Raw genomic sequence first — 56,833 nt, forward strand, 5'->3', positions numbered from 1 at the left:
TCCGGCGACAGCCCGTGCTCCGCCAGCTCTCGCCAGAACGCGTAATAGCCGCCAAAAGCATGGGGCGAGGTGGAGACCACCCTCAGTGGCGCGAGCTCGTCGATCTCCGTCACCGCCTCGCCAGCGCGCATCACCAACGCAGAACCAATGGCTTTCTCGGCCGAATCTGTCCACAGCGGTGCCGCGGTCAACAGCTGGCTGGCGCCAAACTTCTCTTTGAACTGCACCGCCTTGACCGAGTTCTGAATCATAAAATCGAACTCACCACGTTCGGCCGCCTGGCGCAGCTCCTGCGGTGGCAGGGCACGAACTTCAAAGTGGTAATCGGACTGGCCCTGATTGAGGTAGTCGAGTGTCGGTTGCCAGCGCCGCTCCACCCGTTCCGGGTGGTCAAACGACGCCACGGCGACCGGCACCCGCTGTTGGCCGAGGGCGCTGCCGGCAAAGCACAGCACCCACCCGGCCAGCAGCCATCCCCCATTTCGCCATCGCCCGAAAAGGCGCTTACTGTTTCGCTGCAATCTGTGCTCCAGGACGTCATTCAGCCCACTTCAGGGCCCAAGACCGATATGAACGCGGTTTGACAGCTATTGTGACGCAATTTGGTCCTGGCCGACGGCGTCAAGGTCACATCCCTTGCCGGTTTGCGGAAAACCACTAGTCCCCTTTACGCCCAAATGTGGCATCCCGACGGCGTGTGAACGCGCCCCCTCAGCAAAATGTGATCGCAATGTCGCTTTCGCCAAAATCGGGAGCCGCCCCACCAAATTCACCCAATGAAATAACCAACTTATCCATTATCGCTCTGTCAGCATCGTGACCACCCTCACCGCTCACCGGCCCCTTCGGAAAACCACTATATCGGGTTCAAACCACCCTCGGTTGTAATCCCAGCGTCGATAACGCCCCGGCGGGGCCACCACCACTCGGCGGGTGCCATTGCGCAACGCGCACTGCCTGGCATCCAGAAGCCACCGGGCCAGTAAGGTCCGAAACACTGGGATAACTGATGAACACGATGACACGTTCCACGCTCGCTGCAGCCTGTACCACCGCACTGTTTCTCTCTGCCAATGCCCAGGCCGATATGCCGACCTTTTACGGCACTCTGGATTACTCCATCACTCACAGCTCCTCAGGCGTGGGCACCCAGCAAACCGGTCAGGACGGCTGGTTGCTGGAAAACAACTTCACCCGACTGGGTTTGCGCGGCACCCACGCCATCTCCGAGAGCACCGAACTATTCTATCGTGCTGAGGTGGGACTGAACGCCGACGACAACGGCGACACCTTCTCCTCCCGTCCGACGTACATCGGCTTAAAGCACGACGTTGCAGGTGCGATCTCTGCGGGCCGCATCGACCCGGTGCTGAAGATGATCAAGGGCGGTGCCGACATCTTCGGCCTGACCACCATGACCATGGACCGGGTGTTTGCCGGTAACAAACGCCACGGTGACTCTCTGGAGTATCGCTCTGCAAAGTGGAACAACATCCATCTGGGTGCCAGCGTCATCCTCAAGGACGACGCCAACAGCCCCTATGACGACAACTACCAGTTGGCACTGACCTACGGCGACAAGCAGTTCTCCCAAAGTAACTTCTACCTGGCCGCCGCTTACGGCAATGGCATTGAGGGGATTGAAGCGATCCGGGCGGTAGCACAGTACAAAATCAATAACCTGAAACTGGGTGTGATTGTGCAAAGCACCCAGGCACTGGAAGGGTTCAACAAAGACACCACCCACTATGAGTCCCGCGACGGATTTGGCTACATCATCAACGCCCAGTACCAGTACAACGCCTGGAAGCTGAAGGCGCAGTTTGGTCAGGACGATTCCGGTACCGGCCGGGTGGCCAACGAGGTTTATAAGGCGGGCGCATATCGTGGCGACGAAACCCCGACCGTGACTCAGATGGCACTGGGTGCGGAATACAAGATGGCGCGTCAGGTCACCATGCACACCGAACTGGGCCACTACAACGTGGACGGTTACAGCGACTTTGATGACAGCATCGCCAGTATTGGTCTGAAATACCAATTCTGAACCACAGGCCATCGTTGCATCTCATTAGCGTGTAACGGTGGATGATAAAAAAGGGCACCGAATCGGTGCCCTTTTTTTAGTTCATCTCTATTTGGTACTTTTCAAACCCGCTGGTTGACACTTTATTTCCCTGTTCATCCAGATACCAAACCGCTTCCAGATAGGGAATGGATTCGGCCATATCCATCGCTTCTTTCATTGGCATAAGAAACAATGTTGTTGACAGTACGTCGGCATAAATATGCTGTTCATTCATTACCACAGAGACAGACACCCCTTCGGTTTTGGGGTACCCCGTATTCGGGTTAATGATATGGTGATACTCTTTATCACCAACACGGTAATACTTCAGGTAATTACCACTGGAAACAATCGTCAGGTTTTCTCCAGCCACAATTTCGTGAAACTGCCCTTCAAGTTGCTGACATTGGCTTGGTTGAAAGTCATATTTCTTACAGACCGGGTCTTCAATCGCCGTCACAAAGGCACGGCCTTGTGGATGGCGGCCCCAGTGACGAATGTTGCCACCGGCGTTGATCACAAAGGAGCGCATCCCGGCCGCCACCAACTGGTCTTTCACCTTCTCTGCCATCCAGCCTTTGGCAATCCCGCCCAGATCCAGGCTCATCCCTTCACCCAGCGTGACGGTGTTAGCATCCACATCGAGGTTTATCTTGCTGATGTCCGTGTATTTTGAGGCATTTTCAATCGCTTGCGGCGACGGCAGCGAACACCCGTTATCCGCCGCTTCCGGCTCGGCGCAAGCATTGCGTTTTTGGCGCCACTGCTGAACCACGGGCCCAACGGCAATATTAAAATAGCCCTTGGAGATCCGGTGCCAGTCGATGCCGGCCTGGATAAGCTCAGTCAACTCCGGGTCAATCTTGTGAACCTCGGTGGGCGCATTATTGATGGAGCGGATATTCACCACCCCATCATAGGTCTGGTAATCCGACCCCTGCTGATGGAGTCGTTTGATGGTGGCCAGGCTGTCACACAACGCCTGTTTTGCATCGCCCTCCCCGGCATCATAAACCTGGATGGCGATGGAGGTACCAAAGTATTTCAGTGTGGTCAGATTGGTATAACCCGACGTTTCAGAAATAATGCCATCGAGCTCACATTGAGTATCGAATTGATTTCGCTCGCTTGTTTTTGCCGGGAGTTGATCGGCAATAACATCCGCGTTTGAGAACACAGGGGACGCAGGCATAAGAAGTGCTATTGCGCACACAATTTGTTTTGGTTTCATCAAACAACCGATTGCTGGATTGGGATGAAAATATCTTAGCACAACCCATCATCCGGAATAGCAATTTAAATCATGGCGATCGGGATCACAATTTCAAATAAAAACACCCGGATATAGTGGTTTTCCGCAATTGTCCAAAACCACCAATTCCCTATTCTCACCTTCATACACTATTCATCAGAAAAGTATGGGTGAGACCGTGAACCACTTTAATCGCATCAAGTTGTGCCTGGTAAGCTCTGCAGTGGCGCTGGCCGTTGCAGGTTGCTCCGCGACAGCCCCGGCTGGCAAATACGTAGATGGCACCCACGACGTGTCCGCCAGAGGCAAGAAAAGTGACATCGTACTGACCGTGGTGGTTGAGCAGGGCAAGATCCAGCAGATCAAAACCAAATCCCACAACGAAACGGAATCACTGTTCCTGAATGCCGAGCGTTTGCTGCCGCAGATCGTCGCCAACAACGGCCATGAAGGGATCGACGCTGTCTCCGGTGCCACCATCTCCTCTAACGGGATTCTGCGTGCCATCAACGACCTGCCGCGGGCAGACGGTTCTCAGCCGGAGTTTCAAACCGTTGCCGCCAAGCAGGCTGACGAGGAGGAGTTCAAGCTGAAGTGGTCCATTCAGCCCCAACTGGGCCTGATTAAAGGCGACTACTACTACGAAGAAGCACGCTTCCGCCAGGGCCATATGGGCTCCATGGCCGTGGTTGTCGACAGCAACAACCCCAGCGACGTGATCTTCGCCGAGTTCAACGAGGATGGCCGTCCCAACTACTACACCCGCCTGTACCAGAACGTGCCGAAGCGGATGTCCGAGTACAACTTCTCCATGGGTAAAAAGAAGGGCACTGCCTGGGTGCAGTCCTCCCTGACCATGGAGCGACTGATGGTGGAAGAGGACAAGCTGACCTTTGAACTCAACCCGGATTGGGATCCCAAGCTGGCCAACAAGCTGAAAGAGCCGAACCGCCTGAAGTACCAGGACCTGGACATCGTGGCCGGTGCATCCAACTCCATTCAGCAGTCCATGGTGCCGCTGACCGCCAAGATCCACAGCCGCATCACTGGTGAAGGCACCACCCTGAAGTTCTACCAGCAAGCCGAGAAGCTGCTGGATGAGAAGGGTAAGTGGACCGGCCTGACCGCAATGCTGCGCTTTGTGGTCGACACCAACACTCAGCAGATTGTCGACGTTTACTACGACGAGATCTTCGCGGACGAGAAAGCCCAGATCACCGACGCGTCGCTGAAGAAGTTCTACCGTCAGTCCAAGTACCAGTCCATCGGTTACGAAGAGCCGGCCCGCATCGGTTTCAACGTGATGTTTGATGCGCTGGAAGCCCACATCGTTGAAGGCGGCTCCATGTTCGACATCAACGACCTGCCTGCGACCGGCGACACCGGCAGCTACGCCGCCACCGGCTTTACCAAGCTGTCCACCAGCTGGGCGAACTACCTGAAGCTGGCCGACACACTGTACCAACAGATGCGTGCGGACGGTGTGGTCGCCGAGCACAGCAAAGGCTGAACCGGCTCAACCCATTACGTCATTATTCCCTGCAAAGCCTCCCCTTCGGGAGGCTTTTTTTGTGCCCTTGTCGGGGGAAAAAGGCACAAAAAAGCCGCCCGGAGGCGGCTTTTTGCGATGATTTCAGGCTCAGGCCTGGGTATCCACTGACGGGGCATCGGAGCCACGGGATACGATCACCATGGCCGGGCGCAGCAGGCGGCCATTCAAAGCGTAGCCTTTCTGCATTACCGAGATCACGGTGTTGGCGGCGAACTCCTCGCTCGGCAGCATGGAGATGGCCTGGTGGAACTCGGGGTTAAAGGCTTCGCCTACCGGATCAACCACCTCAATACCAAACTTAGCCACGCTGGCCAGCATGCTCTTCAGGGTCAGTTCCACCCCTTCCAGCATCGGCTTGATCGCCTCGTCATCGCTGTTGGAGACCTCCAGAGCGCGCTCCAGGTTGTCGATCACCGGCAGCAGTTCATTGGCGAACTTCTCCAGTGCGAACTTGTGGGCTTTCTCCACGTCCTGTGCGGTACGGCGGCGGATGTTCTCCACCTCCGCGGCAGCGCGAACCACGCTGTCCTTTTGTCCGGCGATGGTGTCATGAGCCTTGGCCAGCTCCGCTTCCAGCTCGGCAATGCGCTCGGCGGCAGCGTCCTCGGCGTGCACTTGTTCCTCGGCGGATTGCTCTACCGCGTCAGTCTCAGTTGCTTCAATTTCCTCATTCGGCGCTACTTTTTGCTGCTTGTCAGCCATCTCAACTCCAGGCAAAACCACTTTATTCAATAAATCACTGAGCCTATTATGGGGACGAACTCCGCCACTTCAAGGGCCAACACCAACAACATCATGACCAATCCCTTCCATACCATCGGCCTGATTGGCAAACCGGATCATGACGGCGCCAACCAGACCCTGACCCGGCTGTTTTACTGGCTGCGCAAACAGGGCTACGAGGTACTGCTGGAACAGCGGGTGGCCAAACACCTCGGCTGCGATAAAGCCGAACGCGTTGACCTTACCACTCTCGGACAGCGATGTGACCTGGCCATCGTCGTGGGCGGGGACGGCAATATGTTGGGCGCCGCGCGGGTGTTGTCCCGCTTCGATGTCGCGGTAATTGGGGTGAACCGGGGCAACCTGGGCTTCCTGACCGATCTCGACCCGGAACATTTTGAGGCACCGCTTGAGCGGGTGCTGGCTGGCGAATTCGATATTGAACGTCGCTTCCTGCTGCAGGCGGAGGTGTATCGTCATGGTGAGCTCAAAGCCTGCAATACCGCAGTGAACGAAGCGGTACTGCACCCGGGCAAAGTGGCGCACATGATCGAGTTCGAGGTGTATATCGATGGCCGCTTTATGTACAGCCAGCGCGCCGACGGCATGATCGTTTCCAGCCCCACCGGCTCCACCGCGTATTCCCTCTCCGCCGGAGGCGCCATTCTCACCCCCAACCTGAACGCCGTAATTCTGGTGCCGATGTTCCCCCATACCCTGTCAGGCCGCCCCATCGTGGTGGACGGCGACAGCGAGGTGAAACTTATCGCGTCACCGGACATGGGCAGTCGGCCACTGGAGGTCAGCTGTGATGGCCACATTACTCTGGCGGCGCTGCCCGGCGATGAGATCGTCATCCGCAAGGCGGACCACGCGCTGCGCCTGATCCACCCCAAAGGCCACAGCTACTTTCAGGTACTGCGCAGCAAACTGGGCTGGGGCAGCAAGTTGTTCTGACCCCTACCAAGGGATCACTTCGCGATACCGCAGAAAGGCCCCGCTGGGGCCTTTTTCGTCGAGGGTGGCCGCCCACACCAGATCCGCAGCGGCCTCCTCCGGCGAACGTGTCGCGCTGGCGCCGCCCATCTCCGTCCGCACCCAGCCCGGGCAGACCGAGTTCACCTTAATATTGGTGTCCGTCAGCTCCGCCGCCAGTTCCGCCGTCAGCGCATTCAGCCCCGCCTTGGAGATACGGTAAGCGGCGATATAGGGCCCCATGTCGTTAAGGGCACCGTAGCCTGATGAGACGTTAACGATGCGGCCATACCCTTTGGCCTTCATCAGTGGCACCAGGGCACGGCACAAATAGATGGGCCCCAGCAGGTTGGTTTGCAGCGTCAGGTTGAGCACCTCGTCGCTCAGGTCCATCAGTGACACGTCGTTGTCCAGAAACACCCCGGCGTTATTGACCAGCACATCCACCTGGCCAAAGTGGGTCTCCAGCCAGCCGGCTAACCCAGCCGCCGCCTGCGGGTCCCGCACATTCAATGCATAGGGCAGCGCCTGCCCGCCGCGCTGACGAATCTCCGCCGCCGCACGCTCTGCCGCTCCGGCATCGCGGGCACTCAGCACCACCTGAAATCCCCGTTCCGCCAACTGCAATGCCACCTGCCAACCGATCCCCCGATTGGCGCCCGTTACCACCGCCACTGCACTCATGACCCGCTCCTCCAGGCAAAATGTCAGCGTACGCACAAAATTTTAGGCCCGCCGCTTTACCGGGTAAAAAAACCGCATATACTGTATCTCCGTACAGCACTGTTTATCTGCACAGTTAACGACACAGATTAACTACACAGGGACGCGTCATGCTCACTCAACTGACGGTTGCCAATTTTGCCATCGTAAAATTTTTGGAACTCGATTTTGCCCCCGGAATGACCACCATCACCGGCGAAACCGGCGCAGGGAAATCGATCGCCATCGATGCCCTCAGCCTCTGCCTCGGTGGTCGTGGCGAAGCCGGCATGGTGCGCCCCGGCGCAGAGCGGGCTGAGATCTCCGCCCGCTTTGACGTTGCCGCCATCCCCGCTGCCCTGCAGTGGCTGCGCAGCAACGCCCTGGACGACGACGAAGAGTGCATCCTGCGCCGTAGCATCAGCAGTGAGGGGCGCTCCCGCGCCTGGATCAACGGCAATCCGGTGCCGCTTTCCCAGCTCAAAGCCCTGGGCGAAACCCTGATCAGCATCCATGGCCAGCATGCCCATCACGGCATGCTGCACAGCGATACGCAGCTGGCCCTGCTGGATCAGTACGCCGGTCACTTCAACCTGCTGAAACAGTGTCAGGATGCCTACCAGCAGTGGAAATCCCTCGACCTGCAGCTGAAACAGCTCAAAGAGCAGCAGGAGCAGCGCCAGGCGCGGGCGCAGTTACTGGAGTATCAGGTACAGGAGCTGGACGAATTCGCCCTGCAACCGGGCGAGTTTGAAGCCATTGAGGTGGAACACCGCCGCCTGGCCAACTGCGGCACCCTGCTGGAACAAAGCCAACGCGCTCTGTATCTGCTCAGTGAGGGGGATGAGGTCAGCGTTCAGGCCCTGTTGCAGCAAGCCATCAGTCAGGTGGATGCCCTCGCCGGCGAAGACCCGGCCCTGGCCGACATCACCAACATGCTGCACGAAGGCCTGATTCAGGTGCAGGAGAGCAGCAGCGAACTGGAGCGCTATCGCGACCGGCTGGAGATGGACCCAGAGCGCTTTAATGAGCTGGAAAACCGCCTGTCACGCGCCATGACCCTGGCCCGCAAGCATATGGTCTCCGCCCATGAACTGGCCCAGCACCACCAGCAATTGGCGGACGAGCTGGCCGACCTGGCAGGCAGTGACGAACAGATCGAACAGCTGGGCGAGGCCCGCGATGCCGCCCGTGAGCAACTGGCCGAGCGTGCCCTGAAGCTGAATAAGAGCCGCCAGCGCTACGCCCGTGAACTGGATAAACTGGTGACCGACAATCTGAAAGCCCTGGCCATGCCCCATGCCCGCTTCCAGATCAGCGTCGAGCATCGTGCCGACGCGCTGTCGCCCACCGGGGCAGACCGGGTGCAGTTCCTCGTTACCACCAACCCGGGGCAGCCGCTGCAACCCATCGCCAAATCCGCCTCCGGTGGCGAACTGTCACGCATCGGCCTGGCCATTCAGGTGATCACCGCGAAGAAGGTGGCCACCCCAACCCTGATTTTCGACGAAGTGGATGTGGGGATCTCCGGCCCCACCGCCGCCGTCGTCGGCCGCATGTTGCGCCAGCTGGGCCAGTCCACTCAGGTGTTCTGTGTGACCCACCTGCCCCAGGTGGCGGGGAATGGCCATAACCACATGTTTGTGGCCAAACAGAGCCAGGGCAAGAGCACCGAAACGCGCATGACGCCGCTGCTGGGAGAAGCCCGGTTGCAGGAACTGGCCCGTTTGCTGGGTGGCGATACCATCACCGACAACACCCTGGCCAATGCCCGCGAACTGCTGGTGTCGGACACGGATTGAGCAGTCAGAGTCGGTTGTGAACTGGATCGGGAACGGGCGGACAAAAGCCTGATCCGGATCACGCCGATGCCCCTATGGCAATGCTAGCGTTACCCCTAGGAAGCCTTTTGAACCCGATTTCTCAAAGCTTAAAACTAGGAGGACGCCTATGTCCGCAACTAAGTTTTTTATCCCTTCCGTCAATACCTTAGGTCGTGGTGCGTTGGATGATGCCATCCAGGACATCAGCACCCTGGGCTTTACCAAGGGGCTGGTGGTGACCGATACCCCACTGGTTGAGCTGGGGCTGGTGGCCAAACTGACCGAAGCCTTGGGTCAACAGGGGATCGGCTCGGTGGTTTTCGATGGCGTTCAGCCCAACCCCACCACCGCCAACGTCGAAGCCGGCCTGGCCCTGTTCCGCCAGCACCAGTGTGACTTCGTTATCTCCTTCGGCGGCGGCTCTCCCCACGACTGCGCCAAGGGCATCGCTCTGGTGGCCACCAACGGTGGCGATATCCGCGATTACGAAGGGGTCGACCAATCCGCCAAACCGCAAGCCCCGCTGGTGGCGATCAACACCACCGCCGGCACCGCCTCCGAGATGACCCGGTTCTGCATCATCACTGACGAAGCCCGTCACATTAAGATGGCCATCGTGGACAAGCACACCACCCCGCTGCTGTCCGTTAACGACCCCGAGCTGATGCTGGCCAAACCCAAAGCGCTGACCGCCGCCACCGGCATGGACGCGCTCACCCACGCCGTGGAAGCCTACGTTTCCATCGCCGCCACCCCGATCACCGACGCCTGCGCCGAGAAAGCCATCGCTTTGATCAGCCAGTACCTGCGTCGCGCCGTTGAAGACGGCAGCGATATCGAAGCCCGGGAACAGATGGCCTACGCCCAGTTCCTGGCCGGCATGGCCTTTAACAACGCCAGCCTCGGCTACGTGCACGCCATGGCCCACCAACTTGGCGGCTTCTATGACCTGCCCCACGGCGTCTGCAACGCCATCCTGCTGCCCCACGTGCAGGCGTACAACGCCAAGGTGGCAGCACGTCAGTTGGCCGGCGTTGCCCGCTGCATGGGCGTGGATACCCGTGGTATGAGCGATGACGAAGCAGCCCAACAGGCCCTGGCCGCCATCCGCACCCTGTCCGCCGACATCCAAATCCCGGCCAACCTGACCGAGTTGGGCGTAAAAGCCGAGGACATTCCGACTCTGGCCACCAACGCCCTGAACGATGCCTGCGGCCTGACCAACCCGAAACAGGCCACTCACGAGGAGATCTGCGCCATCTTCCAGGCCGCCATGTAACGGCCCTGGCCACCAAAAGCTCCCTCCGGGGAGCTTTTTTTGTCCCCCCGGCTTGGTTATGATGCCTCTCTAACGCCAAGGTAACGCAGAGATTAGGATGAAGCAGTTCAGGATGCTGATGGTGGCCGCCGCACTCAGTGCCGGTGTCACCGGTTGCTCGGTCTTCGATTGGATGGTTTACAAGATCGACATCCCTCAAGGGAATTTTATCGAGCAGAATCAGGTGGAAAAGCTGCGTATTGGCATGAACCGCGAGCAGGTGGAGTTTGTCCTCGGCCGCCCGGTGCTGCGTGACAGCTTCGCTTCCGACACCTGGTACTACGTCTACCAGTTTAAGAATGGCCGCACCAATGAGCTCACCCGCAAAGAGCTGGTGGTGCACTTTGCCGATGACGCGGTGGTCTCCGTCGACGGGGATTACACCCTGAGCGACAACTTCAACACCCCACTGCAGGGCGGTCGTCCGTAACCGCACCATCAGACAGCAAAAAGGGCGGCCAATGGCCGCCCTTTTGTTTTCGGGTTGCAGTAGTCGAAGCGTTATTCCGGCTTGGCCCGCAGCGGGTTCGGCTTGCCACCGGTCACCGCATCAGCGCGACCTTCGCTCTTCGCTTTTTCTGCCCGGCGCTTGCGCACCTCGCGCGGGTCCGCAATCAGCGGCCGGTAGATCTCGACGCGCTCACCCGGTTCCAGCACCTGAGTCAGCTTTACGGTACGGCTGAAGATGCCGATCTTCAGTTTGGTCAGATCAATCTCAGGAAACCGCGCCAGTACGCCGGACGCTTCGATGGCCGCCTCCGCCGTGCTGCCCACCGGCACCATCAACTTACGGATAAAGGCTTCATCCGGCAGCGCGTACACCACCTCCACCTGCATCATCTCAGCCACGGTAGACCTCCTTGGCACGTTCGGAGAAGGCGTGCACCATGTTCTGGGCCAGTTCGTTGAACACCTTACCGAACGCCTTTTCCACCAGCGCATTGGTGAATTCAAAGTTGAGGCTCAGCTCCACTTTGCAGGCGTCCTCGCGCAGCGGCAGAAAACGCCAAACGCCCTGCAGCTGCCGGAACGGACCGGATTCCAGCGCCATCGCAATCTCGGAATCCGCCACCAGGGTGTTGCGGGTGGTAAAGGTCTGGGCAATGCCCGCCTTGCGCACCGAAACCGAGGCACGCATCTGGGCGTCATCGGCCTCGTGCACCTCGGAGCCAACACAGCCAGGCAGGAACTGCGGGTACGCCGCAACGTCGTTCACCAGGGCGTACATCTGCGGCGCGCTGAAGCGCACCAGGGCGCTTCGATTGATCTCGGGCATATAACCTCTCCCAAATTCGGAATTGGGCTATTTTGCCACAGCGAAGACGATACCAAAATGGCGTCGGGCGGGTATAATGCTGCGCCTATGGCAAAGAAAAACGCAAAGAAATCCACGCCCACTTCCTCGACCATCGCGCTGAACAAAAAAGCGAAGCACGAGTACAAGTTCCTCGAGAAGTTTGAGGCGGGTCTGGCCCTGCAGGGCTGGGAAGTCAAATCCATGCGGGCAGGTAAAGTGAACCTGACCGACTGCTATGTGATCATCCAACGTGGTGAGGCCTACCTCGTGGGCTGCAACATCACCCCGCTGAACACCGCCTCCACCCACGTGGTGTGTGAACCCATGCGCTCCCGTAAGCTGCTGCTCAACCGCCGCGAGCTGGACCGGCTGATTGGCCAGGTGGAGCAGAAGGGTCTCACCATCGTGCCGGTGGCGCTGTACTGGAAGAAGTCGTTCGCCAAGCTGGAGATTGCCCTGGCCCAGGGTAAACAGACGCACGACAAGCGCCAGGACAGCAAAGAGCGCGACTGGCAGCGGGAGAAAGCCCGCGTGATGAAAGGCTCGATGCGCTGATTGCTGTCGATCTATCCAGTTATGGCTTGGCGCCGCCGAGCCAGCCGTGGTAGACTGACGAAGTACTTGGGGTCGATTCAGGATTCGACGGGATATTAAAGCCCAAGGTGCATGCCGTGGGGCGGTTGGCCACGTAAAAAGCCGCAAAAAAATAGTCGCAAACGACGAAAACTACGCACTCGCTGCCTAATAAGCAGTAGAGAGCCTGCCTCCAAAGCCCCGCCTACTGGCTGAGGATTCAAGGCAGTCAAACCCTGTAGGATCGCGTGGAACCTTTGTCCGTAGGTGAAGCGTTAAAACTAATCGGACTCGCCCTAGCGAAGCCTGCCACTCGGCGTCGTACGGGTTAACTAAATGAGATGGCTAAGCATGTAGGACCGACGGTGTAGGTATTTCGGACGCGGGTTCAACTCCCGCCGACTCCACCAAACGCGTTTGAAAAGCCCATCCGAAAGGATGGGCTTTTTGGTTTTCTGGCTCCGGTAAATTCTGTCTTTCCAAAGACTTACCAACCCGCTTCCTCTGCCAGCTCCCAGCCCTCCCCCAACCTTCCGTCCCGTGGCATCGGACGATCCAATTCACACATTCCGACTCCGGTATGCAATCAACCATTCGGCTCCCTTTTTCTACCTGTTCCCGACCGGTGTTGAACTTTATTTTCTCGCCAATTCAAGAAGGTGTGATGAAGTCCTGAGGATCAGCCATGAAACACAGTTGGGCCGGAACCAAACGAGAGAGCCAGTTCGCTCTGATTGCCGTAGCCATGATGAGCGCGACCATCGCGGGTTGCAGCGGCCAAGCCCCAACGTCCCCCGAACCGTTGACCACCTCTGCGGTGATTGGCGAGGTCACGATGATCAATCCCATCAGCCACATTGGCGATGACCAGGATGGGTGGCGCTTAGATGTGGTTGCCGTCGAGGCGGAGAAGGGGGTGGCGAGCGTTGAGAATAACCGGATCCGCTTTCAGCCCCGACAGATTGGCGTTGCCCGCCTGGATTACACCCTGACCAGTGCACAAGGCGCGCAGCGGCACTCCTATGTTGAGGTGACGGTTCAAGCCCACCACCTGAGCTATGTGGGCAGCGAGGCCTGCCTGACCTGTCACATCGATCAAGAGTCCTTCCTGCTGACTGGACATAACTTTAAGCTGAGCCCAATCAAGGATGGCCAGGCACCCGAACTGCCCTACACCGATGTGTCTGGCGCCCTGAAATTCGTCAAAGGGGTGAACAGTTCGCAGGGTGATCCGCAAGGGTTTGAAGACGTCAGCCATGTCATCGGCGGCTATATGCGCACCGTGATGTTTCTGGATAAGAACGGCTACATCTTTGCCGGTGACAATGCCCGACTGGACCTGCCAGCCGATGGCGAACCTTTCGGTCCTGAGCACATCATTCCGGTGCCGACCCGGGGAGACGGTCACGATACCCGTCCGTACGTTTGCGGCCGCTGCCACACCACCGGTTGGCTGGATTACACCAAACAGCCCGGCGATCTGCGCCATCGGCAACGACAGAATGACCTGCCCGGCATGACCGGCACCTTCGAGCAACCGGGGGTTCAGTGCGAAGCGTGTCACGGTGCTGGCAGCGAGCACATCGCCATGCCGACCAAAGAGAACATCACCCGTGTGGCCCAGGGCCGCTCCCGGGCAACGCTATTGAGCCCGGGCATGGGCTTTGGCGAAGCGATCAGTTGCGGTGAGTGCCACTCTGAAGATGGCCAGCGTCATTACCCCTCGTTTATGAGTCACTACAATAAAGACTTTGGTGGCGACAGCCTGGGGGGACGGGTTACCGAATACGCTTATGGCGGGCGCTACACGCTGGATGGTCTGCTGGGGATGGACCCGGATACCGGCATCGCCGAAGGGGCCAAACGCGACTTCCAATGCACCGATTGCCACAACCCGCACAAATCGACGGTAAACCGGGACAAACCGGAACACGCCGGCGCATTGAAAACCGCCTGCCAGGATTGCCACACAATGGCCTTCAACGATAAAGCCCACGAGAAGATGGCGGCTTGTACAGATTGTCATATGCCAACCTCTGCGCACATCTTTAAGATTGACCTGTCTGAGCCGTCAGACTCGGCGTACCACTACTCGGCAGATGGTCGTTACCGCCAGCCCTGGCTGCGGGCAGTGGAAGCCTGTAAGCGCTGCCACCAGCAGGATTATGAACAGCGGGCACGCACCCTTACCACGGTGCACAAGTAATCGGATAAGAGGGGGCTGTCGCGGTCGATTGCCCCCTTTTGTCAATAAACCCGGCCGACACTCCCCCTTCCCTATTCTCAGTGGCGGAGCAAGTCACCGTATGGATCCCACAGACCCGTTTCACATTTTTTCAACCTGGTATCGAATTGACCATTTGGCGGTCCGGCTGGACCTGTGCTGTTGTTCCGCGAAACAGTACGTTTTTTCACAAAACTGGAAACCTGCTCATCCTGCGGGCCAAACCATAAGGCGCTGAAAGTAATCATGGCCTTGGTCACCGATGAATTAGAATCAAGACTTCAGGCATCTTCGCGTTTCCCTTTGATGGCCGTCAGGCCAGCTGGGGGGTATTGAGGGCAATATTGTGAACCGTTTTGACAACCTGCCGACCCTGAGAGACCAGCTCTCCTCCGACTCTTGTCCGGGCATTGAGGTGTCTGAGCTGGCGGATCTGGCGTCACTCGCGACCTATCAGGACGCCGATCCCTATGCCCCCCACCCGGTCGAGTATTTCTGCATGATCTTCATCGAGCAGGGGCAGGGTCGCCATCAGATCGACGGCATCGATTACCCCTATCAGGATGGCAGCATCATCTTCGTTAACCGGGAACAGACACACGCCTTCGACCCCACCGACAAGCCGACAGGGAAGATGCTGCGGATCACACCGGCGTTCTTTACCGAGTGCTCCGCCAACATTCGCAAATCCTACTTCGTGCCCGTGCACATGAGCCTGGCCTACTCGCCGGTTCTGAAGTTGGACCCGGCGCTGATCCAAACCTGCCAGACGTTACTGCATGAAATTGCCATTTCACAACAGGAGAAAGGGGGCGATGACGTCGTTACCCAACTGCTGTTCTCCGCGTTGATGCTCAGGCTGGCGCAGGCCCGGCGGCTTGGTAGTTCCTGTGCCAACGATGAGGACAGAGCACGCTTCAACGAGTTTCTTAAGCAGGTTGAGCAGCACTTTACTGACCACCGGGAGGCCAAGACTTACGCCAACAAAGTGGGCTTGAGTTATAAGTCACTCAACCTGTTGTGCCGGCGCTGCTGTGGCAAAACGGCAAAGCAGATCATCGATTTCCGGCTCAACCTGGAGATCACCCGCAAGCTGTCGATGAAAGGGGGCTCCATTCAGTCCATCGCGTTTGAGCTGGGTTTTGACGATACAACGAACTTTGTGAAGTACTTCAAGCGCTTCAATAACGTGACTCCCTCGGCGTACCGCAGTCGGTATTACGAGGAGGGGATGTTTGAAGAGCCGGAGACGCCGGCAGCTGAATCAACGCTCCGTCCGGAACACCATCCCGCCTGACCCACGCCCTGCCAGCAACGCAAAACAAAGCCCATCCGAAATGATGGGCTTTGGGGCTTGTCCGCCTCGGCACAGCATCGGGTTACTCCACTTCGCTGGCCATGTTATGCAGCCACACCTCCAGCTTGGTGTAGCCCGACGCATCAAGGGCGTTGTAGTCCTCCGGCAGTTTCAGCGGGCGCGGGTTCACCGCCAGTTCAGGCCAGCCCCCCGCATTGCTGGCGCAATCAATCTCCCTGCCGTCATAGCTGAAGTCCTGGGTTCCGACGCAGTTGATCAGCTTGCCGGTGCCATTGATGACGTCGTTGATAAGACGGGTATCCACGTCGTCCCGATCCTTGGGCCGGGCGCCGGCATTGGCCAGCACATATTCCAGGGTCTGGCTGGCGGGCAATACCTTCAGGCCATACAGCCACAGTGGCGGCTGCTTCACCCGGAAATCGCCACCGTTGTCGCTGTCCACCCGCACACAGGGCCAGTCGGTGTTGTCCCAGCCCTCGCACAGGTTGTCCTCGATGTAGATCTTCGACCCATCCCGGGATTCGTTGATCACCACCCAGGCGGTGTCCCGTCCGGAGTCGGAGCTGGGCCCTTTCAGACGCACATTGCCCGCAATGGTAGTGGTGCGTACTTTGCCGTCATGGGCGGCGTTGTTGGACAAGGGGGACAGGCGCATCGCCACCTGTCGGGTGTCGTAGGTAACGTTATTGACGGTGATGGTGCTGGGGCTGGTCTCCAGCGGGGCCCGGTCGTCATGGTGCGCCATCAGGTTGCCCTGCAACAGGGTATTCGGCGAGGACACCATCAACCCCTTAGAGTGGCCCCCTTTCGGGTGCATGTTGTACCACAGCCCTTCACCCACAATGCTGTTGAGGATGCTGACGTTCTCTGCGGTGTCCTTCACCGTAAAGGTTTCATCAATGCCCCAGCTGACCGAGATATGGTCAAACACCACGTTATAAGGCCGACGGTTGGGGTCGTCGCTCTTGCCGATCACGTAGATGCCATCCCGGTCGCCCGGTGTCCGCCCCTCAATCGCGTCACCGGTACGCACCCGGATGTGCTGAATCAACACATCGTTCGCCTCAATACGGACTGACGCCCCGCGCAGGTTGATGCCCGGACTCGGTGCCGTCTGGCCAGCGATGGTGATGTAGTCGTTGTTGATCGACAGCAATCCCAGCTCGGTCAGATCGATGGTGCCGCTGGTTTCAAAGATGCACACCCGCGGCCCGGACGCGTCGATGCAGGCTTTCAGCGACCCACTGCCGCTGGCATCCAGGTTGGTGACACGATGTACCGTGGTTTTGGCCGGTTTAAGATTACGGCCGCTGCCTGCGGGTGTGGTGATGCCAAAGCCCTCGGTACAGGGGATGATAGGCAGCGCGCCATCGGGCCGGTCGGGACAATCGGGGGCCGGGTCGGGATCCGGCGTCGGGTCAGGCGCGGGATCGGGGTCCGGCTCTGGATCAGGCTCCGGGTCAGGGTCAGGGTCAGGGTCGGGGTCCGGGGTCGGGTCGGGGGCGGGGTCCGGATCCGGCTCTGGGTCTGGGTCGGGATCCGGGTCCGGTGTCGGGTCTGGCTCCGGGTCTGGGTCTGGGTCTGGGTCCGGCTCAGGCTTCCCGGGCTTTTCCGGTTTCTCCTTGGGAGGCTTCTCCTGACCCGGAGGTTTTTCCGGTTTGGCGGCCTCGGCGGGGGCCAGCCCCACCAGGCTAAAGGCCGACACCACCAGGCCGACCACCATCACCTTCAACAGCTGCATTCTGGTCTGCATGTTCGCCCCCTACTCCACCGCACTGGCCAGCTGGTGCAGCCAGACTTCGAGGTTGGTGTAACCGGAATCGTCGAGGCCATTAATCTCCTCGGGCAGAGTCAACGTGTGCGTGTTCACCGCCATCTCAGGCCATCCACCCGCATTGGCCGCTTCACAATCGATCTTGCGGCCATCGTATTCAAAGTTCTTGGTTCCCACGCAGTTGATGATCTGGCCGGTGCCGTTGATCACATCGTTGATGATGCGACTGTCCACCTCATCGCGGTCTTTGGGGCGTGCTCCGGCGTTGGTCAGCACGTAGTCCAGGGTGTCATCCGCCGGCAAGACCTTGAGCCCTTCAATCCACAGCGGAGGCTCTTTAACCCGGAAGCTCTCCCCTTTCTCGCTGTCCACCCGGACACAGGGCCAGGAGGGATTCTCCCAACCATCGCAGAGGTTGTTTTCGATGTAGATTTTGGAGCCGCTGCGGTCCTCATTCACCACCACCCAGGCGGAGTCCCGGCTCTCTTCCGAGTTCGGGCCTTTGAGGCGAACGTTACCCGCTACCGTGGTGGTGCGGGTCTTGCCGCTGTGGGCATCGTTATTGGACAGCGGCGACAACCGCATTGCCACCTGGCGGGTGTTGTAGGTGACGTTATTGACGGTGATGGCGCTGGGGGTCGTTTCCAGCGGCGCCCGATCATCGTGATGGGCCATCAGGTTGCCCTGCACCAGCATGTTTTCCGCCGACATCATCAGGCCTTTGGAGTGCCCCCCTTTCGGGTGCATGTTGTACCACAGCCCTTCACTGACAATGCTGTTGAGGATATCAACGTTTTTGGCGGTGTCTTTCACCGTAAAGGTTTCATCGATGCCCCAGCTGACCGAGACATGGTCAAACACCAGATTGTGCGGCTGGCGACTGGTATCGTCCGACTTGCCGATGGCGTAGATGCCATCGCGATCACCCGGTGTGCGCCCCTCAATGGCGTCACCGGTGCGCACCCGGACGTGCTGAATCAGCACATCACTGGCTTCAATCCGTAGCGAGATGCCCCGAATCATGATGCCCGGGCTGGGCGCCGTCTGGCCGGCGATGGTGATGTAATCGTTGTTGATGGACACCATCCCCAGCTCGGTCATGTCGATGGTGCCGCTGGTTTCAAACACGCACACCCTGGGCCCGGAGGCTTCGATGCAGGCCAGCAGGCTGCCATCGCCACTGGCATTCAGGTTGGTGACCTTGTGCACCGTAGTTTTCGGAGGATTCAGGTTACGGCCGCTGCCCGCCGGCGTGGTGATGCCGAAGCCCACCTTGCAGGGCACGATAGGCAGCTCGCCATTGGCCGGCTGCGGGCAATCGCCCGGCGAGGGTTCCGGATCAGGATCGGGTCCCGGTTCGGGCGTCGGGCCCGGATCAGGGTCCGGTTCCGGCTCTGGCGCGGGGTCAGGATCCGGCTCAGGAGCGGGGTCAGGATCCGGGTCCGGGCTGGGCTCAGGAGAGGGATCGGGGGATGGGTCAGGCGCCGGATCCGGCTCAGAACTGCTGGAAGACTGTTCACTGCACCCGGTACTGATCGAGCCTATCATCACCACCGGAACGGAAAGCACCAGGATTTTCAAACCCGTTCGCCAAACGTTAAGCCACGCGCGCCACGTCATACCGCCTCCCGGGCTGTTTGCCCGTACTTCACTGCCGCTAAAGCTGTCTTTAGGTATAGCAAGCATCCGGGGCGACCAGACCAGTAATCTCGGCCCCCCGGATACCCGGCACTACTCCACTGAACGCGCCATCGAGTGCAGCCACAACTCCAGATTGGTATAGCCGGATGAGGACACCTCATTGGGGTTGTCCGGCAGCGTCAGTGGGCGCTTATTAATGGCCATCTCCGGCCAGCCTCCGGCGTTAATGTCACAGGGGATGTGGATGCGGAACTGGGCATCAGAGCCCGGCCGGGTATCCCAATCGGTAGTGACGTTCAGGGTCACGGTATTGCCGCTGCAACTCTGGCTTGCCACTTCCCGCATCTGACCGGCCCCGGTGCCTTCGAAAATCTCCACCGTGCGTCCCACGTAGGCGGTTTTGCTGCTGTCGCAATCCGGAATGCCACCGGAAACCGAGCGGCTGCCTGAACTGCTGACATTGGCCACCGGGTAAAGAATGGTGCCGGGGCCAACACAGTTGATGATGGTGCCGGTACGGTTGGCCACATCGGCAATGATGCGGGCATCCACCTCGTCCCGGTCACCGGGGCGAGCGCCGGCGTTGGCCAGCACGTAATCCAGCGTCTGACTGGCCGGCATCACCTGCAGTCCGTCAATCCACAGCGGTGGCTCTGACACCCGGAAGCTCGCACCATTGCTGGTGTCCACCCGCACACAGGGCCAATCGGTGTTATCCCACCCGTCGCAGAGGTTGTCCTCGATGTAGATCTTCGAGCCACTGCGATTCTCACTCAGCACCACGGTGGCCGAATCCCGGTTCGAATCGGAGCTGGGGCCCTTGAGGCGGACGTTGCCCGCCACCGTGGTGGTGCGGGTTTTGCCGTCGTGGGCGGAATTATTGGACAGGGGCGCCAGGCGCATCCCCACCTGGCGGGTGTTGTAGGTAACGTTGTTGACGGTGATGGCACTGGGAGTCGTTTCCAGTGGCGCCCGGTCATCGTGGTGCGCAATCAGGTTGCCCTGCACCAACATGTTTTCCGCCGAGATCATCAACCCCTTGGAGTGCCCCCCTTTGGGGTGCATGTTGTACCACAGCCCCTCACTGACGATGCTGTCGAGAATGGTGACATTGCGGGCGGTGTCCTTCACGGTAAAGGTCTCATCCAGGCCCCAGCTCACCGAGATGTGGTCAAACACCACATTAATGGGCTGTCGGGTCGGATCGTCCCGCTTGCCGATGGCGTAGATGCCATCACGATCCCCCGGGGTGCGGCCCTGGATGGCATCGCCGGTGCGGATGGCGATGTGCTGAATCAACACGTCGCTGGCTTCGATGCGCACCGACGCCCCTCGGATCATAATGCCGGGGCTTGGTGCGGTCTGGCCCGCCACCGTCAGGTAATCGTTGTCGATGGAGATCATCCCCAATTCGGTCAGGTCGATGGTGCCGCTGGTTTCGAATACGCAGACCCTTGGTCCGGTGGCATCCAGGCACGCTTTGAGTGTGCCAGCACCGGTGGCTTTCAGGCTGGTCACCCGGTGTACGGTGGTCTTGGGCGTATTCAGATTGCGGCCGCTGCCCGCTGGCGTTTCGATGCCGAAGCCCACTTTGCAGGGTACGATCGGCAACTCACCGCTGGGCAGAGGAGGACAATCCGGTTCCGGATCAGGGTCGGGGTCAGGATCCGGTCCGGGCTCCGGGCCCGGGTCTGGATCGGGGTCCGGGTCTGGGTCTGGGTCGGGATCAGGATCGGGGTCCGGACCCGGGTCGGGGTCAGGATCCGGTGCCGGCTCGGTACTGGATTGCTCACTGCACGCGGTCATCGTGGCCACCCCAGCCAGACTTAACAGCACCAGCAACCATCTCAGTGGCTCTGCCCACCACGCGGAAATGCGCCCCTTCATACCCCCTCCTCGGTCCAGCCCGCTTCACTTGCACCGTGTTTAGGTATAGACCCTCCCCCTCCCAAACGGACGTTTGCACTTCTGCGGAAACATACCGATTTGGCCGAATGCTACGGAAATGCTTGAAGTTCTCGTCGCGGAACCTATGTTGTACCCAATAAGGAAATTTTCTGCAGTGCACTCGTAAATAGGGAAATTTATCGAAATGCTCTGGACATCCTGGACGCCCTTCCGCGTCCGTCTTCTGCTGCTTCAATTGCTGCTGATCCTGGCGGGTACCGCACTCTCCTGGCAGGTCTATCACAGTGGCAGAGTGGTCAACAGCAACACCCAGATCCTGGTCAATGAGCACCTGCCGGAACTGCTCCAGATCCGCAATCTGATTGAGGAGCAACTGCGCACCGAACGCCTGCTCTATGAGTACTATGCCGACCAGAGCCGCGACCACTACCTGACCGAATACTTCGAAGCGCATCACCGCCTCGCTCAGGTAATGGGTGACCTCAAACGGCAGCTGCCGGAACAGGACACCCTGCACCACATCGAACGTTACCAGGCGGAATATCACGAGCTCGCCAAGCGCCTCGATCATGCCCTGAGTCAAACCCCGGTGGACTGGGACCTGAGCCGCATGCTGCTGAGCCAGATCAGCGCACTGCGCGCCCAAACAGAACCCCTGCTTCAACAACTGGAGCGACAGCTCAATCAATCCGCTCAGCACGGTCTGGCGGAAACCCAGCAAAGCACCCGCGCCAATACCCGCTACGTGGTGTCGTTCTCTGTGCTGATCGTGCTGCTGGCCTTTATCGGCAGCGTTGTCGCCAATCGCCTACTGACCGATCGCTCCGAGCGCCGCCGTCTTGCGGCCTTTGCCGACCGCAATCCCGACCCCATCCTCAGTGTTACCCTGCAGGGGCAGCTGTTGTCATTGAACCCCGCCGCGGCCCAGTTGGCTCAGGACCAGGGCATCCCACCCAATCCCCAACTGCTGGTGCCCGACCTCACCACCCAGTTGGCCAGGATGCAGCGTGAAGCGATCAGCGACTACGACTGGGAGTTTGCGCTGGGGCGGCGCTACCTGACCGCCCGTGCGGTCATGCTGGCCGAGCTTAAACAGGTACAGGTCCACCTGCGGGACATCACCGCAGCCAGCCGTGCTGAGGCGGAGTTGCGCCACCGTGCCAGCCATGACCAACTGACCGGCTTACCCAATCGCCACCAGTTTGAACTGGACGCCCAACTGCAGATCGAACAGCATCCGGAGCAAAGCCTGACTTTTGGGCTGCTCACCCTTAACCGGTTTCATCAGGTGACCTCCCAGGTGGGTTTTCAGGCCGGTGATGCCATTCTCCGCACCTGCTCACAGCGACTTTGTCGTGCACTCAACCCCTTCAATCTGATCGACCGCCCCATCGTGCTTTACCGCTTTGGCGGCACCCGTTTCGCCATACTGATTCAGGGGCAGGTCAGCACCGACACTCTGGCTGAGCTGGCTGATACCATTGCCGATGTGTTCCACAAGCCGGTCTATGCCGATAACGCCCCCGCCAGTTTCCACCTCAGCGTTGAGCAGGGTTTTGCCCGCTACCCGGAGCACGCGGCCAACAGCCAGGAGCTGCTGCGCTGCGCCGATGCCGCCGTGCGGGAACCCCGCCAGGACGACGCCAATTACGTGCTGTACGCGCCGGCGCTGCGTGAACAGGAAGACCGTCTGATCACCCTGGAGAATGAGCTGCACCAGGCGATGAAAGAGAACCAATTCCTGCTCTACTTCCAGCCCCAGCAACGGCTGTGTGACGGTGCCATGATTGGCGCCGAAGCGCTGCTGCGTTGGCAACACCCTACGCGCGGCGTGCTCAGCCCCAACGAATTTATCCATCTGGCGGAGCGCACCGGCCTGATTGTCAGCATCGGCGAATGGGTGCTGACTGAGGCCTGCATTCAGGCCCGCCAGTGGCAGGAGCAGGGGCACGACATGCTGATTTCGGTCAACCTGTCGGCACGCCAGATGCAGCAGGCCGACTTTGTGGAACGGGTGACCACCATTCTGGCGCGCACCGGAGCCCCGCCTCACAAAGTGGAGCTTGAGTTGACCGAAAGCCTGCTGATGACCGACCTCGACCGTGGCCACGACATGCTGTGCCAACTTAAAGCGCTGGGCCTGAAGCTGGCGATTGACGACTTTGGTACCGGTTACTCTTCGCTGGCCTACCTGAAGCGCCTGCCGATGGACACCCTCAAGATCGATCGGCGTTTTGTCTCCAGCCTGCCCGGGGATAAACAGGACGGCGCCATCGTCCGCGCCATACTGGACCTGGCCGAACACCTTGATCTGAACGTCGTGGCAGAGGGGGTGGAAACCCAGGCCCAGCATGACTGGCTGAAGCGTGCCGGTTGCGACGTGCTGCAGGGCTACTGGTACAGCCGCCCACTGGCTTGCAGCGACTGGGTCAGGATGGTGGAATCACGGCCCTGCAAAGCCCTTGCATAGCCCTTGCCTAGCCCTTACATAGCCCATTCCAATGCGTTGCCTAACAAAGAGTTAACCTTTAGACTTTGGGGTCTACCCGGCCATCTTATCGGGCCTGCCGGGGGGCCACAGGAGTCGCAATGAAGATCACCATCAAGGACGTGGCCGCCAAGGCTGGCGTCAGCATTAAAACCGTCTCCCGGGTGATCAACAACGAACCCTCCGTCAAAGCCCCCACCTTCGAGAAGGTGCAGGCCGCCATTGATGAGCTGAACTACCAGCCCAACGCGGCAGCCCGCAACCTGGCCAGCACTAAGTCGTACGCCATCGGCTTTATCTACGACAACCCCAACGCCTACTACGTGATCGATATGCAGAACGGCATCCTGGATGCCTGCCGCAGCCAGGGCTATGAACTGCTGATCCATCCTTGCGATGCCCACGCTGAGAACATCTGCCAACAGCTGGCGGCGATGGTAAAACGCTCCCGCATCGCCGGGCTGGTGCTGACGCCGCCGTTCTCCGAGTCACCGGCCATCGTCAACACCCTGGAGCAGCTGGACGTCGCCTTTGTCCGCATTGTGTCCGGCTCCGGCGAGGGCGATGCCGACCCCAACTGTCTCTACATTGATGACCGCCAGGGTGCCTACGCCATCACCGAACACCTGATTGAGCTGGGCCACCAGCGCATCGGCTTCCTGTGCGGCGACAGCGAACACCACTCCAGCTATGAGCGTTTGAAAGGGTTTAAGCAGGCTCTGACCGACCATCAACTGAAAGTGGAGCCGCAACTGATTCTGGAGGGGCGTTACGCCTTCGAGTCCGGGGTGGAAAACGCCCAGCGCCTGCTGGCCCAGGACAATCCGCCCAGTGCGCTGTTTGCCTGTAACGATGAGATTGCGGCGGGGGCCCTGTTTGCGGCCCGATTGGCGGGGGTCTCCATTCCGGAGCAGCTCTCCATTGTCGGCTTTGAAAACAGCCCCTTCTCACGCCAGACCTGGCCCAAGCTGACCACCGTGGATCAGCCCATTGTCACCATCGCCCAGCAGGCCACCGAGCAGTTGATTCACCAGATCCGCCGCAATGGCCAGGGCGAGGCACAAACCTTTGTCCCCCGCCCGGTGGTGCGCGACTCCTCCGGGCCGCACCCCGCTTAAATTAGGTCATCGCGGATTAACGGGAAAAGAAAACAGAAGCGACTTCTCCAAGAAATTGCTTCTTGATGAGCTTTGTTCTCTTAAAGGACCGGTGCCGTTTCCGACTTGGAATGTGCACCCAGCCATCACGGCGCAGCCGTCCACCGAAGGCCGACTCGCGGCGCTGAGCGGGAGCGACTGGGAGTGAAGCCGAGGGCCAGGGATGGCCCGAGTGCCAGCCGAGCAGGACGCGAGTCTGGCCAGTGCTGAACGGGAAGGAGTGGGAGCGAGGGGCTTTCGCCGCGCCGGAGGCAAAGGGGAGTCCAGAGGGGCAACGCCCTTCTGGTGCCCGCCGGGGCATCCCGGCAACGGCTCGATAGGTAGCAACGAGCCCGGAGCCAAGATTCCCACGGAAATATGCGATAAACCTTAAATTACACCTTCAGAAACAACCCTCGCCGCGCCATCAGGGCCAGCACCGCCCACTGCAGTGCCAGCAGGCCCACCGCGGCAGCCAGCGCCTGCGCCGGTTCCGGCAGGGCGCGGATCACGCCCCCAGCCAAACTCTCCACGGTGTAGCCCCAATCGAACCAGGCGCTGGCCAGGTAGATAAAGATGGAGTTCACGCCGATAAGGGCAAACAGCTTGCCCAGCCGGTGCCACCCCAACCCATCCACCACGGCCAGAAATCCCGCCAGAAACAGGCCACTCCACCCCACTGTGACCAGCACAAAGCTGAGGGTCCACAGGGTCTTGTTGACCGGCACCAGCGGGTGCAACAGCCAGCCCAGCAACAGGCTGGCCAGCGCCACCAGCGCCAGTACCCCGGCGCGCTGCCAGACACTGCGGGGCTGGCGCAGCCAGTAACCCGCCCACACCCCAACCAGAGCGTTCAGTGCCGCGCTCAGGTGGGACATCAGCCCCTCCGGGTCCAGCGGTGCATTCTGATAGGTGATGCCCGGCAGCCAGTGCTGGTCCACCCAGGTGTTGAGGGACAACTCGGAACTGTAGGGCGCGCTGCCCCACAGGCCCTGTGCCAGGCCATAGCCCAGCGCCAACACCAGCCCCGCCATCAGCTGACTGCGCCAGGGCAGATGCCAGGCGATCATCGCCGCCAGGAACCAGGCCATACCGATCCGGCCCAGCACACTGGCGTAGCGGATCTCATCCAGCGCCATAGGCATGCCGGTGCCCCAGCCGTGGTTGTACAACACCCCCAGCAGCGCCAACAGCAGCAGACGTTTGAGCGCTTTGCGGTAATGGGGTTGGCGATCGGACCAGGCGATCCCGATCAGGGACTGACGCTGCAGCCCGATGGTGACGCCGGAGAGGAAGATAAAGAGGGGGAAGATCAGGTCGTAAAAGGTGAAACCGTGCCAGGGGCTGTGCAGCATTTGGTCCGCCGCCACCTGCCACAGTGGCCAGCCGGTCAGCAGCAACAGCGCCGCAAACAGCTTCTCGCCACCGATAATCCAGAACATATCAAAGCCCCGCAGGGCATCCAGCGCCTGTAGGCGTTGCTTAACTGTCGACATAACCACGTCCTGTGAACACCGGGGCCAACGGCCCCGGTGCTATCGATTACCAGCTGCGGCGCTTATGGCCTTTCACCGCGTAGTAGAAGATAAACAGGTAGCAGGGCAAGCCGATCCAGTACGCCACCTGAGTGTCGCCGGTCAGGTGCGCCACCTTACCAAACAGCAGCGGCAGGATGGCGCCACCGGAGATCCCCATGATCAGCAGGGCGGAACCCTGGGCGGTGAACTTGCCCAGGCCATCCAACGCCAACGGCCAGATGGCTGGCCACACCAGCGCGTGAGCCAGACCCATCAGGGCGACAAAGGCGATCGGGTCCGGCACCAGCGGGATACCGCTCCAGCCCCACAGCACCGAGGCGATCAGGTCGCTCTGCTCCGAGGCTGTGGTGGCCCCCAGCACACACAGCATACCGGCCACACCGGACAGCAGCAGGGCCTTCTGCTGGGACAGGAAGCGGGGGATGCAGGTGACGCCAATCAGGTAACCAATCACCATAAATACCATGGTATAGGAGGTCAGCGCGGCAAAGTTGGGCACGCCCAGATTGCTGCCATACAAGCCGATGGTGTCGGCGGCGATCACCTCGATGCCCACGTAGAAGAACAGGGCAATGGCGCCCAGCACCACCTGCGGAAACTGGGTGATGCTGCCTTTATCCGCGTGCTCCGCTTCCTCTTCAAACTCCAGCTCCGGCAGCGAAGAGAACTTCACCAGGCCAATCAGGGCCGCCAGCACAGCGGCCATGTAGAGGTAGGGTTCCACCAGACGGTTGGAGAGTTCCTCCACCTGAGCCAGACGCTCGGCTTCCGGCAGTTGAGCCAGGTGCTCAGCGGTAAAGCCCTCGAAACCGGACAGCACCAGGGCGGTAAACACCACCGGTACAATCACCCCGGCGCCCTTGTTGATCAGGCCCATAATGCTGATCCGCACTGCGGCGGTCTCTTTCGGACCAATCATCACCACGTAGGGGTTGGAGGCCGTCTGCAGGATGGTCAGGCCGGTACCCAAGACAAACAGGGCGGCCAGGAACAGCGCGTAGTCGGCGCTTTGTGCGGCGCCGATAAACACCAGAGCCCCCACTGCCATCAAACCCAGGCCAACCGCCATGCCGTTCTTATAACCGGTGCGTTTGAGGATGCTGGACATCGGCAGCGCCATCACCGTGTAGGCGATATAGAACGCAAAGGTCACAAACAGAGCCTGGAACTCGTTGAGCTCACAGATGATCTGCAGAAAGGGGATCAACGAGCCGTTGAGCCAGGTAACAAATCCGAAGATAAAGAACATGGTGCCGATGATGAACATCGGCAGCAGGCTGCTTTTGCTCCCGGAGACCGCTGGTTTGGCATCTATCATAGTTATCGCTTCTCTTCCGTTGGCTTGCTTGGTGGAAGTGACGTGTCGGCATCCATGCTCGGCCTTCCACTCATACACAATGGCCGGTCCCTCGCGGGCCCGGCCTGTGGTTATCGTTATGGTTTCAGTACCGCCTCTCCCCCGATCCAGCACTGCTGAACCTGGAAGTCGTCATCCAGCAGCACCATATCGGCGCGGCCGCCAACCCGGAGGCGACCGGGCTGCTCCAAACCGAGAAACTCCGCCGGATAGCGGCTCGCCATCCTGAAAGCCTCGGCTTCTGACACACCCAGACGATGCACGCTGTTGCGCACCGCCGAGGCCATATCCAGCACCGAACCGGCCAGTTCACCGGTGGGGGCCGTCAGCTTGTCGCCGTCGCGACGAATGGTGCGGCCCAGCAGGGTGAAGGTGTCGCCCTCCACCCCCACCGGCGGCATCGCGTCGGTGACCAGCATCATCTTCTGCGCGGCCTTGGCCTGGATCGCCAGCTTCAGGCTGGCGTCATCCACATGGTGGCCATCCACAATCAGGCCACACCAGCTGTGGGGGTCGAGCAGGGCCGCACCCACCATGCCCGGCTCGCGGGAGGTGAAGGGCGACATGGCGTTGAACAGGTGAGTAAAGCCGCTGGCACCGGCTTCCAGTGCCGCCTGCGCGGTGGCGTAATCGGCATTGGAGTGGCCCAGGCACACCCTGACGCCCGCCGCGACCAGCTCGGCAATCTGGCTGGCCGGAACGGTTTCCGGCGCCAGCGTCACCACCACGGTGCCCAGGTCGGACCGGGTGTACACCGCCATCTCGGCGTCGGTCAGCGGACGGATATGCTCGGCGCTGTGTACCCCTTTTTTGGCGACCGACAGGTGCGGCCCTTCGAAATGCACGCCAATCACCCCCGGGCACTGCTCACGCAGCGCAGCGGCAATGGCGTCGGCGCCCTCCTGCAGCACCGACAGGCTGTCGGTGATCAGGGTGGGCAGGAAGGCGGTGGTGCCATAGCGGGCGTGAGCGGCGCCGATGGTGGCGATGGCGTTGACGGAGCGATCGCCGTTAAACAGCGCGCCACCGCCGCCATTGACCTGCACATCAACAAACCCCGGCACCAGCGTACCGGTCAGGACTTTGGCCTGACTGGGCGCCTGACCGTGGCCCAGCGCCACGATTTTGCCATTGTCGATGGTGAGCCAGGCGTCGCGGTGAAAACGCTCACCGTTAAACAGCCGGGCAATCTGATAGGTCTGGGTCATCTCGGCCTCACAGGGTTTGGGTCACTTTCTTCAGACCCTTGGGGTTGTCCGGGTCGATGCCGCGGGCCAGCGCCACCTTCTCCACGTCAAGGTAGAAGCGTTGCATCAGGGTCAACGGCGCCAGACGCGGGTGCGGCTGACCCACCTGGCTCATCCGGATAACGGTGGCACCGCGGTGGGCGATCTCTGCCATCTGTTCACGGTGCGCGGCAGCGGACTCGTCGTCAATATCCAGGTCCAGTACCGTCAGCTGTTGCTCCACCAGCGTCACCGGGCCATGCAGGAACTCAGCGCTGGAGAAGGCTTCGGCGTGAATACCACACACCTCTTTGAGCTTCAGGGCGATCTCCTTGGCGATGGCGTAGCCAAGACCACGGCCCAGTACCACCAGGTTCTTCACCTCGGCCAGCGGTGCTGCACTGAGCTGAACCGGCGCTTCAGCCGCCGCCGTCAGAGCCTGCGGCAGTTGTTCCATCGCGCCCGCCAGTTCACGGCGGCCACTCCAGGCCGCGACCAGTTGCAGCAGGGCGCTGAGGGTGGCCAGGTAGCTCTTGGTGGCGGCCACCGCTTTCTCTTCCCCGGCGCGCAGGGGCAGCACAAAGTCCGCCAGCGCCGCCAGCGGCGACTGTTCGTCGTTCACCAGCGCCACCACACGGGCACCGCTCTCTTTGGCCATGCGGGCCTGAGCCAGGATATCCGGGCTGCGGCCGGACTGAGAGATCACCAGAACCAGCGCCCCCTCCAACTGCAATGGGCGGCCATAGATGCTGGCGATGGAGGGCGCCGAGGCAAAGGTGGGAATGCCCATCTCGATCTCGATCAGGTACTTGGCAAAGACCCCGGCATGGTCGGAGCTGCCCCGGCCTACCCACATCACGAACTTGGGCGGGGTGGTGCGCAGTTGCGCACCCAGTTGCTGCAGTACCGCACCATTGTGGGCCAGTTGGTCGCGAACTCGTGCGGAGGCTTCCAGCGCCTCACGCTCCATAATGCTGGTCATTATCCTTGCTCCTTAACTGCGCCAGCCTGGCGCTGATCCTGGGCGAAAAACACGGCGCCCATCTCCGGGGTCGCCTGGGCCGGTGACAGCGCCTGCTGCACATCCTCGCCAAGATGGGGGATCACCAGCGGCCCGAGGCCGCCCAACAGGGACAGACGCGGCGCACCGGCTTGCAGCAACTGGCGCGCCAGTCGGTTGATGTAATCGGCGCCTTCAGCACGCAGCGCCAGCGCCTGCTCATCGCCCTGCTCCGCGGCTTCGAACACCACGGAGGCCAAACGGGCGTAGGCGGTGGAGCGCTGCCCCGCCAACTGTTCAACCCAATCAAGCGGTTGGTCGCTGCCCAGCGCCCGGGCCAGACCCACGCTCATGGCGGTGGGCGGAGCCAGGGTGTCACTGGCTTCCAGCGCACGTTGTACCGCCATCAGGCCGTACCAGGCGCCACTGCCCTTATCCCCTTGCGGGAAGCCGTGGCCGCCGACGATGGTCTGCTTGCCGGCCAGGTCGAGGAAACCGCAGGAGCCGGTGCCGGTGATCATGATGGCGCCGTCCTGACGGCCGTGAGCCCCCAGGCAGGCGATATGAAGGTCTGTGGTGAGGTGGAGTTCGGCAAACGGGTGCTGCCAGGCGTTCATCGCGGCAAAGCAGGAGGGCAGGTTCACCCCGGCCAGACCCGCACCGGCGATGCACTGGCCCAGCTGGCTGGCTTCCAGGCCCGCCGCTGCCAGCGCCTGTACGCAGGCGTCCACAATCGCCTCACGGGCGGCGTCCAACCCGTTGACCGGATTGGCGGCACCGGACAGACCGGTGCCCATCACCCCTTTTGTGGGGTGGTACAGAATGGCGCGACACTTACTGCCGCCACCATCGATCCCCAGCAGCAGGGGACTGTCAAAGCTCGCCACGGTGTGGTTCTCCTGTTCGCTCTGGCCGGTCGATGGCTCGGAATGATCTGATAATGACAACGCTGTCATTTGTTGTCCACCCCATTTTGTTCCTGCTCCGGGTTCAGCCACTGGCTGCGGCCGGGGCGTTGATCGTTGGCAGAACGGGCACGCACTTCGACCGGCCCTTTGACATCAACCGGTTGCTGATAGTGTTGCCACTCCCCGCCTTCCACCCGGTACTCCAGCACCAGGCCCGGGAAGATCAGGTTCATCTCCAGCTTGCCGGCCTCGATTCGGGCACCGGCCGTGGGGATGCGGTAAGCGATGCCCGCCTTATCGAGCTTGGCCAGCTCCTGTTGCCCCAACAGCGCGGCAAAGCGCTGCCAGTCGGCCAGCCGTTCCGCTTCCGCGGTAAAGTGGTCGCTGTCGACGCTGAAGGTGCGACCCGGCACATAGTCCAGTTCCCAGTCAGCGCGGTGCCAGGCCCGCTCCGCCAGCGCCAGCAGGCGGGGGAACAGCTTGTACTCCACCACATCGGCATGGCGGACGGTTTCGCTCCAGAACTGCGCCTGAATCCCCCGGATGGTTTCCCCCTTAAGGGCAAACTCGGTGTCTTCGGCCTGGTATGGGTTGCCCTGACGGTCACGCCACACCTCAGCGTGGGCCGGAAGGTTGTCCGGCATCAGGGAGAACACCTTGAGGGTGTTGATGGCACGCGCGCCCCAGTAGTAGCCGCCCTCGTTCGGGTCGGTCTCGTAGGGGAAATCGAAGTAGAGGGCGTCCGGACTGGCCAGCACCACGTCCCAGCCACGCTTGAGCTGCTCATGGGCTTTGTTGTGGCCGCCCCAGGCCAGCAGATCCCAGCTGTAGGAGGTCACCGGCACCGCCAGCTGCTCTTTCGACTCCAGCAGGCCGTCGCTCCAGCCACCGGCGCGAATGCCACGCTCAGCCAGCATGTCCACCACCCGGCGGATAAAGTAGCCGAGCAGGTCATGGGTATCGTGCAGGTCCAGCTCTGAGGCGATCAGGGCTTCACAGCGCGGGGAGCGCTCCCAGGCACCGGCGGTTTCATCGGCGCCGATGTGGTAGAGGGTCAGCGGGGTGCCCGCCGCCTCGTGCATCGCCTGGACCTCGTCCAGCACCTTGCCAAGGAACACATAGCTGGAGTCGAGACAGGGGTTGATGGTGTTGTCTTTGTAATACTGCACCGACAGGTATTCGGGAGCGTCTTCCAGATCAGACAGCAGGTACTGCCCCGCCTCGGCGGTGCGGCCCTCAGCCATCAGACGGCGATGACGCTCTGTCATGGCACGAACCGCAGCACGGCTGTGGCCGGGCATATCCAGCGACGGGATCACTTCGATATGGCGGGCGTCCGCGTAACGCAGCAGGTCGATGTATTGCTCGCGGCTGAAGTAACCGTTCACTTCCGCACCGGCATCGACACCGGAGCCCAGCTGCGGCAACAGGCAATCGCGCTCCTCGGCTTCGGCACAGCGGCGGGCGCCAATCTCCGTCAGCTCAGGCAGGCCAGGAATGGCCAGGCGCCAGCCCTCATCGTCCGCCAGATGCAGATGCAGTTTATTGAGCTTGTAGGCCGCCATCTGGTCGATGATCTTGTACACCACCTGGTGACCGGGGAAGTTCCGGGACAGGTCCAGATGCATGCCACGGTAGTCGTAGCGGGGCGCGTCTTCGATGGTCAGTGCTGGCAGTTGGTCCTGGCCGGGGCGGATCAGCCCGGACAGGGATTGCAGGGCATAGAATGCGCCGGTATCGGTGCTGGCCTGCAGTTCGATGCCTTCACCGCTGACACTCAGGCGATAGCCCTCCTCGCCCAGCCCTTCAACCCGCTGCAGGGTCAGCGGTACGCCATCACGCGCCACCAGAAAACCCAGTGACGACAAGCGCTCCCAGGCGGCATCCAGATCACTGAACGCCTGACCACCGGGCTGATAGCCGCGCTGCAGTGACAGCGGTGCGGCGTCGGTAAAGCTCAGTTGGCGGGGAGTGGGGATCACGCCAGCGGCAGGCAGGGCAGACTCAGCCGGTGCCAGAGCGGCATTGTCGGAAAACAGCTGGCGCGGAGTGGCCTGCGCCATATTGTCCTCGGCGGTGCGCCTGAGCTGGCGCTCCGGGTCGGTAAGCGGCTCAACGAAGGGCAGTTGCCACAGCCCGGTTTCCGGGTCACGCACCTCTTTGGTGCTGGCGATCACCACCGGCTCCAGCCCTTCGGCGACGAGGTAGTAGTTGGGCATCGGGTCGGAGTTGGACACACTCCAGAAGTTGGCGGTATAGGGCACCGCCTGAGTCTGCTGCGCGGCCAGCCCGGCAAAGTCGTCGCCGGGGAACAGGCGATGCAGATCGCCATTGATGTGTTCGATGGTGAGGGGGCCGGTGCTGCCCTGAACATAGGAAACCTGGCTGAATCGCAACTCCCAGCCGGTGGCAGGCAGGGCGGTGTCGCCGGTGGTCAGTTCAATCTCAGCACGGTAGCAGGCGCCATCGCCCTTATCTTCCCGGCAGTGGGGGCCTGGCCGGTTGTCCACCACCCGGTGCACCACCTGAAGCTGTTCGGCAATGCGGTTAAGAGTGTCCTGATCCAGGGTGGTGTTTGGCGTGGCGCTTCCTTGCTGGCATCCGGCCAGCACCATCAGCGCCAAAGGCAAGACTGCTCGCATACTCCCTTCCTTGTCGATGCTCGGCCGCTTTGCTGCGACCTGTCAGAATAAAAAACACTGGCTGCCGAGACGGCTGGCAGGCCAGCGGACGCCTGGACCGAGGGAGTGGCAAGGCAAGAAATCAACGGCACCTTGTTCGGGGTAAATCGCCACTGCCTGGCAGGCCAACCATTGGGAGAGCCCAATCGCAAAAACTACAAATTGGTTACATCATGACAACGCTGTCATTCTCTGTCCAGAGTCAAAACCACTTTTTTTAGGCTGCCACAGTGCGACTCCGGCGCCAGCGCCCGGCAGGACTGACAACGCTGTCAATTGGTGGTAGCTTATCGACCATCCCAATTTGATAACAGCAACAATACAGAGGGGATACATGGCCACATCGCGTACCCTGCAATACCGCAGCCTGTATTGGCCCAGCGCCATTGTGCTGGGTGCCGCCGCACTGCTTTACAGCGCCGCTCGCCTGCCACTGGTGGCGGACTATGGTCATTTCTCCCTGCTCGGGCTGCTGGGGGCACTGGTGGCCAACAGCACCGGTGCCGGTGGCGGTGTGGTGTTCATCCCCGCCTTTCATCAGCTCGGCCTGGATGCCGACGCGGCCGTGGCCACCTCCTTTGCCATTCAAAGTTTCGGTATGACTGCCGGTGCGGTGGCCTGGTGGCGCTATGCCCGCCGCGACCGCCTGGGTGCCCACGAGGGGATCTGGCGTCCGCTGCTGCCCTCGGTCGGCTATACCCTCGCCGGTACCCTGCCCGGTTTGCTGCTGGGCCGCATTCTGCCCTCCCCCAGCGAACTGCATGCCCTGTTTGCCCTGTTCTCGGTGATGCTGGGCAGCGTGATCCTGTTAATGTCGTTTCGGGCGATACCGGACCAGCCCCGACAGCGGCTGACCCCACGCTGGAACATGGCGCTGATAATGCTGGGCCTGGTGGGCGGCGTGATCACGGCGTGGCTGTCGGTGGGGATAGGTGAACTGCTGGTGATTGTGCTGATGCTGCTGCGTTGCCACAGTGCCACAGCGGTGGCCGCCGGAGTGATCGTTTCCGCCCTGACGGTCTGGGTCGCGATGATCCTCAACCTGACCCAGGGGGCGCCGTTCCAGTGGCCCATCGTGCTGTTTGCCGGGCCCGCAGCGGTGCTCGGTGGCCTGCTGGCCCGACACCTGGCCACGGTGATGTCACCGCTTCAGCTCAAACGATTTTTTGCCTGTTGGATCCTCTTTGTCGGCCTGCTGGGCTGACCTTTTCGCAAGGATGGCGTTATGACTCAACCGCTTAATCGCATCACCATTGTCGGCGGCGGCAGCGCAGGCTGGATGACCGCTCTCTACCTCAACCGTTATTACAACCAGGGCGGGCACAAGACCCACATCACTCTGGTCGAGAGTGAGGACATCGGCACCATCGGCGTCGGTGAAGCCACGGTGCACAGCATCCGTTTCTTCTTTGCCGCCATGGGACTGGACGAAGCCGAGCTGATGCGGGAAACCGGCGCCACCTTTAAGACCGGCATCCGCTTCCGCAACTGGAAGAAGCCGGTGGACGGCAAGATGCATGAGTACTTCCACCCGTTTGAGGAGCAGCGCACCAACGGGCCTCTGGATCTCGCCACCAGCTGGTTCAGCAGCGAGCGCCCCGCCGGTGAGCGCTACGACCAGCTCAACTGCCTCTCTTCCGCCCTCGCCGATGCGGGCCACAGCCCCAAAAGCCACACCTCCGCCCCCTATCAGGGGCTGGTGCCCTACGGCTACCATCTGGATGCAGTCCGACTGGGGCGCTACCTGCGCCGCAAGGCGGTGGAAGCAGGCGTAGAGCACCGGATCGGTACCGTCGATAAGCTTGAGCTGGATGGCGAGCGCATCCGCGCGGTTCACTGCGGCGGCGTTCGCTTTGAATCGGACATCTTTATCGACTGCACCGGATTCCGGAGCCTGTTGATGCGCCAGCTGAAATCCGACAATTGGCAAAGTTTTGAGGACGCCCTGCCCTGCAATAAAGCGGTGGCGCTGCAGCTGCCTTACGGGCCCGAAGCCCAACCGCGCCCCTATACCCAGGCCACGGCGCTGGACCATGGCTGGGTCTGGGAGATCGACCTGCAAGAGCGCCGCGGTAACGGCTATGTCTATGACGGCAAGCGTCTGAGCCGGGGGCAGGCCGAAGCGGAGCTGCGCCAGTATCTGGGCGTACCGGCGGACATGGGCCAGGCTCTGCACCTGGATATGAAGATCGGGTGCCTGAAATCGTTTTGGGTCGGCAACTGCATCGCCATCGGACTGTCCGGCGGCTTTATTGAGCCGCTGGAATCCACCGGCCTGCACCTGATCAACCTGAGTGTGCGGCTGCTGGCCACCCACCTGAACGGCGCCGATGTGGCCCAGCCGGTCAAGGATTCCTACAACCGCCTGATGAATGGCATCTACGATGACCTGAAGCGCTTTATCATCCTGCACTACTGCCTGACCGACCGGGACGACACCGAGTTCTGGCGCAAAGCCGCCGCCAGCGCCGAACACAGTCCCCGCCTGAGGCAGGACCTGACGCTGTGGCAACACAAGGTCTGTGAATTTATGGACCAGGCGGGCAGCTACGCCACGGTGTTTACCGATGAAAACTACCGCTTTGTCCTGTACGGCATGGGCCACTGGCCCCAATTTGCCCCTCTTGGCAGCGCCCAACAGCACCAGCAGCTGCGCCAGCAGTGTGAAGCCCGAACCCGGATGGCGCTGGATCAGACGCTACCCCACCCCGCGGCACTGCGTGCCCTGAACTGATCATGACGGTACTGAGCAACAAAAAGGCCCCTTTCCGGGGCCTTTTTTACACCTTCTGCAAGCCGTGCTGACGTATCCGCTCCAGCAACTGGCGATGGGGCAGGAGTTGGCTGGCCAGGCGCTCTGCCTGTTGTGCCAGCTGGGCCATTTTTTGCCGGGCCGCTTCCCCCTGGTCCAATCGTTCCGCGCACACCTCGGTGTCAAACTCCATGCCGTACAACACGTAGAGGTAGTTCTCCAGGTTGAAGATCGACAGGTTGCTGGCAAAGTCATAGCCACTGGGCTGCTGCTGTTGCCAGTACGCCAGATTGTCTTTCAGGGACTGGGGGATCGACTCCGGCGCCCGGTTGTCACGCCAGAACGCGCTGTCCTCCCGCTGCGACAACACATAGTGCAGCTTGATAAAGTCGATCACCCGGTCCCAGCTGTGGCGCACCCGCTGGTTAAATCGCTCGGCCACCGCCGGCATCGCCTCGCGCTGGCCCGGCAGCATCTCTGCCAGCATCCGGGCCGTCAGGTCGAACACCAGTAGGCCCGTGGCCTCCAGCGGTTCAACAAAACCGCCGGACAGGCCGATGGCCACGCAGTTGCCCTGCCAGGCACGCTCCCGGTACCCCACCTTCATGGCAATCTTGCGGCAACTCAGCCCCTCGGCCACCGGCCCCAGGTACGCCCGCAAGACACGCTCCGCCTCTTCGTCACTGCAGTGGCGACTGGAATAGACGTGGCCCACCCCGCGCCGTTCGGTCAGGCCGATGTCCCAGATCCATCCACTGTGGGTGGCGGTGGAGAGGGTGTGGCAGGGGATGGGGGCATCCGCGCGCTCATAGGGCACCTGAATCGCCAGGGCCGAGTCGACAAACAGCACATCGCTTTTGTCGATAAAGGGCACCTTCAGGGTTTGCTCCGCCAGCAATGCGGAGAACCCGGTACAGTCGACAAACAGGTCGCCCTCCAGGGTACCGGCCCGGTCGGTGACAATGGCCGCGATGCCGCCGTTGCCATCGGCCACCACCTCGGTCACCTCCGCCAGCACATGGTGCACCCCTAACTGATTCACCGCATGGTCGGTGAGCAGGGCGGAAAACTTGGCGGCATCGAGGTGGTAGGCGTAGGCGGTGGCCCCGCCAAACTCGGGGTGCATCAGGGTTTTCGGCCCCAGTCCCTGCTCACACAGGTGAGCCTGTACCGACACGGCATCGGCGTAAGGCGTGCCGCCGGGATCCTGGCACCAGTATGGGGTGGGGTCGAGCCCCTGGATGGCCGGGTAGTCGAACAGGTGATGGTAGGCGTGGGACTGGCCACCCGCCGGGGGCCGCAGCCAGTCGATAAATTTGATGCTCTGCTTAAAGGTGACATCGCACTGGCGGATAAAATCGGTTTCCCGAATCCCCAACCAGTGCAAGGTCTGGCGCATGGTGGGCACCGTCCCCTCCCCCACGCCGATGGTGGGGATATTGGGCGATTCCACCAGGGTCACGCTGATGGTCGGGTGTTGATTCACCCGAAACTTGCGGGCCAGGTGGCTGGCCGCGAGCCAGCCAGCGGTGCCGCCGCCGACCACAATCAGCCGGCGGATCCCTTGCTGCGCCATAACGCCTCCTTGGTTAGCCGTTCACCTTCTTGTCCGCCAGGCGGTTAACCTGGTGCAGGGAGAACAGGTGGGCGTAAACCAGCGGCAGGAAGCCACGCTTGCGCAGTTCACCAAAGGCCTCATCGGACAGCTCGTTGAGCTTCTGCTCGTTGACCATGTAGATGCCGCCGATGTTGTACTCGTCACCTTGGATCTTCAGGTTGAGGGTGCGGTTTTCCAGCAACTCAAGCTCATTCAGTTTGGTGACGAACGCGGTGGTGATCTGGTCGGATTCGACGAAGCGACCCAGGCTCTCTTTTTTGCGCTGCAGGTACTCGGAGGGCTCGCTGCCTTCAAACAGGGCGTTGCCTTCCGCTTCGCTGACCCGGTCGCTGGCGGTGTTAACGGCCATCATCAGCTGACCCGGGTTCTGCATGTCCGGCACCAGTGCCAACGGGTAGTGAGTGACGGCGGCCGGAATGTAGAGGCCTTTCCAGGTGTCACCGGCAAAGTAGTTCTCACCGGGCTTCAGGCCCAGCATCAGTACGGCGCGGAACTGGCCGGTTTCGGCGTTCTTGACGAACAGGATGGGAAACTCGTTGCTGGCGCGAACAAACTCATGCACCACCACAGGCACAATGTGCTGCTCTTTAACGTGGGCAAAGCCGGGATCGTCCTTGATTTTGGTGTTGGCGTGCTTCTCTTGTTGTAGCGGTACGATTTGGGCTTCCATGTGAATACTTCCTTATTACGACGATGCAGTGGTGAGCCACTGTTCTAGAGGTATAAAAAAGGGGAGTCAGACTCCCCTTTTGTTTCCGTTCACTACCTTGTCACGAGTTCATCAGAAGCGCAACGCTGCGCCCACGGCGACAGTGCGGGCCATCTGGTACTCGAACGCGGGGAAGCCGTTGGTGAAGGCGCTGCGATCGGTCTGGTAGGCGTTGTTACCAAACTGACTGGAGCTCTCTTCGGTCAGGTTGACCGCATCCAGAGTGATGTCCAGGTAGTCGGTCACGTGCCAGCGGGCAGACAGGTCCAGTGAGCCAAAGTCGTCGTGCAGACGGTTACCGTAGGAACCGGTTTCACGAATCATGTACTCATCACGCCAGGCGTAGGAGAGACGCACTTCCAGCCAGTCGTTTTCGTAGTAACCGGTCACGTTGTAGCTGTGCTTGGAGCTGTTGCTCAGGAACGGGTTACCGTCGGTAAAGGTGTCCTCAGAGGTGTCGGTATCGGTGTAGGTGTAGTTGACGATGGCACCCAGACCGTTATCGAAGTCCTGCTGGTATTGCAGTTCCAGACCTTCGATGGTGGCAGACTCGCCGTTGCTCTTCTCCTGCTTGGTCCACTCCAGTTCGTCCGGACGCAGCTCGCCGCCAAAGTCGATGCCGGCTTCACCGTTCATGTAGGGGCCGCTTTCCTGGATGGTCACAAAGTTGGAGACATCCTTGCGGAACAGGGCGGCAGACACCATGGAGGCGCTGTTGAAGTACCACTCCACGCCCAGGTCATACTGGTTGGCGATAAAGGGCTTCAGGCCAACGTTACCCACAATCCAGTACTGGTTGTTCGGCACATCGTCGTTGGCACCGCGCACATCCGGGTTAACGTACATATCAACGTACTGAGGACGCGCCATCACACGAGCCGCGCTGAAGCGCAGAATCATGTCATCGGTCAGGTCATAGGCGGCGTTAAAGCTCGGCAGCATCTCGGTGTAGTCGGCGCTGGTCTCGCCTTTTACGTCGTCCACGTAGTAGGTGGAGGTGGCGTCAGTGCCCACAAAGCGGAGGCCGAAGTTACCACGCAGGCCATCGGCATCGTAGGAGGCCATGGCGTATACCGCGTAGTTGTCTTCGTCGATCTCACTGTAGGAGCCCAGATCTTCGGTTTCACCGATGATGCTGGAGCGGGCCCAGGCTTTCAGGGCTTCATCGTCAACGCGCAGGATCTGGTAGTCATCCGCGCCCACATCGATCAGGCCGCCGTTAACGTCACCGGTGCTGATGGAGGGGTTGAAGTTCGGATCCTGAATGTAGTCAAAGCGACGGCTGGTGGTGTTGTGGCTGGCGTAGCGGCCACCAAACTTCAGCTCGTTGATCACACCCAGTTCCACCTCAAAGGCGATGTCGGCCTGAACGTAGGTCTCGTCATCGGTTTTGGGGGTACGGTTGAAGTTGGAGCCGGTGCCCATGTTGAGGGAGCCCGGATCGTAGGCGGCAGTGTCAAACCCGTTCAGGTCCCAGGTCTGGCTGCCACCGGTGAAGTCGTAGCGACCACCCGGGATCGGGGTGCCGCCGGTGCCGTCGTCCACCACCATTTCGAAGTCGGTACCACCGGTGGAGGAGGTATCACCCACCTGGAACTCGAACACGTAGCCATCGCCCGCGTACTCCAGCTGCAGGTCATACACTTCGGAGCTCATGGTCGCTTCACGGGGACGGGCCTGGTAGTAGGCCACGTTCAGCGGACCCGCAATCTGAGTACCGGAACCCGCACCCGGGGCGTCGCCGCCACACAGGCCACAGCCGCCAATCCAGGAGGTTTCATCCCAGGCGCCGGAGCCGGGCTCACCGGCCCAGGAGGTGTCACCCTGGGTCAGCCACAGGGCGTAGTTGGTGTTGTTGGCCTTCATCTCCATATCGATGGCGTTCACCACGATGTTGAGACGGTCGGTCGGGGCCCACTGCAGGGTGGCGGTCAGGGCGGTACGCTCACGCTCCTGCTCAAAGGCCACCGGGCCAGCACCCCACTCCCAGAACGCTTCGTTACCCTGACGCTGCAGGCTACGGTCCTGCATCACGCCGGACACCATCACACCGAAGGTTTCAGAATCGTTCTTCCAGCTGCCCAAGGCAGACAGCAGCGGATCCCAGGTATCGGAATCGGACTGGTACTGGGAAGCGGCAGAAGCAAAGAAGGACAGGCTGTCCAGATCCAGCGGCTTGCGGGTGTTCACCTCAACGGTACCGCCCACGCCACCTTCCAGCAGGTCGGCCTGGGAGCTCTTGTAAACTTTCAGATCACCCACGATTTCGGACGGCAGCAGCTCGTAGTTGAACGAACGCTTGGCCGGCTCCAGTACGAACCAGCCGGTAGAGGCCACGTTCTGGCCATTCAGGGTGGTCAGGGTGAGGTCGTCACCGGCACCACGGATGGACACGGATGCGCCCTCACCAAATTGGCGCTGAATGGTCACGCCAGGGATCCGCTGCAGGGACTCCGCTACGTTCTTATCGGGGAATTTACCGATATCTTCTGCGGTGATGGCGTCCACCACGCTGTTAGAGAAGCGTTTTTCATTCAGGCTGGCCTGCTGAGAGGCGCGGATACCACGAACTTCAATACGCTCAACGTTGGCTTCGGCTTCTTCGGCCATTGCGGTGGCCGGCATCAGGGTGCCCGCCCCCAAAATCATGGCGATGGAACTCGCCAGCAGTTGTTTCTCGAACTTAACAGATCCCATCAGAATCCCCTTCCGTGCTCTTGTTATCTCTGTCGCTTGGATTTCCATGTCATATGACAGCGCTGTCATGGATGTAACTTAACTTACACAAATTAATCCCCGATAACCACATTTGAGGAATATTTTTTTAACAGTTAAGAATCATGCACTTACGGTTAAAAACCACAAGAATCACCTTAAAAAGCCGGGGTTTGGAACTGTGGTGATACAGGCAAAAGGGCATTTTTTTGTGGCCAAAATGACAAGGCTGTCAATTAACTTGGCGGAGAAAACGGGCGACAAGGAGGGTTGGGCGGGGAAGCGTTGCGAAGGACAAATTTTTAAATTGTTATGATGTGATTGCCCATTTAATACTCCCCCTCTTTTGTTTGCCCGATCACACCCAGTAATTAAATTACAAAAAATATTTTCACATTAAGCGCCATACTCGTTGCGCAAGATCTCACAATGTAGCCACAAAGCCCGAAAAATAAGGGACAGGACGCAAAAATAGAGTGGCAACACCAATTAAGTCATTTTGAAAGAAAACAACACAATTGCTAGACTTCAGGTATTACGCCACACCAACCCAAGGATTGACGCCACGTCGGCGCCCATGACCTTTGCGCCTATGGTTAGGGTGCGCATTGCTGTTTCAGTCTCAAATACCTGGAGTCAACCTATGACCAATATCGTGATCGTCGGCGGCGGTGCCGGCGGTATGGAGATTGTGACCAAGCTGGGCCGTAAGCTCGGACGCAAGGGAAAAGCCCAAATTACCCTGGTGGATCAATCTGACCACCATATTTGGAAACCCCTGCTGCACGAACTGGCGACCGGTAGCCTGGATGAGGGCCTGAATGCCCTGGATTACCGGGTTCACGCGTCGCAGAACGGCTACCGTTTTGAGCAAGGCACCCTGCATGCGCTGGATCAGGTGAACCACCAGATTGTGCTGGCTCCGATCTACGACAATAAAGGCAGTGAAGTGCTGCCTGAGCGTCGTATCGATTACGACTACCTGGTGCTGGGAGTTGGCGCCATCACCAATGACTTCGGCATTCCGGGCGTCAAAGAGCACTGTGACTTCCTCGACCTGACTGAGCAGGCCATGGGCCTGCGCAAGAAGATCCTCAACCGCTTCCTGCGCTACGCCAAAAACCACGATCACAAGCATTTCGAGATCACCATTGTGGGTGCCGGTGCCACCGGTGTTGAGATGGCTGCCGAGATGCACCATGCCGCCGACACTCTGCGCGGTTATGGTTATGAAATCAGCGAAGACCTGCTGCGCGTCACCTTGGTGGAAGCCGCAGACCGCGTTCTGCCGCGCGTCGAGAAACCGCGCATCTGTAACGCCGTGGCTGAGGAGTTGGAGAAGCTGGGCGTAGTGGTGAAGACCCACACCCGCATCACCGAAGTGACCGAGCGTGGCATGCAGACCGCCGATGGCGAGTTCCTGCCCTCTGACCTGATGATCTGGTCCGCGGGCGTGATGGGCCATCCGTTCCTGACCACTCTGGGCCTGGAAACTAACCGTGCCAACCAGATCCTGGTGAAACCCAACTGCCAGGTGCCGAGCAATGACCGCATCTTCGCCTTTGGTGACTGCGCGGCCTGCCCGCAGCCGGACGGCAGCTTTACGCCGCCGCGCGGCCAGACTGCCCGCCAGATGGCCCTGATGATTGGCGACAACATCCAGCGCCTGATGGACAACCCCAACGCCGAGCTGAAAGAGTACGTCTACAAGGATCTGGGCTCGCTGGTGAACCTGTCCAAGTTCCACACCGTGGGCAACCTGATGTCCTTTATGGGCGGCGGCATCGCGGTGGAAGGCAAAGTGGCACGACTGGTGTACACCTCTTTGTACCGTCGCCATATGATCGCCCTGCACGGTCCGGTAAAGGGCCTGTTCCTGATGGGCCTGAACGGCCTGCAGCGCCTGATGCGCCCGGAACTGAAACTGCACTGAGCCAACGCTCAGAAACAAAAAAGGAAGCCCGAGGGCTTCCTTTTTTATTGGCGTTGTTCCGCGCTTACTGGTACAGCGTCTCGAAGTAGCTTTCCAGGATCAGGGCCGCCGCCAGGGCATCCACCTGATCCTTTTTCAGCGCCCGGTAGCCCCCGTCCTCAAACAGTCGGGCACGGGCATCCACCGTGGTCAGACGCTCGTCCTGGGTCAGGGTTTCGATGCCGAACCGGCCAAACAGGCGGTTGGCAAACTTACGGGCGGCGCGGGTGACGTGCTGGTCGGTGCCGTCCATATTGAGTGGCAGGCCCACCACCAGTTTGTCCGGCTGCCACTCCTTGAGGAGGGCGGCAATCTCATCCCAGTTGGGGATGCCATCCCGGGCCTTGATGCCCAGCAGCGGGCTGGCGGTACCGGTCACGGTCTGCCCGACCGCCACACCAATGCTCTTGGTGCCGAAGTCGAAGGCCATAATGGTGCTCATGCGTGGCCCACCTCGGAGGAGAGCTGCCAGATGTCGATGCCGAGGCGGCGCGTGGCTTCGCTCCAGCGCTCCTCCACCGGCACATCAAATAGCAGGTCCAGGTCCGCGGGAATGGTCAGCCAGGAGTTTTTGGCCAACTCCTGTTCCAGCTGGCCCGCATCCCAACCGGCGTAGCCCAGTGCCACCAGGTACTGGTTGGGTGCCGCGTCGCTGCCGATGGTGCTGAGAATGTCCTTGGAGGTGGTGATCATCAGCTCCGGGGTCAGGGCCTGACTGGACGCCATGCCATCCAGCGGCGAGTGCAGCACAAAGCCGCGCTCCGGAGTGACTGGACCGCCCACCAACACCTGATTGCGCAGCCCGGTGGGCAGCACAAAATCGTCCTCTTTGACCTTCATCTGGCGCAGCAGGTCATCCAGCTCCAACTCGATGGGTTGGTTGATCACCAGCCCCATGGCGCCTTCCTCATCGTGCTTGCACAGATAGGTGACGGTACGCTGGAAGAAGGGGTCTTTCAGCGATGGCATGGCGATAAGCAGATGGTGGCTCAAGTTTTCCATGGTTAGCCTCCAGCCAGTTTGACCCGATATCCCCGGCTCTCCAGCAACGCCTTAACGGCATCGCGGTTGTCGCCCTGGATCTCGATGTCGAACCCTTTGACGGCGCCGCCGCAACCCATCTTTTTCTTGAGTTCCGCGGCCAGCGTCTTGAGCGCTTTGGCGTCCAGTCCGAGGCCGGTCACCACCATGGCGCCCTTGCCTTTGCGGCCCTTGCGCTCCATCCGGATGCGGACGATGCCATCACCCTGGGGCACCGCTTCCGCGGCGGGCTCGGCCTCAATTCGGCCCTTGTCGGTACTGTAGACCAGTTGCGAGTCGCTATTGGAGATCATAAAGTGCAGGATCGTTTTTTACGGGGGCTTCAGTCTACCAGAAGCCCCACACACAGGACACTGGGGGAAACATGACCTGGATGGGACGACTGCTGTCATCAGCAGGCATTGGCGCGGCGCGAGTGGATACCCTGCTGGGCAAAGACCACTACCAACCGGGTGAAACCATCGACGCCAAGGTGATGCTGTACGCTGGCCGGGTGGACCAACGCATCGACGGCATCCACTTCTCGGTTCACAGCCAGATTGGTCGCAAAGAGCAGGCCGAGATTGCCCACTGCACCCTGGCCGAGGGGATTCTGCTCAAGGCCCACTCGGTGCTGGAGTTGCCGGTTAAGCTGGCGCTGCCGGAGTTCACCCCGATCACCGCCGGGCCGATCGAGAGCTGGCTCAATACCGGCCTGGACATCCCCAAGGCAATTGACCCCACCGACACCGATAAGATCCACATTATCCCCACCGCCACACAGCAGGCGGTACTGGATGCGCTGGAATCTTTGGGATTGGTGCACTGCGGCGTCGAGATCGAGCCACTGCCGGCACAAAGCCGCCTCGGAATGCCGTTCCTGCAACGCTGGCAATACCGGCCGGGGCCGGACTGCTCCCTGACAGCCGTGGCCAGCCTCAGCGTGGCCTGGCGGCCACAACTGGCCGGGCTGGAGCTGCTGCTGGACCACCAGAGCCCCAGCGGTCAGGACAGCAACCAGACGCTGATGGTGCGGGACGATCAGGGCAGCAAACTGAAGGCCCAACTGCGCAATCTGCTGAGCAGTCAGGAGCTCGATGACTAAACTCGGTTTATTCGGGGCGATTCAGGTTCCGCTCAGGCTGACCCTGCCGGAACAAAATCAACTGTGTTAGTGTCAGTGATACTGACGTAACTAAGGAAATGGAAAGCAAATGAAGAAGCTGTTTGCCCTGGTTCTGGCGTTGTGGCTGACCGGATGCGCCACCATCAGCACCGACTCTGATTTCAACCCCGATGTGGACTTCAGCCAGTACAAAACCTGGAGCTGGGTTGCCCCGAGCCAAACCCCTGGCGACCAGCAGTACCACGTCGATGGCCTGACCGACCAACGCATCCGCAGCGCCATTGCCGGCAAGATGCTGGAGCTGGGGCTGGCCGAAGTGCCGGCGGGTGAAGCGGACCTGCTGGTGAACTACCTGACCCAGACCGAGAAGAAGGTCAACGTCGACACCTTCTACACCAGCTTTGGTTACCACCCTTACTACTATGGCCGTCACCCCTACTACGGCGGGGCCAACATCCACGCCGACACCCGGGTTCGCGAGTACAAAGTGGGCACCCTGTTGGTGGACTTCGTGGATTCCGAAAGCCGCCAGCTGGTATGGCGCGGCACCGCCTCCGACACCGTTCGGGAGTACAAAACCCCGGAAGAGCGCACCGCCAAGATCAACGAAGCGGTCAGTGCCATCATGGCGCAGTACCCGCCTCAGGTAACCAAGTAACCCGCTCCCCGAAACGCAAAACGCCCGGCAATGCCGGGCGTTTTGCTTTCAGGACTTGGGCAATGGCCGGGGCTTGCCCTCGGCATCAATGGCCACGTAGGTGAATATCGCTTCGGTCACCCGGTAGTGTTCATCGGTGCCCTTGGCAATGGGCCGCACCCACACCTCCAGGCCGATCTCCATTGAAGCGTTACCCAGTCGACGGACGTTGCCGTAAACGCACACCGCGTCCCCCACCGCCACCGGGCGGTAGAAGCTCATGCCATTGACCGCCACGGTGCAGATACGACCCCGGCTGATCGCCTTGGCCATCAAGCCACCGGCCATATCCATCTGAGACATGATCCAGCCACCAAAGATGTCGCCATTGGCGTTGGTGTCTGCGGGCATCGCCAGGGTGCGCAGCAGCAGTTCGCCGGTGGGTTTTACCTGTTCAGTCATCAGCCGTTCTCCTGCTCAAAGCGGTGCAGGCTGGCCACCAGGGCATCCACCGCGCTACGGTCCAGATCTTTGTGCAGCACCAGACGGGTTTTGGCCCCCACCGACACTTTGCAGCCATCCGCCTGCAGGTGCGCCTGCAGCGCTGGCAGGTTAGCGTGCGCAAACGAAGCGAACACCATGTTGGTGGCGCACTGATTCACCTCAACCTGTTTCAGCGCCGCCAGCTGCTCCGCCAGATAGCGGGCGTTGTCGTGGTCCTGCGCCAGTCGTTCAACCTGTTCGGTCAGGGCCAGCTGACCGGCCGCCGCCAAAATGCCGGCCTGGCGCATGCCGCCACCGAGCACCTTACGCCAGCGACGCGCCTTTTTAATCAGCGCTTCATCACCCACCAGCAGCGAACCCACCGGCGCCGCCAGCCCCTTGGACAGACAGATGGTCAGGGAGTCGAAATGCTGGGCAATGGCACTGAGTGACACCCCTTCAGCAACCGCCGCGTTAAACACGCGGGCGCCATCCAGGTGCAGCTTCAGCCCCTTTTCAAACGCAAACGCCTGAGCGTCAGCCAGGTAGCTCATCGGCAGCACTTTGCCACCAATGGTGTTTTCCAGGCTCAGCAGGCGGGTCCGGGCAAAGTGGATATCGTCCGGCTTGATCGCGGCTTCCACCCGTTTCAGGCAGAGGCTGCCATCGGCCTCATTGTCCAGCGGCTGCGGCTGGATGGAACCCAGCACTGCGGCGCCACCCCCCTCAAATTTGTAGTTGTGGGCCTGTTGGCCACACAGGTACTCATCGCCACGTTCGCAATGGGCCATCAGGGCCAGCAGGTTGGCCTGGGTGCCGGAAGCGGTAAACAGCGCCGCCTCGAAGCCGGCCATCTCGGCCGCCTGCTCTTCCAGGGCATTAACGGTGGGGTCATCGCCGTAGACATCATCACCGACCTCGGCCTGGGCCATGGCCCGGCGCATCGCTTCGGTGGGTTGGGTGACGGTATCAGAGCGGAAATCGAACATGCTGGGTGCCACTTTGGATGAATGAAAATCGGCCCAATAGGGTATCAAATTGAGGCAAAAGGTCTGAGATTTGGATCACTGCGGCTTTCGCATGATTTGAATTCATGCGCCAAGCATTTCTTATCGCTGTATTCGCCGCTTAAAGGGGATAATAATGCACACATCGAAAGGGAACGCCCTTACGCATTGATTAAATTTCTCTGATTGCCTGGTTCGAGTTAGCACCTTTACCCGGCATCAAACATCAGGACGGCGCCCGCAAGCGCGGACGCCGTCCCCCTGGTCAAATACTGGAGTCGTTATGCTGAGTACTGTTCTTGTGGTTCTGTCTCCCCTGGCCGCTGAAGGTTTTCGTCGTCACTTCAAGCTGCACCCGAAAATCTCCGCGACCCTGTAAGAGACCGCTTAGCCCTGCTCCGGCAGGGCTTTGACGTGTACGTCCATCTGCGGATACGGGATACCAATGTTCTCCTGATCCAGACGCAGTTTAATCTCCCGCATCAAGTCAAAACGCACGGTCCAGAAGTCCGCGGTTTTCACCCAGGGCCGCACCACAAAGTCCACTGAGGACGCGCCCAGCTCCAGCACCTCGATCACCGGCTCCGGATCCTTCAGCACCAGCTCATGGCTGGTCACCACATCGGTAATCACCTCTTTGACCTGACGCAGGTCGGCATCATACGACACCCCAACCACCATATCGACACGACGCCGCTCTTTGGCGCTGTAGTTGACGATCACGCCGTTCATCACGGCGGAGTTGGGCGCCACAATGCGCTTGTTGTCCGGGGTCACCAGAGTGGTGGAGAAGATGGAGATCTCCTCAACCGTACCAGCCACACCCGCCGCTTCAACGTAGTCGCCCGCCTTACAGGGACGGAACACCACCAGCAACACACCGGAAGCGAAGTTGGACAGTGAGCCCTGCAGGGCCAAGCCAACCGCCAAACCGGCCGCACCCAATACCGCCACCAGCGAGGCAGTTTGCACCCCAAGCTGACCCAATACTGCGATAAAGGTGAAGGCGGTGATCACCGCACTGACCATGTTGGCGACAAAGCCCACCACGGTCTGATCCATCTGGCGCTTCACCAGTACCTTGCTGACCCCTTTGGCCACCGACTTGGCCAGCCAACGACCGACGATAAAGATAACGATGGCCAACAGCACTCGGGTGCCGTACACCATCAGCAGGTCCGGGGCCTGGTCCATTAGACTTTCGATAGAACCCATTATTGTTCTCCGTTGGTTAGACGTAATCCGGTTTCGATCCACAGCTCGACACGGCGATTCAGGGTCTGGCCGGTTTCGGTCAGGTTGTCACGCCAGGGCAGGGTTTCCCCCAAACTCTGGCGTTGAATCTGGCTCGCATCAACACCATAACGCTCTGATAATGCTTTGGAAACCGCTAAGGCGCGGCGTCCACCCAAATCTTGATTGTGAGCAAGGGAGCCGCGGCTGTCCGCATGCCCCACTACCCGAACCCGGCCAGCCACCCCGTCTCCGACAAACACCGCCAGCTGGTCATGATGCTCAGGCCTCAGCCGCGCTGAGTCCGTATCGAAATAGAGCACTACCGGGCTCGCCTTACCTGGCGGGCAGCCATTGGCTTCCACCACCCAGTGTGGGGTATCGGGACAGGCGTCTTTGGCGTCAGGCACGCCATCACCATCGGCATCTCTGGCCAGGCACGGCAGCGCCAGCAGGCACAACATCAGCAAACAGGGCTTCACAACTTCTTTCTCCCGTTGACGCAGAAAAGATAGTCGATGTTGCTCAGAAAAGCCTTGGTTGGACAGGGCGATGTGGGTCAATCGGGGTGATTCGGCCCCGCCAGGATGACGCCGTTGTGACCCACTCTCCAGCCAGCCAGGCTCGCGCCGAGGCGGGGTCCAGGCAGTGGGGCATGCGGTGGTGGTAATCGGACACCGCCCCTTCTGCTGCACGGGTGACGATCACCGCGCCCCCTTGTGGCAGCCGCTCTGACGGGGGCCAGTAGAGCCCGGCGAAGTGCCACAACCGGCCCTGTTGCGGCGCAAATCGGTACCCCACCTTGTCGCTCCCTTCATGGCGCCATTCAAACCAGGCGGTCGCGGGGATCAGGCAGTGAAAGCGGCCCAGTTGCGGGCGGAACAGGGGGCGTTGCGAGAGGGTTTCCAGGCGGGCGTTAATCACCGGCCGGGCGGCCTGTGGGACATCCCGTCCCCAGCGCACAATCTGGCTGTGCAGACGGGGGCCCTCTGCCCGCAGCAGCGAGATGGGATCGGTGGGACGCAAGTGGGGCGCGGTGCGCAGCGCCAGAGTGCCGCCATCCATTCCCAATGGGTCATGACTGTCGTAGTCGACCGGGTCCAGCGCGAAGTGACCACACATGGCGGTTTCCTGATAAGGCGGCGTTGCTTAAAGCCTAATCCTATTGGCCGAAACGGGGAGCCCCATCCGCCAGGTAGGCCTCCTCCTCTTCGCTAGACTGGCGCCCAAGCACGGCATTGCGATGGGGAAAACGGCCAAAGCGCATGATGATCTCAAGGTGCAGCCGCTGAAACCGCAGGGTATCGGCCACCTTCTGCCGTGGCGCGCCCTCCAGACCGGTCAGCAACCGCTCCAGCATCGCCTCGCCCAAGCGCTGGTCTTCCAAAGCTTCGGAGTGTTGCAGCGGCATGTAGAAAAACAGCTTGTGGGCCAGGGGCAGCATTCTGTCCACTCCCTGTTCAATGCCGGTTTTGCACAGCGCCAGGGCGATGCCATCCCAGGCAAAGGCCTGACCCTCACCGCGAAACAGGTTACGGCTGAACTGGTCAATCAGGATGATCAGGGCCAGCCGCCCTGCCGGTGTATCCTGCCAGTGGGCCAACTCACCCTGAACAGCACGCTGATGCAGGCCGCCAAAACGCTGGGCAATGGCGCTGTCGGTCAGGCTGCTGGCGCCAAACCAGAGTTTGTCCATCGGTTCCGCCGGCAAGCCTGCGTCGGTGAGCGCACCAAACCAGAATTCCAGCACCTGATGAATTTCGCGGTCCATGGTCGTTTCCTCAGTCCAGATCGATGGTCACGCCATCCATATAACCGGAACCGGTGTGGTTGGCCTGCTTGAGCTTGATCATCAGGCGCAGATCGTTGGGGCTGTCGGCGTAATGCAGCGCATCCACCATGGAGATCTCATCCGCCATATAGAGGTCGAACAGGGCCTGATCAAAGGTCTGCATCCCCTGTTCACGCCCCTTGGACATGGTTTCCTTCAGCTCAAACAGCTGATTGCGGGCAATCAGGTCCGACACACGTGGGGTGTTCAGCAGCACTTCGATGGCGGCGCGACGCCCCTTGCCGTCCCGGTGCGGCACCAACTGCTGCGCCATGATGGCGCGCAGGTTGAGGGAGAGGTCAAACAGCAGTTGCTGGTGTTTCTCCTTGGGCACCAGGTGGAGAATGCGGTCCAGCGCCTGGTTGGCGTTGTTGGCATGCAGGGTGGCCATACAGAGGTGGCCGGTTTCCGCAAACGACAGCGCAAACTCCATGGTTTCCTGGGAGCGGATCTCCCCCAGCAGAATCACGTCCGGCGCCTGACGCAGGGCGCTTTTCAGGGCCGCATCAAAGGATTCGGTATCGATGCCCACTTCACGCTGAGTCACGATGCTCTGGTCGTGTTCGTGAACAAATTCGATGGGGTCTTCGATGGTGAGAATATGGCCCTTCTGATGCTGGTTGCGATACCCCACCATCGCCGCCAGCGAGGTGGATTTACCGGTGCCGGTGGCTCCCACCAGAATCACCAGTCCCCGCTTGGCCATGCAGACGTTTTTCATGATCTCCGGCAGGTGAAGCTCCTCCATGGAGGGGATGCGGGTCTCGATGGAACGCATCACCATGCCCGGATTGTCACGCTGCCAGAACGCCGACACACGAAAGCGGGCAGCCTGGCCCGGCACGCTGAACGCAAAGTTGGCTTCACGCTGTTGGTGGAACTGGCGCCGGTTGTCCTCGTTCATCACGCTTTCCACCAGAGCCAGGGCCCCGTCGCGGTCGAGAGGTTCACTGTTCAGCTGCTGCAGTTCGCCGTCAATTTTCGCGCTGGGCGGAAAGCCTACGGTGATAAACAGATCCGACGCTTTGCGCGCCAGCATGGAATCAAGCAGGGATTGAATCGCCATGGTCGCTCCTTACAGCGCGTTCTTGTTGGCGGTCTTGGTCAGCGCGTCTGCGCGGGTGATTTCGCCGCGATTAACCAGGTTGGTCAGACTCTGCTCCAGGGTCTGCATGCCATGGGCCATACCGGTCTGGATGGCGGAGTACATCTGCGCCACCTTGTCTTCGCGGATCAGGTTACGGATGGCCGGGGTGCCGATCATGATCTCGTGCGCCGCGACCCGGCCGCCGCCCACTTTCTTGACCAGAGTCTGGGAGATAACGGCCTGCAGGGATTCCGACAACATCGCCCGCACCATGTCCTTCTCACCCGCAGGGAACACGTCGACGATACGGTCGATGGTTTTGGCGGCGGAGGTGGTGTGCAGGGTGCCAAACACCAGGTGGCCGGTTTCCGCCGCGGTCAGGGCCAGGCGGATGGTTTCCAGGTCACGCATCTCACCCACCAGAATCACATCCGGGTCTTCACGCAGGGCGCTGCGCAGGGCGTTGGAGAAACTGTGGGTGTCCTTGTGCACTTCCCGCTGGTTGATCAGGCAGTTCTTGTTGTCGTGGACAAATTCGATGGGGTCTTCAATGGTGAGGATATGGTCATGACGGTTGTCATTGACGTAATCCACCATCGCCGCCAGCGTGGTACTTTTACCGGAGCCGGTGGGGCCGGTTACCAATACCAGTCCTTTCGGATAGGAGGCGATATCGCGGAAGATGTCCGGGGCGTTGAGCTGGTCCAGCGTCAGTACTTTGCTGGGAATGGTACGGAACACCGCACCGGCGCCGCGGTTCTGGTTAAAGGCGTTAACACGGAAGCGAGCCAGGCCGGGCACCTCGAAGGAGAAATCCACCTCCAGGTGCTCTTCAAACTCCTTGCGCTGACGGTCGTTCATAATGTCAAAGATCAGCGCATGCACCTGTTTGTGATCGAGTTGGGGCAGGTTGATCCGTCGAACCTCACCATCCACCCGAATCATCGGTTGTACCCCGGCAGAGAGGTGCAGATCCGAAGCGTTGTGTTTTACACTAAAGGCCAGTAGTTCAGTAATTTCCATATTGTTTTCTTAGGCTCCCCTTAAGATATGTCCACCATAACAGAGCGCCTGATTGAAGCCCAAGCCCGAATTGACTCGGCCGCCGCGCAGGCCGGACGGGTTGGCGAATCCATCACCTTATTAGCGGTGAGCAAGACAAAACCCGCCGAAATGATCCGCGAAGCGTACCTCGCCGGCGCACGGGATTTTGGCGAAAACTACCTGCAGGAAGGGGTCGATAAAATCGATGCCCTGCAGGACCTCGATATCCGTTGGCACTTTATCGGCCCGCTCCAGTCCAACAAGACGCGTCCGGTCGCAGAACGTTTTGACTGGATTCATAGCGTTGACCGCCTCAAAATTGCACAACGATTGAGCGAGCAGCGACCCAGCGGCAAAGCGCCTCTGAATGTGTGCATTCAGGTCAACATCTCGGCCGAGCAGAGTAAGTCCGGCGTCAATCCGGCGCAGCTGCCCGAACTGGCCGCAGCGGTGGCGGCGTTGCCCGGATTGCGGCTGCGTGGCCTGATGGCGATCCCGGCGCCGGAGAGTGACCCGGAGAAACAGCGCCAGGCCCTGGCACAGATGAAGCAACTGTTTGACGCCCTTAAGGCGGAACACCCCGGGCTCGATACCCTGTCGATGGGGATGAGCGACGATTTGGAAGCGGCCGTGGCCGAAGGCAGCACCATGGTGCGCATCGGCACCGCGATTTTTGGCACCAGGAAGTGAACAACGTGACGAAAGATATCCGTACCGTCGCCTTTATTGGCGCCGGCAATATGAGCCGCAGCATCATTGCTGGGCTGGTGGCGGGGGGTTATCCCGCTGAGCGCATCATTGCCAGTAACCCAAGCCAGGGCAAACTGGATGCGTTGGCCGCCGATTACGGCATCCGTACCGGTAACGACAACCTCGCGGCCGTTGCCGAGGCGGATGTGGTGGTTATGGCCGTTAAACCGCAGCTGATGGCGGACGTGTGTGCCCCCATCGCCGCGCTGGACCTCGCCGGTAAGCTGGTGATCTCCATCGCCGCGGGCGTGACCTGTGAGCGTTTGAGCCAGTACCTTGGTGGCCACCAGGCGCTGGTTCGCACCATGCCCAATACGCCGTCTATGCTGGGTCTGGGGATGACCGGACTGTACGCCAGCGATGCAGTGGGTGAGGCGGACCGCGCCTTCGCTGGCCACCTGATGGCGGCGGTGGGTGAGATCCTCTGGCTCGACAGCGAAGCCGGCATCGATCAGGTGATCGCCTGTGCAGGCAGCTCACCGGCCTACTTTTTCCTCTTTATGGAAGCCATGGAACAGGGCGCGGCGGCGCTTGGGGTCAAACCCGAGGACGCGCGGCTGATGATTCAGCAAGCAGCCATTGGCGCGGCCCAGATGGTAAGGCACAATCCTCAGTTGAGCCTGGCCGAGCTGCGAGCTCAGGTCACCTCAAAAGGGGGCACCACTCACGAAGCGGTGCAAACCTTAGAACAGCAGGGATTGCGAGATTCGGTACAAGATGCCATGCAGGCCGCCGTACGGCGGGCTCAGGAAATGGCCAAAGAGTTTTAATTTGGGAACCAATACACCATGACTGCGATGACCTACCTGGTAACCGTCCTGTTCAATATCTACCTGATGGTGGTGCTGCTGCGCTTCGCCCTGCAACTGGTGCGCGCCGACTTCTACAACCCCTTCAGCCAGTTCGTGGTCAAGGCCACCCACCCTATCCTGGCGCCGATGCGTCGGGTGATCCCCAGTGTTGGCAGCGTTGACCTGGCCACCGTGGTACTCGCCCTGCTGGTGGGTTGTGGCAAGTGGCTGACCGTACTGGCCATCAACAGCCAGCCGCTCAACCCGCTGGAGATCCTGCTGCTGGGCAGCCTGACCGTGCTGAAAGAGGCCGGCGTGCTGCTGTTCTGGCTGCTGCTTATCCGCGCCATCCTGAGCTGGGTGTCCCAGGGTTACAACCCCTTCGAAGCCCTGCTGCACCAACTGACCGAGCCGCTGCTCTCCCCCATCCGCCGGGTGATTCCGCCCATGGGCGGCCTGGACCTGTCGATGCTGGTGCTGCTGCTGGGCATGAACTTTATCAACCTGCTGATTGGCGACCTGATCCCGCTCTGGCGCCTGGTATAAGGGATGAGTCAGGCGATTGAGCGCGTCGGTGACGACCTGTTGCTGAAGCTCTATATCCAGCCCAAGGCCAGCCGCGATCAGCTGGTTGGCCTGCATGGTGAGGAGTTTAAAGTGGCGATCACCGCGCCACCGGTCGACGGCAAAGCCAACGCCCATCTGGTCAAATTTCTGGCCAAGCAGTTTAAGGTTGCCAAGGGGCAGATCAGCATCGTCAAAGGCGAGCTGGGACGCCACAAGCAGTTGAAGATTCAGTCACCAACGGTGATTCCGGATCCTCTGGCGCAACTACTATAGTGAAGTAAAGGACCACATCATGTTAAGGAGTCCGCCATGCTGAAGTATGCCATGGCCCTGCTGTTTTCCCTGTTGGCGGCCCTCCCGGCCAGCGCTGAGCAGGTGCAGAAAGCGGGCAAATACAACGTGCATTACGCTGCCTTTGGCAGCACGTTCATTACCCCTGAAATTGCCCGCACCTACGACATTACCCGAAGCCGCTATGTGGGCCTGGTCAACATCACGGTGATCGACACCTCACTGCCGGGGGATGAAACCCATGCGGTGGCAATCGAGATTCAGGGGACGGCCCGTAACCTGCTGGGCAACATCAAGGAGCTCACCTTTAAGGAGATCCGCGAAGGCACCGCAATCTATTACATTGCTGAGGTCAATCACCGGAACGAAGAGACCTTCACCTTCGACATCTCCGTGAGCAACAGTCAGGGCCTCAAATCCGACCTGAGCTTCAAGCAGAAGTTTTTCGTCGACTGAGCCATCCGCAATGCTGTTCAACACCGGGGCGCCCTTGTAAGATCGGCGCCCCGGTGGTCGTTTTGGCCCCCGCATTAACCCAGATATCCGGAGTTTTCATGTCCATCCAATCCATTGTTCTGGCCACCGGCAACGCCGGCAAGGTTCGCGAATTTGCCCAACTGCTGGCCGATTACCCGCTGGAGATCCTGCCGCAGAGCCAATTTAACGTGGCGGAAGCGGTGGAGGATGGCACCACCTTCGTTGAGAACGCCATTATCAAAGCCCGCAATGCCGCCCGTGCTACCGGCCTGCCTGCCATCGCCGACGATTCCGGCATCGAAGTGGACGCCCTCAACGGCCGCCCCGGCATCTACTCCGCCCGCTTTGCCGGCGAAGGCGCCAGCGCCACCGACAACTGGCAGAAGCTGCTCGCCGAGATGACCGGTCAGGAACAGCGCAACGCCCGTTTCCAGTGCGTTCTGGTGTACATGCGTCATGCCGAAGACCCGTCGCCGATCATCGCTCAGGCCAGCTGGGAGGGTCGCATTGGTGATGCCGCCCGGGGTGAGCACGGCCACGGCTATGACCCGATCTTCCTGGTCGGCAACAGCGACCAAAGCGCCGCCGAACTGAGCGACGCCGAGAAGAACGCCCTGAGCCACCGCGGCAAAGCGATGAACGAGCTGCTGGCTCAGTTCAAGGCCAAGGGGATCCTGTAAGTGTCACTGCCACCGCTGTCGCTCTATATCCACATCCCCTGGTGCGAGCAGAAATGCCCCTACTGCGACTTCAACTCCCACGCCCGTAAAGGGGCGATCCCGGAGCAGGAGTACATCGCAGCACTGCTGGCGGATCTGGACCGGGATCTGGCCCTGGCCCAGGGCCGGATGCTGACCAGCATCTTTATCGGCGGTGGCACCCCTTCGTTGATCTCCCCGGCAGGCATCGCCAGCCTGCTGAGCGGGGTGGCCGAACGGCTGCCCTTCGCGCCGCAGTGTGAAGTCACCATGGAAGCCAATCCCGGCACCCTGGAAGCCGACCGATTCCGTCCCTACCGCGAGGCGGGGGTTAACCGGCTGTCGGTGGGGGTACAGAGCTTCCAGCAGGACAAACTGCTGATCCTCGGCCGCATCCACGGCGCCGAGGAGGCCCGACGCGCCGCCAACGAAGCCCGCAAAGCGGGTTTTGAACGCTTTAACCTCGACCTGATGCACACCCTGCCCGGCCAGAGCGTCACCGACGCCCTGTACGATCTGGAGCAGGCCATCGCGCTGAAACCG

General features: G+C 60.5%; 53 protein-coding genes and 1 other RNA gene (2 of these 54 cut by a window edge). 25 read left to right on the forward strand and 29 right to left on the reverse strand.

Going from position 1 to position 56,833, the window contains the following annotated elements; genetic code table 11:
* Nucleotides 1-521: the start of a sensor histidine kinase gene (locus FBAL_RS14875; protein ID WP_013346405.1), read on the reverse strand. The gene continues 1,276 nt to the left of window position 1, outside the view; the window shows 521 of its 1,797 coding nt (coding positions 1-521); the start codon lies at nt 519-521; the stop codon falls past the left edge of the window.
* Between the two features lie 497 nt (nt 522-1,018).
* Between FBAL_RS14875 and FBAL_RS14880 the strand changes: the two genes are divergently transcribed.
* Entirely contained in the window at nt 1,019-2,047 is a 1,029-nt protein-coding gene (locus FBAL_RS14880) for a porin (protein ID WP_049779527.1), read from the forward strand.
* A gap of 76 nt (nt 2,048-2,123) precedes the next feature.
* Here FBAL_RS14880 and FBAL_RS14885 read toward each other — a convergent pair whose 3' ends face one another.
* A complete protein-coding gene (locus tag FBAL_RS14885; RefSeq protein WP_148226760.1) occupies nt 2,124-3,299 on the reverse strand; it encodes an FAD:protein FMN transferase in 1,176 nt (391 codons plus the stop codon).
* A gap of 187 nt (nt 3,300-3,486) precedes the next feature.
* On the opposite strand from FBAL_RS14885, the gene FBAL_RS14890 reads away from it, so the two are divergent.
* The gene (locus tag FBAL_RS14890; RefSeq protein WP_013346408.1) at nt 3,487-4,830 is read left to right on the forward strand and encodes an FMN-binding protein; all 1,344 of its coding nucleotides are present in this window, start codon (nt 3,487-3,489) and stop codon (nt 4,828-4,830) included.
* A 129-nt stretch (nt 4,831-4,959) separates the two neighbouring features.
* On the opposite strand, the gene grpE is transcribed toward FBAL_RS14890, so the two are convergent.
* The gene (grpE, locus tag FBAL_RS14895) at nt 4,960-5,574 is read right to left on the reverse strand and encodes a nucleotide exchange factor GrpE (protein WP_013346409.1); all 615 of its coding nucleotides are present in this window, start codon (nt 5,572-5,574) and stop codon (nt 4,960-4,962) included.
* A 93-nt stretch (nt 5,575-5,667) separates the two neighbouring features.
* Here grpE and nadK point away from each other — a divergent pair, with 93 nt between their 5' ends.
* Nucleotides 5,668-6,552, forward strand: a complete 885-nt coding sequence (gene nadK, locus FBAL_RS14900) for an NAD(+) kinase (protein WP_085949587.1) — start codon at nt 5,668-5,670, stop codon at nt 6,550-6,552.
* Between the two features lie 3 nt (nt 6,553-6,555).
* Here the strand turns inward: nadK and FBAL_RS14905 are convergent, their stop codons facing one another.
* Nucleotides 6,556-7,254 (reverse strand): SDR family NAD(P)-dependent oxidoreductase, encoded by a 699-nt coding sequence (locus FBAL_RS14905; RefSeq protein WP_013346411.1) that lies wholly within the window; start codon nt 7,252-7,254, stop codon nt 6,556-6,558.
* 149 nt (nt 7,255-7,403) lie between these two features.
* On the opposite strand from FBAL_RS14905, the gene recN reads away from it, so the two are divergent.
* From recN to FBAL_RS14920, 3 genes are all read left to right on the forward strand, one after another.
* Entirely contained in the window at nt 7,404-9,074 is a 1,671-nt protein-coding gene (recN, locus tag FBAL_RS14910; RefSeq protein ID WP_013346412.1) for a DNA repair protein RecN, read from the forward strand.
* A gap of 148 nt (nt 9,075-9,222) precedes the next feature.
* Complete coding sequence (gene yiaY / locus FBAL_RS14915; RefSeq protein ID WP_013346413.1) at nt 9,223-10,374, forward strand: L-threonine dehydrogenase; 1,152 nt, start codon at nt 9,223-9,225, stop codon at nt 10,372-10,374.
* Nucleotides 10,375-10,471: 97 nt separating this feature from the next.
* Nucleotides 10,472-10,843, forward strand: coding sequence for an outer membrane protein assembly factor BamE (locus FBAL_RS14920; RefSeq protein ID WP_013346414.1), 372 nt, complete (start codon nt 10,472-10,474; stop codon nt 10,841-10,843).
* Nucleotides 10,844-10,914: 71 nt separating this feature from the next.
* Here FBAL_RS14920 and FBAL_RS14925 read toward each other — a convergent pair whose 3' ends face one another.
* The gene (locus FBAL_RS14925) at nt 10,915-11,253 is read right to left on the reverse strand and encodes an RnfH family protein (protein ID WP_216086842.1); all 339 of its coding nucleotides are present in this window, start codon (nt 11,251-11,253) and stop codon (nt 10,915-10,917) included.
* Between the two features lies 1 nt (nt 11,254).
* A complete protein-coding gene (locus FBAL_RS14930; protein ID WP_013346416.1) occupies nt 11,255-11,689 on the reverse strand; it encodes an SRPBCC family protein in 435 nt (144 codons plus the stop codon).
* Nucleotides 11,690-11,776: 87 nt separating this feature from the next.
* Here FBAL_RS14930 and smpB point away from each other — a divergent pair, with 87 nt between their 5' ends.
* The 4 genes from smpB to FBAL_RS14945 all read left to right on the forward strand — a co-directional run bounded on the left by smpB (nt 11,777) and on the right by FBAL_RS14945 (nt 15,804).
* Nucleotides 11,777-12,265 (forward strand): SsrA-binding protein SmpB, encoded by a 489-nt coding sequence (gene smpB / locus FBAL_RS14935; protein ID WP_013346417.1) that lies wholly within the window; start codon nt 11,777-11,779, stop codon nt 12,263-12,265.
* 68 nt (nt 12,266-12,333) lie between these two features.
* Nucleotides 12,334-12,693: a transfer-messenger RNA gene (gene ssrA, locus FBAL_RS20000) on the forward strand.
* A gap of 275 nt (nt 12,694-12,968) precedes the next feature.
* Nucleotides 12,969-14,489 carry a cytochrome c3 family protein gene (locus FBAL_RS14940; RefSeq protein WP_013346418.1) on the forward strand — a complete coding sequence of 507 codons (1,521 nt, stop codon included), beginning with the start codon at nt 12,969-12,971 and terminating at the stop codon, nt 14,487-14,489.
* A 364-nt stretch (nt 14,490-14,853) separates the two neighbouring features.
* Nucleotides 14,854-15,804 (forward strand): AraC family transcriptional regulator, encoded by a 951-nt coding sequence (locus tag FBAL_RS14945; protein WP_013346419.1) that lies wholly within the window; start codon nt 14,854-14,856, stop codon nt 15,802-15,804.
* Between the two features lie 82 nt (nt 15,805-15,886).
* Here the strand turns inward: FBAL_RS14945 and FBAL_RS19675 are convergent, their stop codons facing one another.
* A complete protein-coding gene (locus FBAL_RS19675) occupies nt 15,887-17,578 on the reverse strand; it encodes a hypothetical protein (protein ID WP_013346420.1) in 1,692 nt (563 codons plus the stop codon).
* A 9-nt stretch (nt 17,579-17,587) separates the two neighbouring features.
* Nucleotides 17,588-18,883 carry a hypothetical protein gene (locus FBAL_RS14955; RefSeq protein ID WP_041251323.1) on the reverse strand — a complete coding sequence of 432 codons (1,296 nt, stop codon included), beginning with the start codon at nt 18,881-18,883 and terminating at the stop codon, nt 17,588-17,590.
* Between FBAL_RS14955 and FBAL_RS20810 the strand changes: the two genes are divergently transcribed.
* Nucleotides 18,858-19,382, forward strand: coding sequence for a hypothetical protein (locus FBAL_RS20810; protein ID WP_425357356.1), 525 nt, complete (start codon nt 18,858-18,860; stop codon nt 19,380-19,382). The genes FBAL_RS14955 and FBAL_RS20810 overlap by 26 nt on opposite strands.
* Here the strand turns inward: FBAL_RS20810 and FBAL_RS14960 are convergent.
* Nucleotides 19,331-21,046, reverse strand: a complete 1,716-nt coding sequence (locus FBAL_RS14960; RefSeq protein WP_171814278.1) for a pectate lyase — start codon at nt 21,044-21,046, stop codon at nt 19,331-19,333. The genes FBAL_RS20810 and FBAL_RS14960 overlap by 52 nt on opposite strands.
* Nucleotides 21,047-21,332: 286 nt before the next feature.
* Between FBAL_RS14960 and FBAL_RS19680 the strand changes: the two genes are divergently transcribed.
* Together FBAL_RS19680 and FBAL_RS14970 are read left to right on the forward strand one after the other, a co-directional pair.
* Nucleotides 21,333-23,618, forward strand: a complete 2,286-nt coding sequence (locus tag FBAL_RS19680) for a putative bifunctional diguanylate cyclase/phosphodiesterase (RefSeq protein ID WP_013346423.1) — start codon at nt 21,333-21,335, stop codon at nt 23,616-23,618.
* Between the two features lie 119 nt (nt 23,619-23,737).
* Nucleotides 23,738-24,754, forward strand: coding sequence for a LacI family DNA-binding transcriptional regulator (locus tag FBAL_RS14970; RefSeq protein WP_013346424.1), 1,017 nt, complete (start codon nt 23,738-23,740; stop codon nt 24,752-24,754).
* Nucleotides 24,755-25,167: 413 nt separating this feature from the next.
* On the opposite strand, the gene nagX is transcribed toward FBAL_RS14970, so the two are convergent.
* From nagX to FBAL_RS15000, 6 genes are all read right to left on the reverse strand, one after another.
* On the reverse strand, nt 25,168-26,268 hold the full coding sequence (nagX, locus tag FBAL_RS14975; RefSeq protein WP_013346425.1) for a transmembrane glucosamine N-acetyltransferase NagX: 1,101 nt from the start codon (nt 26,266-26,268) through the stop codon (nt 25,168-25,170).
* A gap of 46 nt (nt 26,269-26,314) precedes the next feature.
* Nucleotides 26,315-27,628 carry a sugar MFS transporter gene (locus tag FBAL_RS14980; protein WP_013346426.1) on the reverse strand — a complete coding sequence of 438 codons (1,314 nt, stop codon included), beginning with the start codon at nt 27,626-27,628 and terminating at the stop codon, nt 26,315-26,317.
* 116 nt (nt 27,629-27,744) lie between these two features.
* Nucleotides 27,745-28,875 (reverse strand): N-acetylglucosamine-6-phosphate deacetylase, encoded by a 1,131-nt coding sequence (nagA, locus tag FBAL_RS14985; RefSeq protein WP_013346427.1) that lies wholly within the window; start codon nt 28,873-28,875, stop codon nt 27,745-27,747.
* A 7-nt stretch (nt 28,876-28,882) separates the two neighbouring features.
* Nucleotides 28,883-29,878 carry a glucosamine-6-phosphate deaminase NagB-II gene (gene nagB-II / locus FBAL_RS14990; protein WP_148226762.1) on the reverse strand — a complete coding sequence of 332 codons (996 nt, stop codon included), beginning with the start codon at nt 29,876-29,878 and terminating at the stop codon, nt 28,883-28,885.
* Nucleotides 29,875-30,780: an N-acetylglucosamine kinase gene (gene nagK, locus FBAL_RS14995; RefSeq protein WP_041251325.1), complete on the reverse strand. Its 906-nt coding sequence runs from the start codon at nt 30,778-30,780 to the stop codon at nt 29,875-29,877. Before nagK ends, nagB-II begins: the two co-directional genes overlap by 4 nt.
* A 65-nt stretch (nt 30,781-30,845) precedes the next feature.
* Nucleotides 30,846-33,443, reverse strand: coding sequence for a family 20 glycosylhydrolase (locus FBAL_RS15000; protein WP_013346430.1), 2,598 nt, complete (start codon nt 33,441-33,443; stop codon nt 30,846-30,848).
* Nucleotides 33,444-33,816: 373 nt separating this feature from the next.
* On the opposite strand from FBAL_RS15000, the gene FBAL_RS15005 reads away from it, so the two are divergent.
* Together FBAL_RS15005 and FBAL_RS15010 are read left to right on the forward strand one after the other, a co-directional pair.
* Entirely contained in the window at nt 33,817-34,686 is an 870-nt protein-coding gene (locus FBAL_RS15005; protein WP_013346431.1) for a sulfite exporter TauE/SafE family protein, read from the forward strand.
* A 21-nt stretch (nt 34,687-34,707) separates the two neighbouring features.
* Complete coding sequence (locus FBAL_RS15010) at nt 34,708-36,216, forward strand: tryptophan halogenase family protein (protein ID WP_013346432.1); 1,509 nt, start codon at nt 34,708-34,710, stop codon at nt 36,214-36,216.
* 46 nt (nt 36,217-36,262) lie between these two features.
* On the opposite strand, the gene FBAL_RS15015 is transcribed toward FBAL_RS15010, so the two are convergent.
* The 3 genes from FBAL_RS15015 to FBAL_RS15025 form a co-directional block, all read right to left on the reverse strand.
* Nucleotides 36,263-37,810 carry a tryptophan halogenase family protein gene (locus FBAL_RS15015; protein ID WP_013346433.1) on the reverse strand — a complete coding sequence of 516 codons (1,548 nt, stop codon included), beginning with the start codon at nt 37,808-37,810 and terminating at the stop codon, nt 36,263-36,265.
* Between the two features lie 13 nt (nt 37,811-37,823).
* A complete protein-coding gene (locus FBAL_RS15020) occupies nt 37,824-38,522 on the reverse strand; it encodes a SapC family protein (protein WP_013346434.1) in 699 nt (232 codons plus the stop codon).
* Between the two features lie 111 nt (nt 38,523-38,633).
* Nucleotides 38,634-41,258, reverse strand: a complete 2,625-nt coding sequence (locus FBAL_RS15025) for a TonB-dependent receptor (RefSeq protein ID WP_013346435.1) — start codon at nt 41,256-41,258, stop codon at nt 38,634-38,636.
* 661 nt (nt 41,259-41,919) lie between these two features.
* Here FBAL_RS15025 and FBAL_RS15030 point away from each other — a divergent pair.
* A complete protein-coding gene (locus FBAL_RS15030) occupies nt 41,920-43,209 on the forward strand; it encodes an NAD(P)/FAD-dependent oxidoreductase (RefSeq protein ID WP_013346436.1) in 1,290 nt (429 codons plus the stop codon).
* 64 nt (nt 43,210-43,273) lie between these two features.
* Here the strand turns inward: FBAL_RS15030 and ruvX are convergent, their stop codons facing one another.
* Genes ruvX through yciH form a run of 3 tightly spaced genes read right to left on the reverse strand, consistent with a single transcriptional unit; the run spans nt 43,274 to nt 44,582 of the window.
* Entirely contained in the window at nt 43,274-43,690 is a 417-nt protein-coding gene (ruvX, locus tag FBAL_RS15035) for a Holliday junction resolvase RuvX (RefSeq protein WP_013346437.1), read from the reverse strand.
* Nucleotides 43,687-44,250: a YqgE/AlgH family protein gene (locus FBAL_RS15040; protein ID WP_013346438.1), complete on the reverse strand. Its 564-nt coding sequence runs from the start codon at nt 44,248-44,250 to the stop codon at nt 43,687-43,689. The genes ruvX and FBAL_RS15040 overlap by 4 nt, the downstream gene beginning before the upstream one ends.
* Nucleotides 44,251-44,252: 2 nt before the next feature.
* Nucleotides 44,253-44,582, reverse strand: coding sequence for a stress response translation initiation inhibitor YciH (gene yciH, locus FBAL_RS15045; protein ID WP_013346439.1), 330 nt, complete (start codon nt 44,580-44,582; stop codon nt 44,253-44,255).
* A 71-nt stretch (nt 44,583-44,653) separates the two neighbouring features.
* Between yciH and FBAL_RS15050 the strand changes: the two genes are divergently transcribed.
* Entirely contained in the window at nt 44,654-45,373 is a 720-nt protein-coding gene (locus FBAL_RS15050) for a sporulation protein (protein WP_013346440.1), read from the forward strand.
* Nucleotides 45,374-45,482: 109 nt separating this feature from the next.
* Nucleotides 45,483-46,052, forward strand: a complete 570-nt coding sequence (locus FBAL_RS15055; RefSeq protein ID WP_013346441.1) for a DUF4136 domain-containing protein — start codon at nt 45,483-45,485, stop codon at nt 46,050-46,052.
* 48 nt (nt 46,053-46,100) lie between these two features.
* Here the strand turns inward: FBAL_RS15055 and yciA are convergent, their stop codons facing one another.
* The 8 genes from yciA to FBAL_RS15095 all read right to left on the reverse strand — a co-directional run bounded on the left by yciA (nt 46,101) and on the right by FBAL_RS15095 (nt 52,695).
* Nucleotides 46,101-46,493 carry an acyl-CoA thioester hydrolase YciA gene (gene yciA / locus FBAL_RS15060; RefSeq protein WP_013346442.1) on the reverse strand — a complete coding sequence of 131 codons (393 nt, stop codon included), beginning with the start codon at nt 46,491-46,493 and terminating at the stop codon, nt 46,101-46,103.
* Nucleotides 46,493-47,503 carry a low-specificity L-threonine aldolase gene (gene ltaE, locus FBAL_RS15065; protein ID WP_013346443.1) on the reverse strand — a complete coding sequence of 337 codons (1,011 nt, stop codon included), beginning with the start codon at nt 47,501-47,503 and terminating at the stop codon, nt 46,493-46,495. The genes yciA and ltaE overlap by 1 nt, the downstream gene beginning before the upstream one ends.
* A gap of 405 nt (nt 47,504-47,908) precedes the next feature.
* Nucleotides 47,909-48,736, reverse strand: a complete 828-nt coding sequence (locus FBAL_RS15070; RefSeq protein WP_013346445.1) for a mechanosensitive ion channel family protein — start codon at nt 48,734-48,736, stop codon at nt 47,909-47,911.
* Nucleotides 48,736-49,236 (reverse strand): OmpA family protein, encoded by a 501-nt coding sequence (locus tag FBAL_RS15075; protein WP_013346446.1) that lies wholly within the window; start codon nt 49,234-49,236, stop codon nt 48,736-48,738. The genes FBAL_RS15070 and FBAL_RS15075 overlap by 1 nt, the downstream gene beginning before the upstream one ends.
* 43 nt (nt 49,237-49,279) lie before the next feature.
* On the reverse strand, nt 49,280-49,876 hold the full coding sequence (locus FBAL_RS15080; protein ID WP_013346447.1) for an SOS response-associated peptidase: 597 nt from the start codon (nt 49,874-49,876) through the stop codon (nt 49,280-49,282).
* Nucleotides 49,877-49,916: 40 nt separating this feature from the next.
* Nucleotides 49,917-50,525: a DUF924 family protein gene (locus FBAL_RS15085; protein WP_013346448.1), complete on the reverse strand. Its 609-nt coding sequence runs from the start codon at nt 50,523-50,525 to the stop codon at nt 49,917-49,919.
* A gap of 10 nt (nt 50,526-50,535) precedes the next feature.
* A complete protein-coding gene (locus FBAL_RS15090; RefSeq protein WP_013346449.1) occupies nt 50,536-51,651 on the reverse strand; it encodes a PilT/PilU family type 4a pilus ATPase in 1,116 nt (371 codons plus the stop codon).
* Between the two features lie 9 nt (nt 51,652-51,660).
* Nucleotides 51,661-52,695: a type IV pilus twitching motility protein PilT gene (locus FBAL_RS15095; RefSeq protein WP_013346450.1), complete on the reverse strand. Its 1,035-nt coding sequence runs from the start codon at nt 52,693-52,695 to the stop codon at nt 51,661-51,663.
* 27 nt (nt 52,696-52,722) lie between these two features.
* On the opposite strand from FBAL_RS15095, the gene FBAL_RS15100 reads away from it, so the two are divergent.
* The 7 genes from FBAL_RS15100 to hemW form a co-directional block, all read left to right on the forward strand.
* Nucleotides 52,723-53,406, forward strand: a complete 684-nt coding sequence (locus tag FBAL_RS15100) for a YggS family pyridoxal phosphate-dependent enzyme (RefSeq protein WP_013346451.1) — start codon at nt 52,723-52,725, stop codon at nt 53,404-53,406.
* Between the two features lie 5 nt (nt 53,407-53,411).
* Complete coding sequence (proC, locus tag FBAL_RS15105; protein WP_013346452.1) at nt 53,412-54,236, forward strand: pyrroline-5-carboxylate reductase; 825 nt, start codon at nt 53,412-53,414, stop codon at nt 54,234-54,236.
* An 18-nt stretch (nt 54,237-54,254) separates the two neighbouring features.
* Nucleotides 54,255-54,803, forward strand: a complete 549-nt coding sequence (locus FBAL_RS15110) for a YggT family protein (protein WP_013346453.1) — start codon at nt 54,255-54,257, stop codon at nt 54,801-54,803.
* Between the two features lie 3 nt (nt 54,804-54,806).
* The gene (yggU, locus tag FBAL_RS15115; RefSeq protein ID WP_013346454.1) at nt 54,807-55,097 is read left to right on the forward strand and encodes a DUF167 family protein YggU; all 291 of its coding nucleotides are present in this window, start codon (nt 54,807-54,809) and stop codon (nt 55,095-55,097) included.
* A 36-nt stretch (nt 55,098-55,133) separates the two neighbouring features.
* A complete protein-coding gene (locus FBAL_RS15120) occupies nt 55,134-55,571 on the forward strand; it encodes a DUF4426 domain-containing protein (RefSeq protein ID WP_013346455.1) in 438 nt (145 codons plus the stop codon).
* 104 nt (nt 55,572-55,675) lie between these two features.
* Complete coding sequence (gene rdgB / locus FBAL_RS15125; protein ID WP_041251803.1) at nt 55,676-56,272, forward strand: RdgB/HAM1 family non-canonical purine NTP pyrophosphatase; 597 nt, start codon at nt 55,676-55,678, stop codon at nt 56,270-56,272.
* Nucleotides 56,273-56,833, forward strand: the beginning of a protein-coding gene (gene hemW, locus FBAL_RS15130) for a radical SAM family heme chaperone HemW (protein WP_013346457.1). Its footprint extends 579 nt past the window's final position; only the first 561 of its 1,140 coding nucleotides appear in the window; its start codon is at nt 56,273-56,275; its stop codon lies beyond the right edge, outside the window.

It is taken from the genome of Ferrimonas balearica DSM 9799 (genome assembly GCF_000148645.1).
Taxonomy (GTDB): Bacteria; Pseudomonadota; Gammaproteobacteria; order Enterobacterales; family Shewanellaceae; genus Ferrimonas; species Ferrimonas balearica.

What these genes read in the sequence shown, in the direction of transcription:
- FBAL_RS14880 (WP_049779527.1), top strand. Translation starts at nt 1,019, where the DNA reads ATGACACGTTCCACGCTCGCTGCAGCCTGTACCACCGCACTGTTTCTC.
- FBAL_RS14885 (WP_148226760.1), bottom strand. Translation starts at nt 3,299, where the DNA reads ATGAAACCAAAACAAATTGTGTGCGCAATAGCACTTCTTATGCCTGCG.
- FBAL_RS14890 (WP_013346408.1), top strand. Translation starts at nt 3,487, where the DNA reads ATGGGTGAGACCGTGAACCACTTTAATCGCATCAAGTTGTGCCTGGTA.
- grpE (WP_013346409.1), bottom strand. Translation starts at nt 5,574, where the DNA reads ATGGCTGACAAGCAGCAAAAAGTAGCGCCGAATGAGGAAATTGAAGCA.
- nadK (WP_085949587.1), top strand. Translation starts at nt 5,668, where the DNA reads ATGACCAATCCCTTCCATACCATCGGCCTGATTGGCAAACCGGATCAT.
- FBAL_RS14905 (WP_013346411.1), bottom strand. Translation starts at nt 7,254, where the DNA reads ATGAGTGCAGTGGCGGTGGTAACGGGCGCCAATCGGGGGATCGGTTGG.
- recN (WP_013346412.1), top strand. Translation starts at nt 7,404, where the DNA reads ATGCTCACTCAACTGACGGTTGCCAATTTTGCCATCGTAAAATTTTTG.
- yiaY (WP_013346413.1), top strand. Translation starts at nt 9,223, where the DNA reads ATGTCCGCAACTAAGTTTTTTATCCCTTCCGTCAATACCTTAGGTCGT.
- FBAL_RS14920 (WP_013346414.1), top strand. Translation starts at nt 10,472, where the DNA reads ATGAAGCAGTTCAGGATGCTGATGGTGGCCGCCGCACTCAGTGCCGGT.
- FBAL_RS14925 (WP_216086842.1), bottom strand. Translation starts at nt 11,253, where the DNA reads ATGATGCAGGTGGAGGTGGTGTACGCGCTGCCGGATGAAGCCTTTATC.
- FBAL_RS14930 (WP_013346416.1), bottom strand. Translation starts at nt 11,689, where the DNA reads ATGCCCGAGATCAATCGAAGCGCCCTGGTGCGCTTCAGCGCGCCGCAG.
- smpB (WP_013346417.1), top strand. Translation starts at nt 11,777, where the DNA reads ATGGCAAAGAAAAACGCAAAGAAATCCACGCCCACTTCCTCGACCATC.
- FBAL_RS14940 (WP_013346418.1), top strand. Translation starts at nt 12,969, where the DNA reads ATGAAACACAGTTGGGCCGGAACCAAACGAGAGAGCCAGTTCGCTCTG.
- FBAL_RS19675 (WP_013346420.1), bottom strand. Translation starts at nt 17,578, where the DNA reads ATGCAGACCAGAATGCAGCTGTTGAAGGTGATGGTGGTCGGCCTGGTG.
- FBAL_RS20810 (WP_425357356.1), top strand. Translation starts at nt 18,858, where the DNA reads ATGCCGAAGCCCACCTTGCAGGGCACGATAGGCAGCTCGCCATTGGCC.
- FBAL_RS14960 (WP_171814278.1), bottom strand. Translation starts at nt 21,046, where the DNA reads ATGACCGCGTGCAGTGAGCAATCCAGTACCGAGCCGGCACCGGATCCT.
- FBAL_RS19680 (WP_013346423.1), top strand. Translation starts at nt 21,333, where the DNA reads ATGCTCTGGACATCCTGGACGCCCTTCCGCGTCCGTCTTCTGCTGCTT.
- FBAL_RS14970 (WP_013346424.1), top strand. Translation starts at nt 23,738, where the DNA reads ATGAAGATCACCATCAAGGACGTGGCCGCCAAGGCTGGCGTCAGCATT.
- nagX (WP_013346425.1), bottom strand. Translation starts at nt 26,268, where the DNA reads ATGTCGACAGTTAAGCAACGCCTACAGGCGCTGGATGCCCTGCGGGGC.
- FBAL_RS14980 (WP_013346426.1), bottom strand. Translation starts at nt 27,628, where the DNA reads ATGATAGATGCCAAACCAGCGGTCTCCGGGAGCAAAAGCAGCCTGCTG.
- nagA (WP_013346427.1), bottom strand. Translation starts at nt 28,875, where the DNA reads ATGACCCAGACCTATCAGATTGCCCGGCTGTTTAACGGTGAGCGTTTT.
- FBAL_RS15000 (WP_013346430.1), bottom strand. Translation starts at nt 33,443, where the DNA reads ATGCGAGCAGTCTTGCCTTTGGCGCTGATGGTGCTGGCCGGATGCCAG.
- FBAL_RS15005 (WP_013346431.1), top strand. Translation starts at nt 33,817, where the DNA reads ATGGCCACATCGCGTACCCTGCAATACCGCAGCCTGTATTGGCCCAGC.
- FBAL_RS15010 (WP_013346432.1), top strand. Translation starts at nt 34,708, where the DNA reads ATGACTCAACCGCTTAATCGCATCACCATTGTCGGCGGCGGCAGCGCA.
- FBAL_RS15015 (WP_013346433.1), bottom strand. Translation starts at nt 37,810, where the DNA reads ATGGCGCAGCAAGGGATCCGCCGGCTGATTGTGGTCGGCGGCGGCACC.
- FBAL_RS15020 (WP_013346434.1), bottom strand. Translation starts at nt 38,522, where the DNA reads ATGGAAGCCCAAATCGTACCGCTACAACAAGAGAAGCACGCCAACACC.
- FBAL_RS15025 (WP_013346435.1), bottom strand. Translation starts at nt 41,258, where the DNA reads ATGGGATCTGTTAAGTTCGAGAAACAACTGCTGGCGAGTTCCATCGCC.
- FBAL_RS15030 (WP_013346436.1), top strand. Translation starts at nt 41,920, where the DNA reads ATGACCAATATCGTGATCGTCGGCGGCGGTGCCGGCGGTATGGAGATT.
- ruvX (WP_013346437.1), bottom strand. Translation starts at nt 43,690, where the DNA reads ATGAGCACCATTATGGCCTTCGACTTCGGCACCAAGAGCATTGGTGTG.
- FBAL_RS15040 (WP_013346438.1), bottom strand. Translation starts at nt 44,250, where the DNA reads ATGGAAAACTTGAGCCACCATCTGCTTATCGCCATGCCATCGCTGAAA.
- yciH (WP_013346439.1), bottom strand. Translation starts at nt 44,582, where the DNA reads ATGATCTCCAATAGCGACTCGCAACTGGTCTACAGTACCGACAAGGGC.
- FBAL_RS15050 (WP_013346440.1), top strand. Translation starts at nt 44,654, where the DNA reads ATGACCTGGATGGGACGACTGCTGTCATCAGCAGGCATTGGCGCGGCG.
- FBAL_RS15055 (WP_013346441.1), top strand. Translation starts at nt 45,483, where the DNA reads ATGAAGAAGCTGTTTGCCCTGGTTCTGGCGTTGTGGCTGACCGGATGC.
- yciA (WP_013346442.1), bottom strand. Translation starts at nt 46,493, where the DNA reads ATGACTGAACAGGTAAAACCCACCGGCGAACTGCTGCTGCGCACCCTG.
- ltaE (WP_013346443.1), bottom strand. Translation starts at nt 47,503, where the DNA reads ATGTTCGATTTCCGCTCTGATACCGTCACCCAACCCACCGAAGCGATG.
- FBAL_RS15070 (WP_013346445.1), bottom strand. Translation starts at nt 48,736, where the DNA reads ATGGGTTCTATCGAAAGTCTAATGGACCAGGCCCCGGACCTGCTGATG.
- FBAL_RS15080 (WP_013346447.1), bottom strand. Translation starts at nt 49,876, where the DNA reads ATGTGTGGTCACTTCGCGCTGGACCCGGTCGACTACGACAGTCATGAC.
- FBAL_RS15085 (WP_013346448.1), bottom strand. Translation starts at nt 50,525, where the DNA reads ATGGACCGCGAAATTCATCAGGTGCTGGAATTCTGGTTTGGTGCGCTC.
- FBAL_RS15090 (WP_013346449.1), bottom strand. Translation starts at nt 51,651, where the DNA reads ATGGCGATTCAATCCCTGCTTGATTCCATGCTGGCGCGCAAAGCGTCG.
- FBAL_RS15095 (WP_013346450.1), bottom strand. Translation starts at nt 52,695, where the DNA reads ATGGAAATTACTGAACTACTGGCCTTTAGTGTAAAACACAACGCTTCG.
- FBAL_RS15100 (WP_013346451.1), top strand. Translation starts at nt 52,723, where the DNA reads ATGTCCACCATAACAGAGCGCCTGATTGAAGCCCAAGCCCGAATTGAC.
- FBAL_RS15110 (WP_013346453.1), top strand. Translation starts at nt 54,255, where the DNA reads ATGACTGCGATGACCTACCTGGTAACCGTCCTGTTCAATATCTACCTG.
- yggU (WP_013346454.1), top strand. Translation starts at nt 54,807, where the DNA reads ATGAGTCAGGCGATTGAGCGCGTCGGTGACGACCTGTTGCTGAAGCTC.
- FBAL_RS15120 (WP_013346455.1), top strand. Translation starts at nt 55,134, where the DNA reads ATGCTGAAGTATGCCATGGCCCTGCTGTTTTCCCTGTTGGCGGCCCTC.